Annotated in this window: 56 protein-coding genes (1 of these 56 only partly in view); 24 read left to right on the forward strand and 32 right to left on the reverse strand. The window is 72.4% G+C overall.

The features are described from left to right. Positions 1-98 precede the first annotated feature (98 nt). From ACFV6D_RS06225 to ACFV6D_RS06235, 3 genes are read right to left on the reverse strand one after another with little or no spacing between them, the layout of a single operon-like run. Positions 99-887 carry a DUF4097 family beta strand repeat-containing protein gene (locus ACFV6D_RS06225; RefSeq protein WP_380558680.1) on the reverse strand — a complete coding sequence of 263 codons (789 nt, stop codon included), beginning with the start codon at positions 885-887 and terminating at the stop codon, positions 99-101. A 2-nt stretch (positions 888-889) separates the two neighbouring features. Then, entirely contained in the window at positions 890-1,534 is a 645-nt protein-coding gene (locus ACFV6D_RS06230) for a response regulator (RefSeq protein WP_380425488.1), read from the reverse strand. Then, the gene (locus tag ACFV6D_RS06235) at positions 1,522-2,748 is read right to left on the reverse strand and encodes a histidine kinase (RefSeq protein WP_380425490.1); all 1,227 of its coding nucleotides are present in this window, start codon (positions 2,746-2,748) and stop codon (positions 1,522-1,524) included. Before ACFV6D_RS06235 ends, ACFV6D_RS06230 begins: the two co-directional genes overlap by 13 nt. 135 nt (positions 2,749-2,883) lie before the next feature. On the opposite strand from ACFV6D_RS06235, the gene ACFV6D_RS06240 reads away from it, so the two are divergent. Both ACFV6D_RS06240 and ACFV6D_RS06245 read left to right on the forward strand, forming a co-directional pair. Beyond that, entirely contained in the window at positions 2,884-3,564 is a 681-nt protein-coding gene (locus ACFV6D_RS06240) for a hypothetical protein (RefSeq protein WP_380558683.1), read from the forward strand. After that, complete coding sequence (locus ACFV6D_RS06245; RefSeq protein ID WP_380340948.1) at positions 3,561-3,947, forward strand: hypothetical protein; 387 nt, start codon at positions 3,561-3,563, stop codon at positions 3,945-3,947. Before ACFV6D_RS06240 ends, ACFV6D_RS06245 begins: the two co-directional genes overlap by 4 nt. Before the next feature lie 15 nt (positions 3,948-3,962). Here ACFV6D_RS06245 and ACFV6D_RS06250 read toward each other — a convergent pair whose 3' ends face one another. Next, positions 3,963-4,874, reverse strand: a complete 912-nt coding sequence (locus ACFV6D_RS06250) for a helix-turn-helix transcriptional regulator (RefSeq protein ID WP_380558686.1) — start codon at positions 4,872-4,874, stop codon at positions 3,963-3,965. Positions 4,875-4,976: 102 nt separating this feature from the next. Here ACFV6D_RS06250 and ACFV6D_RS06255 point away from each other — a divergent pair, with 102 nt between their 5' ends. Then, a complete protein-coding gene (locus ACFV6D_RS06255; protein WP_380558689.1) occupies positions 4,977-6,446 on the forward strand; it encodes an MFS transporter in 1,470 nt (489 codons plus the stop codon). A 149-nt stretch (positions 6,447-6,595) separates the two neighbouring features. Here ACFV6D_RS06255 and ACFV6D_RS06260 read toward each other — a convergent pair whose 3' ends face one another. Further along, entirely contained in the window at positions 6,596-7,186 is a 591-nt protein-coding gene (locus ACFV6D_RS06260; RefSeq protein WP_380558692.1) for an alpha/beta hydrolase, read from the reverse strand. 89 nt (positions 7,187-7,275) lie between these two features. After that, positions 7,276-8,232, reverse strand: coding sequence for a phosphatidylinositol-specific phospholipase C (locus ACFV6D_RS06265; RefSeq protein WP_380558695.1), 957 nt, complete (start codon positions 8,230-8,232; stop codon positions 7,276-7,278). Between the two features lie 206 nt (positions 8,233-8,438). Between ACFV6D_RS06265 and ACFV6D_RS06270 the strand changes: the two genes are divergently transcribed. Beyond that, positions 8,439-8,672 carry a hypothetical protein gene (locus ACFV6D_RS06270; protein ID WP_380558698.1) on the forward strand — a complete coding sequence of 78 codons (234 nt, stop codon included), beginning with the start codon at positions 8,439-8,441 and terminating at the stop codon, positions 8,670-8,672. A 113-nt stretch (positions 8,673-8,785) separates the two neighbouring features. Here the strand turns inward: ACFV6D_RS06270 and ACFV6D_RS06275 are convergent, their stop codons facing one another. Beyond that, on the reverse strand, positions 8,786-8,989 hold the full coding sequence (locus tag ACFV6D_RS06275) for a hypothetical protein (protein WP_380558701.1): 204 nt from the start codon (positions 8,987-8,989) through the stop codon (positions 8,786-8,788). 3 nt (positions 8,990-8,992) lie between these two features. Here ACFV6D_RS06275 and ACFV6D_RS06280 point away from each other — a divergent pair, with 3 nt between their 5' ends. From ACFV6D_RS06280 to ACFV6D_RS06305, 6 genes are all read left to right on the forward strand, one after another. After that, positions 8,993-9,172 (forward strand): hypothetical protein, encoded by a 180-nt coding sequence (locus ACFV6D_RS06280; RefSeq protein ID WP_380558704.1) that lies wholly within the window; start codon positions 8,993-8,995, stop codon positions 9,170-9,172. A 226-nt stretch (positions 9,173-9,398) separates the two neighbouring features. Then, positions 9,399-10,472 carry a methyltransferase gene (locus tag ACFV6D_RS06285; protein WP_380558707.1) on the forward strand — a complete coding sequence of 358 codons (1,074 nt, stop codon included), beginning with the start codon at positions 9,399-9,401 and terminating at the stop codon, positions 10,470-10,472. A gap of 107 nt (positions 10,473-10,579) precedes the next feature. Beyond that, on the forward strand, positions 10,580-11,281 hold the full coding sequence (locus tag ACFV6D_RS06290; protein ID WP_380490342.1) for a hypothetical protein: 702 nt from the start codon (positions 10,580-10,582) through the stop codon (positions 11,279-11,281). A gap of 59 nt (positions 11,282-11,340) precedes the next feature. Next, entirely contained in the window at positions 11,341-11,919 is a 579-nt protein-coding gene (locus ACFV6D_RS06295; protein ID WP_380490344.1) for an NADAR family protein, read from the forward strand. Continuing rightward, positions 11,916-13,025: a hypothetical protein gene (locus ACFV6D_RS06300; RefSeq protein ID WP_380558710.1), complete on the forward strand. Its 1,110-nt coding sequence runs from the start codon at positions 11,916-11,918 to the stop codon at positions 13,023-13,025. The genes ACFV6D_RS06295 and ACFV6D_RS06300 overlap by 4 nt, the downstream gene beginning before the upstream one ends. 68 nt (positions 13,026-13,093) lie before the next feature. Next, positions 13,094-14,173 carry a hypothetical protein gene (locus ACFV6D_RS06305; RefSeq protein WP_159398423.1) on the forward strand — a complete coding sequence of 360 codons (1,080 nt, stop codon included), beginning with the start codon at positions 13,094-13,096 and terminating at the stop codon, positions 14,171-14,173. Positions 14,174-14,255: 82 nt separating this feature from the next. On the opposite strand, the gene ACFV6D_RS06310 is transcribed toward ACFV6D_RS06305, so the two are convergent. After that, complete coding sequence (locus ACFV6D_RS06310; RefSeq protein ID WP_063347506.1) at positions 14,256-15,638, reverse strand: glycine--tRNA ligase; 1,383 nt, start codon at positions 15,636-15,638, stop codon at positions 14,256-14,258. A gap of 191 nt (positions 15,639-15,829) precedes the next feature. On the opposite strand from ACFV6D_RS06310, the gene ACFV6D_RS06315 reads away from it, so the two are divergent. From ACFV6D_RS06315 to ACFV6D_RS06330, 4 genes are read left to right on the forward strand one after another with little or no spacing between them, the layout of a single operon-like run. After that, the gene (locus ACFV6D_RS06315) at positions 15,830-16,822 is read left to right on the forward strand and encodes a metal ABC transporter substrate-binding protein (RefSeq protein ID WP_380558713.1); all 993 of its coding nucleotides are present in this window, start codon (positions 15,830-15,832) and stop codon (positions 16,820-16,822) included. A 15-nt stretch (positions 16,823-16,837) separates the two neighbouring features. Continuing rightward, positions 16,838-17,602: a metal ABC transporter ATP-binding protein gene (locus tag ACFV6D_RS06320; RefSeq protein ID WP_063347507.1), complete on the forward strand. Its 765-nt coding sequence runs from the start codon at positions 16,838-16,840 to the stop codon at positions 17,600-17,602. Beyond that, positions 17,599-18,594 (forward strand): metal ABC transporter permease, encoded by a 996-nt coding sequence (locus ACFV6D_RS06325; RefSeq protein WP_208869069.1) that lies wholly within the window; start codon positions 17,599-17,601, stop codon positions 18,592-18,594. The genes ACFV6D_RS06320 and ACFV6D_RS06325 overlap by 4 nt, the downstream gene beginning before the upstream one ends. A gap of 35 nt (positions 18,595-18,629) precedes the next feature. Next, entirely contained in the window at positions 18,630-19,040 is a 411-nt protein-coding gene (locus ACFV6D_RS06330) for a Fur family transcriptional regulator (protein WP_063347508.1), read from the forward strand. A 78-nt stretch (positions 19,041-19,118) separates the two neighbouring features. Here ACFV6D_RS06330 and ACFV6D_RS06335 read toward each other — a convergent pair whose 3' ends face one another. From ACFV6D_RS06335 to leuA, 4 genes are all read right to left on the reverse strand, one after another. Next, positions 19,119-19,958 carry an isoprenyl transferase gene (locus ACFV6D_RS06335; RefSeq protein ID WP_380490349.1) on the reverse strand — a complete coding sequence of 280 codons (840 nt, stop codon included), beginning with the start codon at positions 19,956-19,958 and terminating at the stop codon, positions 19,119-19,121. Positions 19,959-19,962: 4 nt separating this feature from the next. Continuing rightward, complete coding sequence (gene recO / locus ACFV6D_RS06340) at positions 19,963-20,709, reverse strand: DNA repair protein RecO (RefSeq protein ID WP_063347510.1); 747 nt, start codon at positions 20,707-20,709, stop codon at positions 19,963-19,965. A 231-nt stretch (positions 20,710-20,940) separates the two neighbouring features. Next, positions 20,941-21,483 (reverse strand): TerB family tellurite resistance protein, encoded by a 543-nt coding sequence (locus ACFV6D_RS06345; protein ID WP_244293348.1) that lies wholly within the window; start codon positions 21,481-21,483, stop codon positions 20,941-20,943. A gap of 360 nt (positions 21,484-21,843) precedes the next feature. Then, positions 21,844-23,640 (reverse strand): 2-isopropylmalate synthase, encoded by a 1,797-nt coding sequence (leuA, locus tag ACFV6D_RS06350; RefSeq protein WP_380490351.1) that lies wholly within the window; start codon positions 23,638-23,640, stop codon positions 21,844-21,846. 330 nt (positions 23,641-23,970) lie between these two features. On the opposite strand from leuA, the gene ACFV6D_RS06355 reads away from it, so the two are divergent. After that, positions 23,971-24,993 (forward strand): M4 family metallopeptidase, encoded by a 1,023-nt coding sequence (locus ACFV6D_RS06355; protein ID WP_380558716.1) that lies wholly within the window; start codon positions 23,971-23,973, stop codon positions 24,991-24,993. Positions 24,994-25,154: 161 nt separating this feature from the next. After that, positions 25,155-25,421 (forward strand): protealysin inhibitor emfourin, encoded by a 267-nt coding sequence (locus ACFV6D_RS06360; protein ID WP_063351090.1) that lies wholly within the window; start codon positions 25,155-25,157, stop codon positions 25,419-25,421. A gap of 76 nt (positions 25,422-25,497) precedes the next feature. Here the strand turns inward: ACFV6D_RS06360 and era are convergent, their stop codons facing one another. From era to hrcA, 14 genes are all read right to left on the reverse strand, one after another. Next, positions 25,498-26,427, reverse strand: coding sequence for a GTPase Era (gene era, locus ACFV6D_RS06365; protein WP_063347514.1), 930 nt, complete (start codon positions 26,425-26,427; stop codon positions 25,498-25,500). 59 nt (positions 26,428-26,486) lie between these two features. Continuing rightward, positions 26,487-26,645 carry a hypothetical protein gene (locus tag ACFV6D_RS06370; protein WP_159398424.1) on the reverse strand — a complete coding sequence of 53 codons (159 nt, stop codon included), beginning with the start codon at positions 26,643-26,645 and terminating at the stop codon, positions 26,487-26,489. A gap of 162 nt (positions 26,646-26,807) precedes the next feature. Further along, positions 26,808-27,161, reverse strand: coding sequence for a hypothetical protein (locus ACFV6D_RS06375; RefSeq protein ID WP_063351091.1), 354 nt, complete (start codon positions 27,159-27,161; stop codon positions 26,808-26,810). A 31-nt stretch (positions 27,162-27,192) separates the two neighbouring features. Then, positions 27,193-27,738 (reverse strand): DUF4383 domain-containing protein, encoded by a 546-nt coding sequence (locus tag ACFV6D_RS06380; RefSeq protein WP_063347515.1) that lies wholly within the window; start codon positions 27,736-27,738, stop codon positions 27,193-27,195. A 22-nt stretch (positions 27,739-27,760) separates the two neighbouring features. Further along, positions 27,761-27,997, reverse strand: coding sequence for a hypothetical protein (locus ACFV6D_RS06385; RefSeq protein ID WP_063351092.1), 237 nt, complete (start codon positions 27,995-27,997; stop codon positions 27,761-27,763). Between the two features lie 33 nt (positions 27,998-28,030). Further along, the gene (locus tag ACFV6D_RS06390; protein WP_063347516.1) at positions 28,031-29,356 is read right to left on the reverse strand and encodes a hemolysin family protein; all 1,326 of its coding nucleotides are present in this window, start codon (positions 29,354-29,356) and stop codon (positions 28,031-28,033) included. Between the two features lie 19 nt (positions 29,357-29,375). After that, positions 29,376-29,870 (reverse strand): rRNA maturation RNase YbeY, encoded by a 495-nt coding sequence (ybeY, locus tag ACFV6D_RS06395; RefSeq protein WP_063347517.1) that lies wholly within the window; start codon positions 29,868-29,870, stop codon positions 29,376-29,378. Positions 29,871-29,884: 14 nt separating this feature from the next. Beyond that, positions 29,885-31,003, reverse strand: coding sequence for a PhoH family protein (locus ACFV6D_RS06400; RefSeq protein ID WP_380425444.1), 1,119 nt, complete (start codon positions 31,001-31,003; stop codon positions 29,885-29,887). Positions 31,004-31,179: 176 nt separating this feature from the next. After that, positions 31,180-32,103: a ribonuclease Z gene (locus tag ACFV6D_RS06405; RefSeq protein WP_063347519.1), complete on the reverse strand. Its 924-nt coding sequence runs from the start codon at positions 32,101-32,103 to the stop codon at positions 31,180-31,182. Between the two features lie 5 nt (positions 32,104-32,108). Continuing rightward, positions 32,109-32,462 carry a histidine triad nucleotide-binding protein gene (locus ACFV6D_RS06410; protein WP_063347520.1) on the reverse strand — a complete coding sequence of 118 codons (354 nt, stop codon included), beginning with the start codon at positions 32,460-32,462 and terminating at the stop codon, positions 32,109-32,111. A gap of 120 nt (positions 32,463-32,582) precedes the next feature. Then, the gene (locus tag ACFV6D_RS06415) at positions 32,583-35,819 is read right to left on the reverse strand and encodes a PDZ domain-containing protein (protein WP_380558718.1); all 3,237 of its coding nucleotides are present in this window, start codon (positions 35,817-35,819) and stop codon (positions 32,583-32,585) included. Between the two features lie 72 nt (positions 35,820-35,891). Next, positions 35,892-36,641: a 16S rRNA (uracil(1498)-N(3))-methyltransferase gene (locus tag ACFV6D_RS06420; protein ID WP_063347521.1), complete on the reverse strand. Its 750-nt coding sequence runs from the start codon at positions 36,639-36,641 to the stop codon at positions 35,892-35,894. 112 nt (positions 36,642-36,753) lie between these two features. Then, positions 36,754-37,893, reverse strand: coding sequence for a molecular chaperone DnaJ (gene dnaJ / locus ACFV6D_RS06425; RefSeq protein WP_063347522.1), 1,140 nt, complete (start codon positions 37,891-37,893; stop codon positions 36,754-36,756). Between the two features lie 76 nt (positions 37,894-37,969). Continuing rightward, positions 37,970-39,004, reverse strand: a complete 1,035-nt coding sequence (gene hrcA, locus ACFV6D_RS06430) for a heat-inducible transcriptional repressor HrcA (protein WP_063347523.1) — start codon at positions 39,002-39,004, stop codon at positions 37,970-37,972. Between the two features lie 263 nt (positions 39,005-39,267). Between hrcA and htpX the strand changes: the two genes are divergently transcribed. The 3 genes from htpX (at position 39,268) to ACFV6D_RS06445 (ending at position 41,696) form a co-directional block, all read left to right on the forward strand. After that, positions 39,268-40,188 (forward strand): zinc metalloprotease HtpX, encoded by a 921-nt coding sequence (htpX, locus tag ACFV6D_RS06435; RefSeq protein ID WP_063347524.1) that lies wholly within the window; start codon positions 39,268-39,270, stop codon positions 40,186-40,188. 71 nt (positions 40,189-40,259) lie between these two features. Continuing rightward, positions 40,260-40,844 carry a hypothetical protein gene (locus ACFV6D_RS06440; protein WP_363369929.1) on the forward strand — a complete coding sequence of 195 codons (585 nt, stop codon included), beginning with the start codon at positions 40,260-40,262 and terminating at the stop codon, positions 40,842-40,844. 24 nt (positions 40,845-40,868) lie between these two features. Next, positions 40,869-41,696, forward strand: coding sequence for a DUF3097 domain-containing protein (locus ACFV6D_RS06445; RefSeq protein ID WP_063347526.1), 828 nt, complete (start codon positions 40,869-40,871; stop codon positions 41,694-41,696). A gap of 6 nt (positions 41,697-41,702) precedes the next feature. Here ACFV6D_RS06445 and ACFV6D_RS06450 read toward each other — a convergent pair whose 3' ends face one another. From ACFV6D_RS06450 to ACFV6D_RS06460, 3 genes are read right to left on the reverse strand one after another with little or no spacing between them, the layout of a single operon-like run. After that, entirely contained in the window at positions 41,703-42,260 is a 558-nt protein-coding gene (locus ACFV6D_RS06450) for a Uma2 family endonuclease (RefSeq protein ID WP_380425432.1), read from the reverse strand. Between the two features lie 41 nt (positions 42,261-42,301). Continuing rightward, a complete protein-coding gene (hemW, locus tag ACFV6D_RS06455; protein WP_380558721.1) occupies positions 42,302-43,531 on the reverse strand; it encodes a radical SAM family heme chaperone HemW in 1,230 nt (409 codons plus the stop codon). 58 nt (positions 43,532-43,589) lie between these two features. Further along, entirely contained in the window at positions 43,590-45,584 is a 1,995-nt protein-coding gene (locus ACFV6D_RS06460) for an AMP-dependent synthetase/ligase (RefSeq protein WP_380558724.1), read from the reverse strand. 359 nt (positions 45,585-45,943) lie between these two features. Here ACFV6D_RS06460 and ACFV6D_RS06465 point away from each other — a divergent pair, with 359 nt between their 5' ends. Both ACFV6D_RS06465 and ACFV6D_RS06470 read left to right on the forward strand, forming a co-directional pair. After that, entirely contained in the window at positions 45,944-47,677 is a 1,734-nt protein-coding gene (locus ACFV6D_RS06465; protein WP_063347530.1) for an ABC transporter ATP-binding protein, read from the forward strand. Positions 47,678-47,886: 209 nt separating this feature from the next. Next, complete coding sequence (locus tag ACFV6D_RS06470; RefSeq protein WP_380558794.1) at positions 47,887-49,785, forward strand: ABC transporter ATP-binding protein; 1,899 nt, start codon at positions 47,887-47,889, stop codon at positions 49,783-49,785. 189 nt (positions 49,786-49,974) lie between these two features. Here ACFV6D_RS06470 and lepA read toward each other — a convergent pair whose 3' ends face one another. After that, complete coding sequence (lepA, locus tag ACFV6D_RS06475) at positions 49,975-51,843, reverse strand: translation elongation factor 4 (protein ID WP_079135577.1); 1,869 nt, start codon at positions 51,841-51,843, stop codon at positions 49,975-49,977. A gap of 188 nt (positions 51,844-52,031) precedes the next feature. On the opposite strand from lepA, the gene ACFV6D_RS06480 reads away from it, so the two are divergent. After that, entirely contained in the window at positions 52,032-52,337 is a 306-nt protein-coding gene (locus ACFV6D_RS06480) for an antibiotic biosynthesis monooxygenase family protein (protein WP_380336856.1), read from the forward strand. 174 nt (positions 52,338-52,511) lie between these two features. Next, positions 52,512-52,781 carry a 30S ribosomal protein S20 gene (rpsT, locus tag ACFV6D_RS06485; protein ID WP_063347533.1) on the forward strand — a complete coding sequence of 90 codons (270 nt, stop codon included), beginning with the start codon at positions 52,512-52,514 and terminating at the stop codon, positions 52,779-52,781. Between the two features lie 421 nt (positions 52,782-53,202). Here rpsT and holA read toward each other — a convergent pair whose 3' ends face one another. Next, positions 53,203-54,201: a DNA polymerase III subunit delta gene (holA, locus tag ACFV6D_RS06490; protein ID WP_063347534.1), complete on the reverse strand. Its 999-nt coding sequence runs from the start codon at positions 54,199-54,201 to the stop codon at positions 53,203-53,205. 158 nt (positions 54,202-54,359) lie between these two features. On the opposite strand from holA, the gene ACFV6D_RS06495 reads away from it, so the two are divergent. Further along, complete coding sequence (locus ACFV6D_RS06495; RefSeq protein ID WP_244293349.1) at positions 54,360-54,653, forward strand: hypothetical protein; 294 nt, start codon at positions 54,360-54,362, stop codon at positions 54,651-54,653. 149 nt (positions 54,654-54,802) lie between these two features. On the opposite strand, the gene ACFV6D_RS06500 is transcribed toward ACFV6D_RS06495, so the two are convergent. Next, positions 54,803-56,229, reverse strand: partial view of a ComEC/Rec2 family competence protein gene (locus ACFV6D_RS06500; protein ID WP_380558727.1) — the 3' portion only. The gene runs 1,198 nt beyond the window's last position; 1,427 of the gene's 2,625 nt are visible here — the last part of the coding sequence; its start codon lies beyond the right edge, outside the window; its stop codon occupies positions 54,803-54,805.

The raw sequence follows: 56,229 nt of genomic DNA on the forward strand, positions 1-56,229 counted from the left end.
CGATCCGACAACCGCTCACCCGCACACGACTTGACCTGCCCCACCCTCGCCACACCACAACCAACGAGACAGACACACCAAAGTCACTGGCATTGTCTCTAGGCCGGGTCGATCGTGATCGAGCCCGAGGCGACCGAGCCGTGGATCCGGTTCGGGCTGGCCGGGTCCGCCAGGCTCGGGTCGATGTGGCGGCTGCCGCTGCCGACCTCGCCGCTGAAGGCGTAGTGGGAGTCCTGCGGCAGGGTCAGCTTCACCGAGCCGGACGTGCTATTGGTGTCCACCGACCGCGGCGCCTTGGAGAAGGCCAGGTCGACCGCCCCCGAGGTGGTCTCCGCGTACACCTGCTCCGAGCTCAGGTCGGTGCCCTGCACCATCCCGGAGGTGGCGTGCGCGTACACCTGCCCGGACGTGCCGATCAGTTTCAGCTCGCCCGAGGTGAGGTCCATCCGGACGCCGCCGCTCAGGCCGTCCACCTCGACGCTGCCCGAGCTCACCTGCCCCGACACGTCGGTACCGGCCGGCACCTCCAGCTCGATCTGGGCACCGCAGCCGAAGTCGGCGAACGGCAGGACCTTCCGGCACTCCATGCCGACCGTGAGCACGTCACCGTCGAAGGTGGTCGACACCGACGGCTTGCGCACCGTCCAGTCCAGGTTCTGCCGGACCACCACCCGGCCGTCCCGGCCCGCCCTGATCCGCACCGAGGCGCTGCCGGTGTCCAGCCGGAGCTTGTGGATGACGACGTTGTACGGCTGCATCGAAGTCGTCTGCTGCTGCACCACCATCGCCCAGGTCTGCATCCCGGCGCCGATCATGACGACCGCGATCGCGAGCGTCCCGGTGGTGCGCCAGGCCTTCCGCCCCCACGCCTTCGTCGGTCCGCCCACGGCTACCCGACCTCCAGGAACCGCAGCACCGCCAGCACCCGGCGGTGGCTGTCGTCGGCCGGCGGCAGGTCGAGCTTGGTGAAGATCGAGTTGATGTGCTTGGCCACCGCGCTGTCGCTGACCACCAGGGCGGCCGCGATCGCGGCGTTGGAGCGGCCCTCCGCCATCAGGCCGAGCACGTCCCGCTCGCGCGGGGTCAGCTTCTCCAGCGGGTCCCGGTGGCGGCGCAGCAGCAGCTGGGCCACCACCTCCGGGTCCAACGCGGTGCCGCCCGCGGCGACCCGCTGCAGCGCCTCCACGAAGTCGTCCACGTTGGCCACCCGCTGCTTGAGCAGGTAGCCGACGCCGCTGGTGTTGGTGGCCAGCAGGTCGGCGGCGTAGCGCTCCTCCACGTACTGGGAGAGCAGCAGCACGGCGACGTCCGGCCACTGCCGGCGGATCATCAGCGCGGCCTTCACACCCTCGTCGGTGAAGCCCGGAGGCATCCGGACGTCCGCCACCACCACCTTCGGGCGGTGCTCCTCGACGGCCGCCAGCAACTCGGTGGCGTCCCCGACGGCAGCGGCGACCTCGAAGCCCACCGCCTCCAGGACCTTGACCAGGCCGACCCTCAGCAGGACCGAGTCCTCGGCGATCACAGCGCGCACGGCAACTCCACGGTGATGGTGGTGGGGCCCCCGAGGGGGCTGAGAACGGACAGTGTGCCGTCGACGGAGGCGGCGCGCTTGCGCAGGCCGGTCAGCCCGGTGCCGCGCGAGGCGTCCGCGCCGCCCACGCCGTCGTCGCTGATGACCAGGCGCAGCCGGCCGCCGACCGTCCGCACCGAGAGGTCGACCCGCTGGGCGCGGGCGTGCTTGGCCACGTTGGTCAGGGCCTCGGAGACGGTGAAGTAGGCGACCGCCTCGACGGTCGGGGCGACCGGCTCGACGAGGTGGACGTCCAGGCGCACCGGCAGCGGGGCGCGGGCCGCGATGCCGGACAACGCCGCGTCCAGGCCGCGGTCCTCCAGGACCGCCGGGTGCAGGCCGCGGACCAGGTCGCGCAGCTCGTCGATGGCCGCCTGCGCCTCCTCGTGCGCGTCCACGATCACCTGCATGACCTCGGGCGGGACGTCCTTGAGGGTGCGCCGGGCCAGGCCCAGGTTCATCGCGAGGGAGGTCAGACGCTGCTGGGCGCCGTCGTGCAGGTCCCGCTCGATCCGGCGGCGCTCGGCGTCCACCACGTCGACCAGCCCGGCCCGGCTCTCGGCGATCTCCTCGACCCGCCGCTCCAGCGCCTCCGCCCGGTTGGGGCCGAGCAGCAGCTGGGCCGTGCGCACCTCCAGCCAGGCCGCCAGCGCCGCCAGCCAGGGCATCACGGCCAGCAGCAGCACCCCGGCGACCGTGATCACCACGTCCAGCCCGGCCAGCTCCGAGCGCAGCAGGCTGCCGACGGGCATCAGCCAGACCCAGCCGTACACGCTGGCCATCACCACGCCGGCGCCCCAGGCGTACAGCACCACCAGCGCGCCCGCCGCCAGCAGCGGACCGGCCAGCAGGTGGTGGACGGCCTGGCGCCAGGTCAGCCCCAGCAGCAGCCGGCCCGGCAGCCAGGCCCACGGCTCGCCCGGGCGCGGCGGCGACACCTCCACCCCGCGCAGGGCGCGCAGCCGGCCGCGCTGGGCGGCGGTGAGCGGGCGGGTGCAGATGAGGACCAGGGCCGTCATCGGGAAGAGCAGCTTGGACTCGGTGACGGCCAGCCAGACCGGCAGGGCCAGCGGAAGGCCGGCGGCTATGAAACGGGTGTCCCGCCAGGCCTCGGGCGACCACGGGGGGCGCCGAAGGCTCCTGACGAGCGCTCGGCGCAACGTGGTGGAGGGCATGACCGACAGCGTAGGGCGCGATGATCAACGGCCGCCATGAAGGGGGGCTCACGGTCGGGGTGTATCTAGGTACACCCCGGATTCGGAGCACGGCACCACCGACAGCGGCCCATGATCGACGGGAAGCTGGACGGCATGACGAGCACCGCATCGCACTCCGCCACCCCGCCGCACCGGCGGCCCGTCCCCGGGAGCCACGGGGGTGTTCCCGGGGACGCGCTCCGCCGGACGGCGGGGCCGGAGGGGACGCTGCCGGTCGGGGCCGGGCCCTGGTCGGTCCGCAGCCTGGTCGGCCGCCGCGGCCGGGCCGCGCTGGAGGTGTACCAGGACGGCGAGTTGGCCGATGTCCTGGTCGCCGCCCGGCTCACCCCGCAGCTGCTGCGCGGTGCTCGTCGCAGCCCGGCCGGCGGGCGGGCGCACCACGTGCTCGCCTGGGGCCGGCTGGCGGCCGACGGCAGCGCGCCCGCGGTGGCGTTCACCGCCGGGCGGCTGGCCGGGCCGTTCCGGTCCGGGCGGTCGTTCGGGTTCGCGTGGCCGCTCGGGTCCGTGCGGTCGTTCCGGTCCGTGCGGTCGCTCTGGTCCGTGCGGTCGCTCTGGCCGGCCGGGCCGTTCCGGTTCGAGCGGCCGGCCGTCGGCGCCGAGGTGGTCGCGGTCGCCGGGCGGTTCTGGCTCGCCTGGGCCGAGGGCCCGTACACCGGGGTGCTGGTCCGGCACCCCGGCGGGGACACCACCGAGCGGCAGCCGCTGGAGCGGGTGCGACGCCGGGGCGAGGCCGCGGTCGCCGGAGGGGCCTCGGTCGCCGGAGGGGCCGCATGAGCACCGCCGTCCTCGCCGGCCGCCCGGCCGCCGCCCTCGTCCTGCCCGCCCGCTTCGAGCGGGTGCCCGTCATGGCCGCCGTCGCTCTGCTGCCCTGGCTCGCGGTGCTCGCCGCCTGCCACGAGACCCCGTGGGTCGTGCTCGACCTGCTGGAGTTCTCCGCGCTGCTCTCGCTCGACGCCCTGCTGCGCCGGCGCAACGCCGCCGCCGGCTGGGCCGGCGGAGCGGTGGCCCTGCTGCTCGCGGGGGACGCACTGGCCGACATCGCCTGCGCCGGCCCGGGCCACGCGGTGCTCGCCGCCCTGGTGATGGCGCTCGGCGTCGAACTGCCGCTCGCGGTGGTGTGCGTGCTGCTCGGGCGTGCCGTCCTCGCCCCCCGCTAGAAGCCGTCGGGCGGGCTAGAAGCTGCCGGGCAGCTCGTTCATCAGCGCGCGGGTGTCCTCGTCCAGCGGGGTGTACGTGATCATCCGCGTCCCGAGTCGGGGGCCGAGCCAGAAGCTGGTGTACTCGCAGCGCAGCAGCCCGACGCCCGGCACCTGGAACCGCTTGATCCCGTTGCTCGGCCCCATCACCTCGTGCCGCTGCCAGACCTCCGCGAAGTCCGGCGAGGTCTTGAGCAGCCGGGCCAGCAGTGCCTTCCAGGCGGGCTCCGCGCTGTGGTCGGCCATCGCGGCGCGGAAGCGGGCCACCATGCCGAGGCGTTCGGTCCGGTAGTCGATCAGCACCTCGCGGAACCGCGAGGGGGTGAACGCCAGCCAAATCAAGTTGCGGTCCTCGGGCGGAAGTTCGCTGAGATCGCCGACGATCGCGGTGTACTGGGCGTTGTACGCGAGCACGTCGTAGCGGGTGTTGACCGCCACGGCCGGGTACGGCGCCATCTGCTCCAGCACCAGCCGCACGCTCGGGGTGACCGAGGGGCACTCCTTCACCGGCGCCGGATCCTCCGCGCCGGCCAGGGTGAACAGGTGCGCGCGCTCGCTCGGGTCCAGCAGCAGGGCGCGGGAGACCGCGTCCAGTACCTGGGTGGACACCTGGATGTCGCGCCCCTGCTCCAACCACGTGTACCAGGTCACCCCGACGGCGGCGAGCTGCGCGACCTCCTCGCGGCGCAGCCCCGGCGTGCGGCGGCGGCCGGTCGGGGGCAGACCCACCTGGTCGGGGGCGATCCGCTCGCGGCGGCTGCGCAGGAAGGCCGCCAGGTCGTGCCGGCGGGCGTCGTCGGGGGCGGTCCGGGCTTGCGTCGCCGGGGCGGTCCGGGCTTGCGCGACCGAGGCGGACCGGGCTTGCGCGGCCGGAGTGGTGAGGCTCATGGTTCCTAGCATGCGCCAGCCCGGAGCCTGTTGCCAGGTACTTCTTATACCTGGATAACCACACTCTGGTACCAGGGTACGGCCAGGCGGATCGTAGGACCCGTGACCCAACAACTCGCCGTCGCCCCCGACCCGGTCCGCACCGCCACCACCCCCGGCACCGCGACCGCGACCGCCGCCCGCACCGCCGCCCCCTCCCTCGGCACCGCCGGGCTGGTCACCGTCCTGCTCGGGGCCTTCCTGCCGATGCTCGACTTCTTCATCGTCAACGTCGCCCTGCCAACCATCGACCACGACCTGGCCGCCGGGCCCGCCGTCCTCGAACTCGTCGCCGCCGGCTACGGCATCGCCTTCGCCGTCCTGCTCGTCCTCGGCGGGCGCCTCGGCGACATCTTCGGCCGCCGCCGGCTCTTCGTCGTCGGCGCCGCCACCTTCGCCCTCACCTCGCTCGCCTGCGGCCTCGCCCCCGGCGCCTGGACCCTGGTCGCCGCCCGCGCCGCCCAGGGCGCCTCGGCCGCGCTGCTGATCCCGCAGGTCCTCGGCACCATCACCGCCGCCACCGACGGCGCCCGGCGCGGCCGCGCCCTCAGCATCTACGGCGCCGTCGGCGGCATCTCCGTGGTCATCGGGCAGGTGCTCGGCGGCATGCTCGTCGCCGCCGACCTGTTCGGCACCGGCTGGCGCTCCGTCTTCCTGCTCAACGTGCCGTTCGCGCTGCTCGCCCTGGTCCTCGCCGTCCGCTACGTCCCGGAGAGCCGGGCCACCCAGGCCGCCCGCGTCGACGTGCCCGGCACCGTCCTGCTCACCGCCTCGCTGCTCGCCCTGCTCGTCCCGCTGATGGAGGGCCGCGCCGCCGGCTGGCCGCTCTGGTCCTGGGTGCTGCTCGCGCTGTTCCCCGTCCTCGCCGCCGCCTTCGTCCTGGTCGAACGCCGGGCGGAGCAGCGCGGCGCCACCCCGCTGGTGCCGCCGTCCCTGCTGCGCATCCCCGAGATGCGGCGCGGCCTCGGCATCGCCCTGCCCTACTTCGCCGGCTTCGGCGGCTTCATGTTCGTCATCGCCGTCGCCCTCCAGCAGGGCCTGCACCTCGGCCCGGTCGCGGCCGGCTGGGCGCTCGTCCCGATGGCCGTCGGCTACTTCACCGCCTCGCTCTCCGGCCCCCGCCTGATCGGCCGCTACGGCAGCCGGGTGCTGAGTGCGGGCGCCGTCATCCAGGCCGCCGGCCTGGCCACCCTCGCCGTCACCGTCCTCGCCGACTGGTCGCACTTCTCCCCGCTGCGGATGGCGCCCGGCGTCGCCCTCGCCGGCATCGGACAAGGCCTGATCGGCACCCCGCTGTTCCGCGTCGTCCTCGCCAAGGTGCCCGCCGCCCGGGCCGGCGTCGGCAGCGGCGTCCTGGCCACCGGCCAGCAGTCCAGCCTCGCCCTCGGCGTCGCCACCCTCGGCACCCTCTACCTGTCGCTCTCCCCCAGCCTCGGCATGGACCGCGCCCTCGCCCTCTGCCTGGGCCTTCAGCTCATCGGCTCCTTCGTCATCCTGTACCTGACCACCCGCCTCCCCCGCTCCATCGGCTGAGCCCCCCGGGCCACGGGCCACAGCGACGGCGACGGCGACAGCGACGGCCCCACGATCGACACCCGATCGCGGGGCCGCCGAACCGGCACACCCACTACCCGGGAGGCGTGAACTCCATCAGCGCCCCGAAGGAGCCGGCCGATCGGCTTCTAGATTTCGAGCGAGCCGACGAACCGGTCCAGCCGCGAGACGACCTGCCGCAGCACCCCGACCGACCCCACGGGATCATCCGCCAGCTCAAGGGAGTGGTCCGCCGAGGTCACTTCCAGGACCTCGTGCCCCACCGACCCGGCCACCTGCCGATCCCACAGCTTGTCGGCACTCCCGCCGACCAGGAGCGTCGGCGCTTCGGATCGGCGCAGGGAGCGGGCCACCTGGTCGAGGGTCAGGACGGGCGTCAGCCAGGCCGCCGCCATCCTCCGATCGGCTGCGATGCCACAGGCGAGTGAGCCCAAGGACTTGCCGACCAGAAGACGGCAGGCCTCCCCCTCGGCGGCGACGGCCCCGCCGACCTGCCGCTCGGCCCACGCGATCCGGTCGTCCACGGTCAGCTGGGGAAAGTCGTGCGGGACCTGCCACCACAACTCCTGCACCGTCCAACCGCGTTGGACGAGTACGGCGCAGGCGAAGTGGAGCAGCGGCCTGGCGGGCGAGTAACCGACCCCGGGAATGACGAGTGCGACACGGTCGGGGTCGCCGTCGAAACGGGTGGGGAGCGCGAGGGGGGAGGGATCAGGCATGCCGGCAGGCTACCCAGCGGCGGGGAGCCTGCAACGGCGAGTCGGCGGGCCGGTCCGGGGACCGGTCAGCGGGCCGGTCAGCGGGCCGGTCAGCGGCCGATGAAGTTCTTGTCGATGAGCAGTTGCAGGACGTCGGTGTGGAAGTCGGGGAAGTCCATCGGGACGATGCCGAAGTGGGCGGGCTGCTGGCGGCGGGCGTTCAGGTAGTCGCGGACGGGGGGCACGATGGCGGCCGCGTTGACCTTGGGCCAGCCGCCGTTGGCGTAGCTGGTGAAGTTCACGTACATCCGCGGGGAGCCCTGGTCGAGGAAGGCGCGGTCGAACCAGTCGGTGACGGCCTTGGACTTGGCGGCGAGGCTGATGCCCTGGAAGGTGTCCTGGGTGGCGAACCAGGTGTTGGTGGCGCTCGACCACTGGATGACGGACCAGGGGTTGGCGAAGTCGGCGGCGAGGACGACGCGGCCGCGGGCCTGGCCCAGGGTGGGCCACCAGGGGTTCGTCCAGAACAGGCCCCGGTAGCCGAGGCCGTCCAGGTAGTGGTTGATCCGGCGCTGGAACTCGGTGTCGTCGAGCCGGTTCCCGCCCGCGTACTCGTTCCTGACGCGCATGACGAGGCCCTCGCCCGGGTTGGCGGCGAGGAAGGCGCGGCACTGGTCGAGGACGTCCTGGAGGCGGACGTACTGGTAGTTGTCGCTGTGGTAGATGCCGAGTTCGTCGGCCGTCCCGGCGAGCCCGTTGCAGCGGATGTCGAGGAAGCGGATACCGCGCTGGAGCTGCTCGGGCAGGCCCCAGTTCTGGGTGTGGGACCACTCGGTGCCGTGCAGCGGGTCGGTGCAGCAGGAGTCGTGGGTGCCGGGGATCGTCAGGGCGGTCAGCGGCGTGGCGTCGTCCAGGGCGCTCATCCAGGCGGACGGACTGACGGCTGTGGCCGCGGCTGCGGCTGCGGCTGCGGCTGCCGCCGCGTCCGGGCTGAACGCGGCGGCGGCCAGGAGGGCGCCACCGGCACCGGCTCCCCAGCGCAGGACGTCACGACGGGTGGGGCTCATGCGGGCTCCTCACATCGACCTCTGGAAGGGGGAATTGTCATGCCCCCTCCCGGATCTGCTCGATGGGACGGGCCCCGAAACCCGTGGCGCCCGGCGCAGGAAGTCGGCCTGGTCGACTTCTCCTGCGGCGGGTCAGGTGGAGTCGACCCTTCCGTGGAGATGGTTCGTCATGGGACGATCCAGGCCCGGGGGAAAGGTGAGACCTCATGACCTTCGTCATCGCGTTCCTGGTCGCACTCGTGGCCACCATCATCGGCACGACCGTCTTCCTGGGCCGCCGGGAGCGCGCCCGCAGCGGCCACTCGGACGACACCGAAGGGCTGCTGATCGAACACCAGCGAACCGCCCACGCCGCCCAACTACGCGGAACCTACTCCAGCCTGGCCGTCCACCACGGCACCGGGCTGATCAGCGACGACCTGCACAAGCACTACTCCTAGGCCTCAGCGCACGACGGGAGTGCGGCCGGAGTGTCCTCGTAGTCACGCCTGGCCATGCGGGATGCCTCCGGCGGCAACGGCGGCCTTGGGCTCACGGCCCCAAGGCCGCGAGATCAGAGGGCGGCGCCGAACTCGCCCGCCCGAACGGCGGTTACGAAGGACTGCCCGGCAGCAGGGGGACCTTCAAGGTAGGTCATCGGGGGCGCCTCTGCGAAAGTCATCAGCGAGAGCACGCCTTCGAGGAGCGCATGAGCACGCTCGAAAGTCGTGGGTGCGAACGGGAAGTTGATCACCGTGCGGCTCGACAGCTGGCTCACCCCGTGACGGCCGCCACCCCCACCGCCCCCGACGCCGCTCTCGTCCACGACAGCTACACCGGGCGACTCGGCGTCGCCATGGACCACGTCGCCGGCCTCCTCCACCTCCGCCCTCCCCAGGGCGGCGTCGAGTGGACGGCCCGGCCCGAGGACATCGGCCCGCCGCCCCCGCAGAACTCGTGACGCTACCGACCCGCCCCCGCCCCGCCCTGGTCGCCGCCGCAGCGTTCTCCATCGTGACCGGGGCGGGCGCAGGGGTCCTCGCCTCCCGCCCGCTTCGCCACAGCGACCCCGGCATGGCGAACCTCTTCCTCCTCCTCGTACTCTGCATTGTCACCGTGCTGGTCAACTCCGCACTCAGCAGGGCGATCCAGCACAGAAGCACACGCCCGCCCCAGGAAGGAGAACCGTGACCCCGGACACCGCAGCAGCCCGCCGCGCACTCGCCGACCGGCTTGAGGCGGGCGGCGCCCTGACCAGCCCGGCGCTGCGGGCGGCCGTGGAGGCCGTTCCCCGGGAGCCGTTCCTGCGCCCCGGGGTGTTCGTGTCCACCGGCAGGCGCCGCTGGCGGCCGGTGACGGAGCGCGGCGCCGATCCGACGGAGTGGGTCGAACTCGCTTACAGCAACCGGTCGTTGGTCACCCAGCTGAACGGCCATCTGACCGCCGACCAGGTCTCCGCGCCCGTCCGGGGCTTCCCCACCGCCTCCACCACCGCCCCGGCCGCCACCGTCCGCATGATCGACGCCCTGGGCGCCGAAGACGGGCACACCGTGTTGGAGATCGGCACCGGCACGGGCTACTCGACGGCCCTGCTCCGCCACCTCCTCGGCGAACGCAACGTCGGCACCGTCGAGGCCGACCCGAAAGTCACGTACGACCGGGTGATCGCCACCCACGCGGTGCGCCGCATCCCCTACGCCTGGGTGCAGCGGACCAAGCCCGGCGGCACGATCCTGGCCACGGTCGGCACCTGGCCCGAGGGCGCCGGCCTGGCCAGGGTCACCGTCGCCGCCGACGGCACCGCCGACGGCCGGTTCATCGACCGTTCCACCCTCCCTCCCGTCCGCCCCGAGCCCCTGGCGGCCCGGGCCGGGGGCCCCGCGGCCCGGGCGGAGGCGGCCGCACCGAAGCGGCTGGCGCACGTCTCCCCCACCCTCCTCAACGAACCGACGCCGGCCATCCTCACCCAACTCGCCTTTCCCAGCGCCAAGTTCACCGTATCGATCGGGGAGGATCTGGAGTCGATCCACTACCTGGCCACCCCCGGATCCGCCGCCGAGGTCGCCGACGACACCTACGGCTGGACGGTCCACCAGAGCGGCCCGGTCCCGCTCTGGGACGAGGTCGAGCGCATCCTCACCGCCTGGCAGGAGGCCGGACGCCCCGACCTCACCGCCGTCCGCCTGCGGATCACCGACCGGGCGACCCACTACTGGATCGACGGCCACCCCGCCCTCCGCTGGGAGCACGCCGCCATCTGACAGATCGACAGAACACCTCCGGGAATGAGGTGATCTCGGGACGGCGAGGCCGACCGATGGAATGCTGTGGCCCAGTCCGACCATCGCAACCACCCGGGGAGTCACCCATGCCGCTGTTCGGCAGCCGCAAGAACCTTCCGAGGCCGCTGTGCGACGAGCACGGCCCGTGCCAGGCGCTGGCGAAGATCTCGGTCTTCGAGGTCCGGGACCGACTGCGGCTCCTGATCACCAGGAGCCGCGGCCTGGGGCCCGATCCGATGGCACGGCAGATCGACGACGAGCTGTCGGTCGTCCTCTGCGTGGACGCCGGCAAGCGGGCCGGCAAGACCGAGGCCCTGTCGATAGCCGAACACGCCGCCGACCAGTGGAGCATCAGCCGGGCCGAGCTGTGGGAGCGGGCCTTCGCGAACCTGGCCACCGAGCAGCTCAACCGGCAGGTCTTCGACGCGTCCAACGGCGACACCATCCACACCGTCAACGGCATGGGAGCCTGGCCCGGAGCCGCCCACGCGCTGCGCCTGGAGAACGCCCTGGGAGGCGGCATCGAGCTGCCCAACGGCGCCCTGGTCGCCCTGCCGACGAACAACACACTCTGCGCGGTGCCGATCCGCACCAGCCTGTCGCTGAACGCCATCCGCTTCCTGATCGACCTGTCGAAGGAGCTCGCGGCCGGCGACCCGGCCCCGCTGACCCCGTCGCTCTTCTGGTACCGGGACGGCTGGATCGAGAACCTCAACGTCGGCTCGGACGGCATGATGCGGGTGTCGCCCCGCTTCCGGGACATGGCGAACGCACTGCCCGCCAACTGACCCGACCTGCCACCGAAAACCCGCTGGCCCGACGGCCCCCTTTGCGTCAGAATGACGATATGAGCGAGATGCGCGTGGGGAGCCCTGCCGATGTCCGTAGCCGGGTGGAGCTGGCGGCGCTGACGGCCGCCGGGGTGCGGCCGAAATGGCTGATGTTCTGGGGGCACACCGAGCGGAAGGGCGGGGGGACGCGGCGGGAGTGCCTGAGCCAGTGGTGGCCCGGGCAGTTCACCGTCGACGGGGTGGCGTACGCGTCCGCCGAGCACTGGATGATGGCGGGCAAGGCCCGGATGTTCGGGGACGAGGCCATCGAGCAGCGGGTGCTGGCGGCCCACACGCCGGCCGAGGCGAAGAAGCTGGGGCGGCTGGTCAGGGGTTTCGACGACGGGGCCTGGACGGCCGGCCGGTTCGAGCTGGTCGTCGAGGGGAACGTCGCGAAGTTCGGGCAGGACGAGGCGCTGCGCGCCTACCTGCTGGGCACCGGCGACCGCGTCCTGGTCGAGGCCAGCCCGGTGGACCGGATCTGGGGCATCGGGCTCGCTGCCGACGACATCCGCGCGGAACGGCCCGACGAGTGGCGGGGGTTGAACCTGCTCGGCTTCGCCCTGATGGAGGCGCGGGCACGGCTCGCCGCATGAGGGCGGTCGGCCCGGTGCTGGACGGCACGGTGGTGGTGTCGGCCGCCGCCGCGCTGGCCCTGGCGCCCAGGGCGTGGCGGCGGCGCGAGGTCCGGCCGGGGCGCGGGGGGCGCTTCGGCCCGGAGGTGGCACTGGCGCTGGTCGTGGCACTCGTCTATCTGAACCAGGTGCTGTTCGCCGTGTACGTGCAGCGGGTGCGGGGCGGGAGTACGGCGTTCGTCGCCCGCTACCTGCCGCCCGGGTGGTTCGACGTGCCGCGCGGCAACCCGGCGATCGACTGGCTGGCGGCGCACTTCCCCGCGCCCGAGCTGCTCGCGCCCACCGTGCTCCGCGTCCAGGCGTTCCTCGAACTCCCGCTGGTGCTCCTGGCGTTCGCCGCCGTGCTGCGACGCCTGGACCACGGCCTCTACGTCCGGGCGATGCGCTCGCCGCTGACCGGGCTCGCCGCCGTCTCCTATACGGTGGCGTTCTGCGCGGTGGAGTGGGACCTGCGGAATCCGTACACGGTGGACGACATCGTGCTGCGGACGGTGTCCGCGCTCGTCACACCACCGCTGCTCGTCTGGCTGGCCTCCCGCGAACGGGCCCGGCCACCCCGCGGCCCGGTGCTGTTCACGCTCGACCTGTGGGCGTTCGGCACGCTGATGCTGACGCTGTACGACACCGCGCTGCTGTACAACCTGGCCCGACTCGGCGACCATCTCGCCGGCGCGCCGGCCGCGTTGGCGGTCCTGGCCGCCACCCGGTTCGTGCCGTGGAGCGGTGGTCCGGCCGGCCCGCACACCACCGCGTTGACCGGCACGCTCGGGCGGGCCCTCGTCCTGTTCTTCGTCCCCGCACTGGCCGTCCGCTACGGCGTCTCCTTCGGAACCCCCGAACTGGCGGCCGTCGCGGGGCTCGTGGTGCTCCTGCCGGCGGTGCGGACGGTCCGTCTGATCCCCGCCGCCCTGGTCGGGGCGGCCGTCGGCTGCGCCGTCGCCGTGGTCGCACCCGGCTCGTACTACGAGGCGACCCTGCTGCGGAGCGCGACCGGCGCACTTCTTGCAACGACCGCCGTCTGCGCGCTCCTTGACACCAGTCGCGCACGACTGGACGTGCTCCCTTAACTCCCCCGCCATATAGCGACGCCAGGATGTCCCGCAGTCAGGGGAGAGATGGACGGGGTGGGGCGATCATGCGCATGCGGCCGACGGCACAATCCGCGGGCCAGGACCCGGAGGGCGAGCAGCAGGCGTACGAACTCCGGGCGGAACTGGACGAGTTACTCCGCGCGAGCCGCTACGCGAGCCAGCGGGAGCGGCGGTTGAACGAGGCGATCCGGGCCGCGCCGGGCCGCCAGCGGCCGGACGGGGACCTGCTGCGGCAGCTGGCGCAGGCGCGCACGCTGCGCGAGGGCCTGGGCGCCCGCTGCCTCCAACTGAGCGATCGGCTGGAGGCGTTGGAGAACCGGCTGAGGAGCCGACCGCCGGAGCCGCAACCGGCCCAGGCCCCGCCGCCCCAGGCCCGGCCCGCCCGCCCCGACATCGGCGCCCTCGCCGAGCGGGTGGCGGCCCTGCACCGTGCCGGCGCCTTCGCCGAGGCGACGGAGCTGCTGTCCCGGGCGGCCACCGGCCTCGATCCGGCGGACGCCGCGCTGCTGGTCGGCATGCTCTCCCGGCGCGGTCCGACGGGCGCGTCCCTGCACCTGGCCAGGAGCGCCGCGCAGTGCGCCCCCGAGCAGGCGGTGGCGATGCTGGCGGAGTTGCGCGAGCTGGGGCTGGCGGAGGAGGCGGCGGAGCTGTTCCACGCCTTCTGGGGCTATCCGGCGTCGGCACTGCCCGCCCTGCTGGCCGCGCTGGAGCGGGCCGGGCAGGGCGCGGACGGCGCGACGCTGCTGTGGGAGTGGGGTTCGGCGCCGACGCCGGAGTTGACGGCGCTGGCGACCGGCCTCCGCCGTACGGGCCGGCACGCCGACGTGCGGACGCTGCTGCGCCAGGCGGCCGGCCGGCCGACGGCGGAGCTGGCCGCGCTGGCGACGGAGCTGCCGGCCGAGCTCGCGACCGTCCTGCTGTACGAGCTGGCGGCGCTGCGCCCGCCGGTGGAGCTGGTCAAGCTGGCGGCCGCGCTGGACACCAGCCCGGAGCTGTACGGGCGGCTGCTCGCCGCGCTGCTCGCCGACGGCGCCCGGCACCGGACGACGCTGGCCGCCCTGCGCAGCGCCGGCCTGCCGACCGAACCGGCTGCGGCCCCCCGTTCCCGCTGGGGCAGACGGTAAGCAGAGGGCGGGAACACGCAGGAGCCCCCGCCCGCCCCGGACGGACCGGGGCGAACGAGGGCTCCAGAAGGGCTGAGCGGGCTCAGCAGCCGATCAGTCGCGCACCCAGGTACGCCTTGACCTGGTCGAGCGAGACGCGCTCCTGCGACATGGTGTCGCGGTCGCGGACGGTCACCGCGTTGTCCTCAAGGGTGTCGAAGTCGACGGTGACGCAGAACGGCGTGCCGATCTCGTCCTGGCGGCGGTAGCGCTTGCCGATGGCGCCGGCGTCGTCGAACTCGACGTTCCACGCGGTGCGCAGGTCGGCGGCGAGGCCGCGGGCCTTCGGGGAGAGGTCGGCGTTGCGCGACAGCGGCAGGACGGCGACCTTGACCGGGGCCAGGCGCGGGTCGAGCCGCATGCCGACGCGCTTCTCCATGACGCCCTTGGCGTTGGGCGCCTCGTCCTCGAAGTAGGCGTCGATCAGGAAGGCCAGCATGGCGCGGTTGAGGCCGGCCGCCGGCTCGATGACGTACGGGAAGTACCGCTCGCCGCTCTCCTGGTCGAAGTACTTGAGGTCCTGGCCGGACGCCTCGCTGTGCACCCGCAGGTCGTAGTCGGTGCGGTTGGCGACGCCCTCCAGCTCGGAGTACTCGCTGCCGCCGAAGTTGAAGCGGTACTCGATGTCCACCGTGCGCTTGGCGTAGTGGGAGAGCTTCTCCTTCGGGTGCTCGAAGAAGCGCATGTTCTCGGTGCGCAGGCCGAGGTCGACGTACCAGTCCCAGCGCTGCTGGAGCCAGTACTCGTGCCACTGCTCGTCCTCGCCCGGCTTGACGAAGAACTCCATCTCCATCTGCTCGAACTCGCGGGTGCGGAAGATGAAGTTGCCGGGGGTGATCTCGTTGCGGAAGCTCTTGCCGGTCTGGGCGATGCCGAACGGCGGCTTCTTGCGCGACGTGGTCTGGACGGCCTTGAAGTTGGTGAAGATGCCCTGGGCGGTCTCGGGCCGCAGGAAGGCCAGGCCGCTGGCCTCCTCGGTGACGCCGAGGTGGGTCTTCAGCATGCCCGAGAAGTCCTTGGGCTCGGTGAACTGGCCCTTGGTGCCGCAGTCGGGGCAGTTGACGTCCTTGAGGCCGTTCGGCGGCGGGAAGCCGTGCTTGGCCTCGTACTTCTCCTCCAGGTGGTCGGCCCGGTGGCGCTTGTGGCAGGAGAGGCACTCTGTCAGCGGGTCGTTGAAGGTGGCGACGTGGCCGGAGGCCTCCCACACCTCGCGCGCGAGGATCACCGACGAGTCGAGTCCCACGACGTCCTCACGGGCCTGGACCATCGCGCGCCACCACTGGCGCTTGATGTTCTCCTTGAGTTCGACGCCCAGCGGCCCGTAGTCCCAGGCGGCACGCGTGCCGCCGTAGATCTCGCTGCAGGGGTAGACGAAGCCACGGCGCTTGCTCAGGCTGACGATCGTGTCGATCTTGTCGGCGGCCACAGTGCTCTCTTCAGTACGTACGGCACGGTCAGGGCACGGCTGGTTGCGCGTACCCGAATACCTCAGGTTACCGGCCATACGGGTACGGGGTTCAAATCGGTATCGTCCGGCCCCTCCCAGCCACGGCCACCTGCCGTTCACCCGTCCGAGTGAGTTGACAATCATTTCCAGATAAGATGAGAATGATTGTCATGATGATCGGACGACGTACCCGCAGCTCGATAGCCATCGCCGCCACCGCCCTCACCGCCTCCCTCGTCCTGACCGCCTGCGGTGGCAGCAGCAGCGCCCAGAGCGCCGACGGCAAGCTGAAGGTCGTCGCCTCCTTCTACCCGATGGAGTACCTGGCCCAGCAGATCGGCAAGGACCACGTCGCGGTCACCGACCTCACCGCGGCCGGCGTCGAGCCGCACGACCTGGAGCTCACCGCCAAGCAGGTCGCCACCGTCCAGAAGTCCGACGCGATCATCTACCTCAAGGGCCTGCAGCCCACCGTCGACCAGGCCGTCGGCCAGTCCTCGGCCAAGTACAAGATCGACGCCACCGCCGCCAGCCCGCTGGTCGACCACCACCTCGACGAGGGCACCGAGGCCGACGGCCACCAGCACGACGGCCCGGCCGGCGACCCGCACATCTGGCTCGACCCGACCCGCTACGCGGCGATCGCCAAGAGCGTCGGCGACGGGTTCGCCAAGGCCGACCCGGCCCACGCCGACGACTACCGCAAGAACACCGACGACCTGGTCGGCCGGCTGACCACGCTGGACCAGGAGTTCCGGGACGGCCTGAAGGACGCCAAGTCCAGGACCTTCGTCACCAGCCACGCCGCCTTCGGCTACCTCGCCGACCACTACGGCCTCACCCAGGTCGCCATCAACGGCGTCGACCCCGAGTCCGAGCCCACCCCGGCCCGCCTCGCCGACGTGCAGAAGGCCGCCAAGGACAACGGCGTCACCACGATCTTCTTCGAGACCCTGGTCAGCCCCAAGCTCGCCGACACCGTCGCCAAGGACCTCGGCCTCAAGACCGCCGTGCTGGACCCGCTGGAGGGCGTCAAGGACCCGGGCAAGGAGGACTACCTCTCGGTCATGAAGCAGAACCTGGCCAACCTCCAGACCGCCCTCGGTGCCACCCCCGCCGCGACCGGCACCACTCCCACCGCGACCGGCACCCCCACCAGCTGACGGGACGACAGCACCATGACCCACCCGATACCCCCGGCCGTCCGCCTCCGCGACGCCGTCGCCTCCCGCGGCGGTCGGCCGGTGCTGCGCGGCGTCGACCTCACCGTCCAGCCCGGCGAGGTGGTCGCCCTGCTCGGCGCCAACGGCTCCGGCAAGTCCACCACCGTCAAGGCCGTCATCGGCTCCGTCCCACTGGGGCAGGGCACGCTGGAGCTGTTCGGCATCCCGTACGCCGGCTTCCGCGCCTGGCACCGGATCGGGTACGTCCCGCAGCGCACCACCGCCGCCTCCGGCGTGCCGGCCACCGTGCGCGAAGTGGTCTCCACCGGGCGGCTGCCGCAGCACCGGCTGCTGCCGTTCCGCCGCCGGGACCGCGCGGCGGTGGACCGCGCGCTCGCCGCCGTCGGCATGCTGGAACGGGCCGGGGACGGCGTCGCCGACCTGTCCGGCGGCCAGCAGCAGCGGGTGCTGATCGCCCGCGCCCTGGTCGGCACCCCCGACCTGCTGATCATGGACGAGCCGATGGCCGGCGTGGACGCCGCCAGCCAGCAGGTGCTCGCCGACACCCTGCGCGCCGAGGTCTCCCGCGGCGCCGCCGTCCTCCTCGTGCTGCACGAACTCGGGCCGCTGGAACCGCTGATCGACCGCGCCGTGGTGCTGCGGGACGGCTGCGTCGCACACGACGGCCCGCCCGTGCCCAACACCGGACTGCACGCGCTGCCCGGCCACGACCACGTCCACCCGCACGCCGACCACACCCCGCCGAGGCTGCTGGCATGACCGAGATGCTCTCCTACGACTTCATGCAGCGCGCCCTGCTCGCCGCCGTCCTGGTCGGGATCACCGCCCCGGCCGTCGGCATCTACCTGGTGCAGCGCCGGCAGGCCCTGATGGGCGACGGCATGGGGCACGTCGCGATGACCGGCGTCGGCCTCGGCTTCATCTTCCAGACCAGCCCGGTCTGGATGGCCGTGCTGGTCTGCGTGCTCGGCGCCGTCACGATGGAACTGGTCCGCTCGCGCGGCAACCAGCGCGGCGACATCGCCCTGGCGATGCTCTTCTACGGCGGCATGGCCTGCGGCAAGCTGCTCGTCTCGCTCTCCGCCCAGGCCGGCGCCGGCTCGCTGGAGAGCTACCTGTGGGGCTCCATCCTCACCGTCGCCCCGGCCGACCTGATCACCATCGCGGTGCTCGGCGCGGTGGTCGTCGCGGTCACCGTCGGCCTGCGCCGGCAGCTCTTCGCGATCTGCCAGGACGAGGACTTCGCCCGGGTCACCGGCCTGCCGGTGCGCACGCTCAACCTGCTGCTCGCGGTGATGGCCGCCGTCACCGTCACCGTCGCGATGCGGGTGGTCGGGCTGCTGCTGGTCAGCGCCCTGATGGTGGTCCCGGTGGTCGCCGCCCAGCAGCTCACCCGGTCGTTCGCCGCCACCCAGGCGGCCTCGATCGCGCTCGGCGTGGTGGTCTCGCTGGCCGGCGTCACCGGCTCCTACCACCTCAACGTGCCCTCCGGCCCGGCCATCGTGCTGCTCGCCATCGCGGTGTTCGCGGTGTTCAGCCTGCTCGCCGCGCCGCTCGCCCGGCGGCGCCACCGCAGGGGAGTCGCGGACCCCGGACCGAAGGTCTGCGACGTCGCCCTGCCGGAACCCGTCCCGGGACAATCCCCGGGGCAATCCCCGGATCAGATCCCGGGACAGATCCCGGGGCAACTCCCGGGCCGCGGTTCCTCCGACGCGATCACTCCGGAGCGGGGTGCGGGGCTGGCACAATGAGGTGCGAGACGCCCACCACCCCAGGAGGACCCACGGTGACCACCGCAGGCCCGTCGCCGCGCGCCCGCTCGACCCGGCAACGTGCCGCCGTCTCGGCGGCCCTGGACGAGATCGAGGACTTCCGCAGCGCGCAGGAGCTCCACGACATGCTCAAGCACCGCGGGGACTCCGTCGGTCTGACCACGGTCTACCGCACCCTCCAGTCGCTCGCCGACGCCGGCGAGGTGGACGTGCTGCGCACCGCCGACGGCGAGGCCGTCTACCGCCGGTGCAGCAGCGGACACCACCACCACCTGGTGTGCCGGCACTGCGGCGCCACCGTCGAGGTGGAGGGCCCGGCGGTGGAGCGCTGGGCCAACGCGGTCGCTGCGGAGCACGGGTTCAGCGACATCGCGCACACCCTGGAGATCTTCGGCACCTGCGCGGAGTGCGCCAAGAAGGTCTGACCAGCGGAGCACCGGTACGGCGAAGGGCCCGTGGGAGCGATTCCCACGGGCCCTTCGCCGTACCGCCGCCGTACCGCGTCAGCGCTGGGTGGGCAGGTCCAGCGGCTCGGGCACCTCGTTCGGGATCGCCCCGCCGAAGCGGCGGTCGCGCCTCGCGTACTGCTCGCAGGCGCGCCACAGGTCGCGGCGGTCGAAGTCCGGCCAGAGCACGTCCTGGAACACGAACTCGGCGTACGCGGACTGCCAGAGCAGGAAGTTGGAGGTGCGCTGCTCGCCGCTGGGGCGCAGGAACAGGTCCACGTCCGGCATGTCCGGGTGGTACATGTACTTGGCGAGGGTCTTCTCGTTGACCTTCTTCGGGTCCAGCTTCCCGGCGGCGACGTCGGCCGCGAGGGCCGCCGCGGCGTCCGCGAGCTCGGCCCGGCCACCGTAGTTGACGCACATGTAGAGCGTGACGGCGTCGTTGTCCTTGGTCTGCTCCTCGGCGACCTGGAGCTCCTGGACGACGCTCTTCCACAGCTTGGGCATCCGGCCCGCCCAGCGGACCCGCACGCCCATCGCGTCCATCTCGTCGCGGCGGCGGTGGATGACGTCCCGGTTGAAGTTCATCAGGAACTTCACCTCGTCGGGCGAGCGCTTCCAGTTCTCGGTGGAGAACGCGTACAGCGAGATGTTCTTCACGCCGAGCTCGATCGCGCCCTTGAGGACGTCCAGCACGACGGACTCGCCGACCTTGTGGCCCTCGGTGCGGGGCAGTCCGCGCTCCTTGGCCCAGCGGCCGTTGCCGTCCATCACGATGGCGACGTGTTCGGGGACCAGCTCGCCGGGAATCTTCGGGGGCTTTGCGCCACTGGGGTGCGGGGTCGGGGGGAGGTACTCCCTCTGCTTGCCGCCGCCGAAGAGCCGTCGCGCTGCCATGTGCTCACTTCTCCACGTATCTCATCGAGCGGATGCCCCGCTCCAAATGCCACTGCAGATAGGCCGCGACCAGGCCGCTGCCCTCCCGCCAGTACCTCGGCTCGCAGGAATCGGCCGTCTGCCAGTCCCCTGACAGCAGCGCCCCGAGCAGTACCAGTGTCTCAGGGGAGGGTACGGCACATCCGGGCACTCGGCAGTCCGGGCAGAGGACCCCGCCTGCGGGAAGGGAGAAGAAACGGTTCGGCCCCTCCAGCCCGCATTTGGCGCAGTCCGTGAAGCTCGCGCCGTACCCGTTCACCGCGAGCGAGCGCAGCAGGAAGGCGTCCATCACCAGGTGCGACTCGTGCAGCCCGGCCGCCAGCGTGCGCAGGGCGCCCACCAGCAGCAGGTACTGCTGGACGGCCGGTTCGCCCTCGTTCTCGGCGAACCGCTCGGCCGTCTCCAGCATCGCCGTCCCGGCGGTGTAGCGGCCGTAGTCGGTGACGATCGAACCGCCGTACGGCGCGATCGTCTCCACCTGGGTGCACAGCGGCAACCCACGGCCGATCAGCTCACTCCCCCGGCTGAAGAACTGCACGTCCACGTGCGAGAACGGCTCCAGCCGGGCGCCGAACTTGGACTTGGTCTTGCGCACCCCGCGCGCCACCGCCCGCACCTTGCCGTGGTGCCGGGTCAGCAGGGTGATGATCCGATCGGCCTCGCCGAGCTTCTGCGCCCGCAGCACGACGCCGTCGTCCCGGAAAAGACTCATGGGAACCATTCTCCCCCACGGCGCGCCCCGGCCGCCGACAGCCGTGTTGCCCGCACCGGGTCCGTGGGGGAGGACCGAGCGGTGCGGGTCACGGCGGGCCCGGAGGGGGATTTCGGGCCCGTTTTGTGGGGGATCGGAGATGGCTCGGGGGGTTGCGCGACAGGCCCGGCACTGCGGAGCGGGCCCGGTTCTGCGAAGGATGTCCGGTTACTGCGGAGCAGCGGAGAAGGTCTAGTACGGAGCCCGGGTCGCCGCCTCCAGCAGCGCCCCGACCCGCGACTGCGGTAGATCCAGACAGCGCCCGACCGCGGCCAGCGCCTCGCGCTCCTGCGGCAGGTAGCGCCCGTCGGACAGGGCGATCGCCGCGCCCTGCAGCAGCAGCCGCTCCCGGCCCTGGTGGGCCAGGTGCGGGGCGAGCGGTTCGAGCACCGCGTGCAGTTCCACGGCCAGGCCGCCGGCCATCCCGTGGGCGTCGTAGAGTTCGCCGCCGAGCCCGGACAGCGCGGCGAGCGCGGCCAGCACCTGGGCCTCGCCGCAGTCCTCGAACCCGGCCTCGCGCACCGCCGTGCAGGCCGACTCGCGGGCCGCGCGGTGCGCGGTGCCGCCGGCCGCGAGCAGGGCGAGCGCGATGGTGTACTGCGCGTCCCGCAGCATCGCGCCGAGCCGTACGGAGGTGGGCTGTTCCAGGCTCTCGACGCCGTAGCGGCCGTGGCAGCTGGTGCACTGCACGCTGCCGATCACCGGGCCGAGCGGGGCCACCGGGGTCCCCAGCAACCGCAGCCACCGCCGGCCGTGCTGCCGGCGGTAGTTGCGGTCCCCGCCACAGCCCGGGCAGAAGAAGTCACCGAGAACGTCAGTCCGCCACCGCGGGCGAACACCCCACAACCTGGTCACGGCGCCACTCCCCAGACATGGCAGACGGCCTGCACAACAATGGGCAGGTCACGCGACCGGACACCGAGGCCGTCCCACCGACCCGGCTTTCCGGTGGATCGATGTTGCCATGGTTACCGGCACGTGTCAGTACCTCGAACGGCTTCCGACCCGAAAAAATGTGGCGCAGGACACAACTGGCCCCAGGCGCGGCGAAGGGCCGCCCCGGAGGACGGCCCCGCCACATCTCACTCGTACGAACTACCCGCGCTGTGCCCGGTTGACGGCGCTGATGATCGCCTTCAGCGAGGCCAGCACAGTGTTGGCGTCGATGCCGACGCCCCACAGCACCTTGCCGTCCACCGCGCACTCGACGTACGCGGCGGCCTGGGCGTCGCCGCCCTCGCTCAGCGCGTGCTCGGCGTAGTCCAGGACGCGGACGTCCAGACCGATCCGGGCCAGCGCGTCCGTGAAGGCGGAGACCGGGCCGTTGCCGACACCGGTCAGGGTCACCGGTACCGAGTCCACCAGCGCGCCGGCGATCAGCGCGTCCCGGCCGTCCTCGGTGGTCAGGGTGCGCGAACCGCTCAGCGAGATCCGGCCCCACGGGTTGTCCGGGGTCGGCAGGTACTCGTCCTCGAAGACCCGCCAGATCTCGGCCGGGGTGACCTCGCCGCCCTCGGCGTCGGTCTTGGCCTGGATGATCCGGGAGAACTCGATCTGCATCCGGCGCGGCAGGTCCAGCTTGTGGTCGTTCTTCAGGACGTACGCCACACCGCCCTTGCCGGACTGGCTGTTGACCCGGATGACCGCCTCGTAGGTGCGGCCGACGTCCTTCGGGTCGATCGGCAGGTACGGCACGCCCCAGGTGTGCTCCCCCACCGGGACGCCCACCGCCGCCGCGTCCGCCTCCAGGGCATCGAAGCCCTTCTTGATGGCGTCCTGGTGCGAGCCCGAGAAGGAGGTGTACACCAGGTCGCCGGCGTACGGGTGGCGCGGGTGTACCTCCATCTGGTTGCAGTACTCGGCGGTGCGGCGCACCTCGTCGATGTCGGAGAAGTCGATCTGCGGGTCGATGCCCTGCGAGAACAGGTTCATGCCCAGGGTCACCAGATCGACGTTGCCCGTCCGCTCGCCCTGGCCGAACAGGCAGCCCTCGATGCGGTCCGCGCCCGCCATGTAGGCCAGTTCGGCGGAGGCGACGGCGGTGCCGCGGTCGTTGTGCGGGTGCACCGACAGGCAGACGAACTCGCGGCGCGACAGGTTGCGCGACATCCACTCGAACTGGTCGGCCTGCACGTTCGGGGTGGCCCGCTCGATGGTGGCCGGCAGGTTCAGGATGATCTCGCGGCCCTCGCCCGGCTGCCAGACGTCCATGACCGCCTCGCAGACCTCCAGCGCGAAGTCCAGCTCGGTGTCCACGAAGATCTCCGGCGAGTACTGGTAGCCGAAGACGGTCTCCTCGCCCAGCAGCTTCTCGGCGTACTCCATCACCAGCCGGGTGCCGTCGGTGGCGATCGCCTTGGTGGCGGCCCGGTCGTTGCGGAACACCACCCGGCGGAACAGCGGCGCCGTCGCGTTGTACAGGTGGACCGTCGCGCGCGGGGCGCCGACCAGCGACTCGACGGTCTTCTCGATCAGCTCCTCGCGGGCCTGCGTCAGCACCGAGATGGTGACGTCCTCGGGGATCGCCCCCTCCTCGATCAGCGACCGCACGAAGGCGTGGTCGGTGGCGCCGGAGGACGGGAAGCCGACCTCGATCTCCTTGTAGCCCATCGCGACCAGCAGGTCGAACATCTTGCGCTTGCGGGCCGGGGACATCGGGTCGATCAGCGCCTGGTTGCCGTCCCGCAGGTCGGTGGAGAGCCAGCGCGGCGCCTTGGTGATCACCGTGCTCGGCCAGGTGCGGTCCGGCAGGTCGACGGTGTCGAACGGCAGGTAGCGCCCGTACCGCATGCCGGAGGGCAGCTGGCGCACGGACGCGGCGGTGATCGGGGTGGGACGGTCGACGAAGGCGCGACCGGCGGGGATGGGCGCGGCGGAGCTCTGCTCGGTCATGGAATGACTCTCGGCTTCCTGTGATGCGTGGTGCGGGGGCGGGTCGGGGTGGTCGACACCGACTGGCCGGCAGCTGCCGCTCGCGACCCTCCGTTGGATCGCCGGATGACGCGCACAGCTCGATCCCCGCGGCGAGGGAGCCGGCCCTGTGGACTACAGGCCCTCGACGCGGCAGCTAAGAAGAAGCAGCCCGTTGCGCATGATGGCCCCAGCGTAACCCAGGGCCGCGCGCCCCCGAAGTGATCCGGGCCACCGTTCCACCCCTTGAGACACCGACCGGTCACGCCAAGAGTGGTGACAACCGGTCATCGAGGCCTCACCCTGGGCCACATGACTGCAGCAGTTCCGATCTGCGCGATCGTCCCGCCGTACGTCCTGGACCGCCTCGCCGAGGCCGGTCACGAGCCCGCCGCCCGCTCCCTCCTGCTCGACACCGCGCACCGCGCGGCCCGCCTCGCCCCTCCCCCGCCCGTCAGCACCGGCCCGACCCCCAGCCGGCTGATCGCCGACACCGCCCACAGCCAGCGACTGCCCGGCCGGACCGTCCGCACCGAGGGCCAGGCCCCGGTCACCGACCAGTCCGTCAACCACGCCTACGACGGCCTCGGCGACACCTTCGCCCTGTACGCCACCGTCTTCGGCCGCCGCTCGATCGACAACCGGGGGCTGCGCCTGGACGCCACCGTGCACTACGGCCAGGACTACGACAACGCCTTCTGGAACGGCCACCAGATGGTCTTCGGCGACGGCGACGGCGAGATCTTCGGCGACTTCACCGCCTGCGTCGACGTCATCGGCCACGAACTCACCCACGGTGTCACCCAGTTCACCGCCGGCCTGCAGTACCAGGACCAGCCCGGCGCGCTCAACGAGTCGGTCTCCGACGTCTTCGGCTCGCTGGTCAAGCAGTACGCGCTGCGCCAGGACGCCGCCCACGCCGACTGGCTGATCGGCGCCGGACTGCTCGCCCCCGGCATCCAGGGCGTGGCGCTGCGCTCGATGAAGGCCCCCGGCACCGCCTACGACGACCCCCGGCTCGGCAAGGACCCGCAGCCCGCGCACATGCGGGACTACGTGGACACCACCGACGACAACGGCGGCGTGCACATCAACTCCGGCATCCCCAACCACGCGTTCTACCTGCTGGCCACCGCCCTCGGCGGCCAGGCCTGGGACCGCGCCGGACGGATCTGGTACGACGCCCTGACCGGCCACCAGCTGACCGCCGACGCCGACTTCACCGCCTTCGCCCGGGCCACCGTGGCCGCCGCCAAGGCCCGCTACCCCGACCAGTCCTCGGTCGCGGACACCGTGACGGCCTCCTGGGCGCAGGTGGGCGTCAGCCCCGGCTGAACCCCTCCGGCGGCCCCTCCGGCGGCCCCTCCGGCGGCCACGGTGAAGGCCCCGGCGACGGCCCCGGCCGAGGACCGATTGAGACCAGGTTGAGCCGGGCTTAAGGTCACGGTCCGGGAAAAGACCGGCAAACTCCCTCCCCTGGTAGCACCATGGACACCATGCGTATCCAGGTGACCCGGACCGGCGGCTTCGCGGGGATCGTCCGCCATGCGGAACTCGACACCGTCGACCGCACGGACGCCCCGCACGTCCACGCGCTCGCCCGCGAGGCCGTCGCGGGCGGGCTGCGGGCGCCCTCGTACGGGGTGCCGGACGGCTTCCACTACGAGATCACCGTCGACGGCCGGACGGTCTACTGCGCCGACCCGAAGCTCACCGACTCGCAGCGCGAACTGGTGTCGCTGGTCCTGCGCGAGGGCGCGTAGCCCCACCGGTCCCCGGACACGCCGAAGGCCCGCCCGGTCGATCAGATCCGGGCGGGCCTTCGCTGGGAGCCGGGGCTCAGAAGCCGAGCTTGCGCAGCTGCTTCGGGTCGCGCTGCCAGTCCTTGGCCACCTTGACGTGCAGGTCCAGGAAGACCGGCGTGCCGAGCAGCGCCTCGATGTGCTTGCGGGCGGTGGTACCGACGTGCTTGAGCCGCGCGCCCTTGGCGCCGATGACGATCGCCTTCTGGCTCTGCCGCTCGATGTAGACGTTGGCGTGGATGTCCAGCAGCGGGCGGTCCGCCGGGCGGCCCTCGCGCGGGAGCATCTCCTCGACCACGACGGCCAGCGAGTGCGGCAGCTCGTCCCGGACGCCCTCCAGGGCGGCCTCGCGGATCAGCTCCGCGACCATGATCTGCTCGGGCTCGTCGGTGAGGTCGCCGTCCGGGTAGAGCGGCATGCCCTCCGGCAGCAGCTTGGTGATCAGGTCGCCGACCAGTTCCACCTGCTTGTCGCCGACGGCCGAGACCGGGATGATCTCGGCCCACTCGATGCCCAGTTCCTCACCGAGCTGGTGGATGGCGATCAGCTGCTCGGCGAGCCGCTTGGAGTCGACCAGGTCGGTCTTGGTGACGATGGCGACCTTGGGGGTCTTCTTGACCTCGGCGAGTTCCTTGGCGATGAACTTGTCGCCGGGGCCGAGCTTCTGGTCGGCGGGCAGGCAGAAGCCGATCACGTCGACCTCGGCCCAGGTGCTGCGGACCAGGTCGTTGAGGCGCTCGCCGAGCAGGGTGCGCGGCTTGTGCAGGCCGGGGGTGTCGACCAGGACGAGCTGGGAGTCCGGGCGGTGCACGATGCCGCGCACGGTGTGCCGGGTGGTCTGCGGGCGGTCGGAGGTGATCGCGACCTTCGTCCCCACCAGAGCGTTGGTCAGGGTCGACTTGCCCGCGTTGGGTCGGCCGACGAAGCACGCGAAGCCGGAGCGGTACGAGGAGGAAGGGGCACTCATGGGCTCCATTCTCCCTGATCACCGGAGTCGCGCTGCCCGGGCCCGCCCGCACCGCCCGATCAGCCCTTGCGACCGCCCCGCGAAACCACCGACATCACCACCAACAGGACCAGGAAGGCGACCGAACCCCAGAGCCAGTACGGCGAGCCGGTCTCCTGCCACTTGCCCATCCCCATCACGAACAGCAGCAGCCCGGCGAAGAACGCCACCGCCCCCATGTGCCCAGCCCCCTCACCGAGTTCACTCCCCCGGTGAGACTATCCGCTCGGTTCGGGCAGGTGTTCGCCAGGCCGCCGCCATCGCCCGGCATCGCCCGCCGCGGCAGGCCGCAGCGGGCCCTGAGCAGGCCCCGGCGGGCCTCAAGCAGCCCTCGGCAGCCCTCAGCGGGCCTCGGCCGCCACCCGCAGCGTCCCGTCCACACCGGCCAGCAACACGGGCGTCCCGGCCCCGCCGAGGTCCCGGACGGCCGCCAGGTCGGCCTCGGCCGGCTGCTCCGCCTCGCTCACCACGGCCGCCGCCTCCAGCGACTTCGCACCGCTGGCCACCGCCATCGCCACCGCCGTCTGCAGCGCGCTCAGCCGCAGCGACTCCAGCGCGACCGTCCCGGCCACGTACGTCCGGCCGGTCTCGTCACGCACCGCGGCCCCCTCGGCGACGCCGTTGCGGGCGCGGGCCGAGCGGGCCAGGGTGATGATCTTCTTGTCTTCGGGGTCGAGCTCGACGATGTCACTCATGCCGCCGAGCATAGGCGGCCCCCGCGGCCGCTCAGTGGCCGACCGGGTGGGTCGGACCGGGGTTCGGGTTGAGGACCTTGACGAAGGTCTTCGGCCCGGACGGCCGCGCCGTCTCGTGCTCCGTGCGCTCGCGCCAGAACGGGTTGTCGTGCGGCAGGTGACTGCTCACCCGGCCGTACATCCCGAAGGTCGTCAGGATCACCCCGAAGATGAAGGCGAACAGCACGTTCGACATCCGGAAGTTCAGGATGTTGGCGTCCGGCCGCCCGAGCACCGCCAGGCCGTAGAAGCCGGACAGGACGAACAGCACGCCGACCACCATGTTCAGGTTGGACGCGAAGTTGCCGCCGACCACCGCCCCCGCCACCAGGATCGCGCCCGCCACGATGGACAGGATGCTCAGCGCCCCGTTGGTCGACAGCCCGGTGATCCGGTCACCGTGGGTGGCGAGGAAGCCCGGGTGATCGGCCAGCCCCAGGCACCCGAACACGATCAGGAAGATCCCCCCGAGCCCCGCCCCGATCCGCCACACCGTGGCGAGCCGGCTGTTCACGGGCAGTTCGTCTTGCAGCTTCATGGCGACCTCCACCAGACACGCCCTAGCTGTAGGGATGGCTCCCCTGCATGTGCGGCACCTCGTGCATGTAGAGCGAACCGCACTGCTGGCAGCAGCGCAGCCCGGTGCCCCACTCCTGCTCGGGCCGCGTCTCGGCGTCGTCGGCCAGGCTGCGGCCGCAGAGCGCCGTCGCGGGGTCGCCGTCGCGCACCACGTGCCAGACCTTGACCCCGCCGGTCGCACCCTGCGGGCCGTACTCCGCGCGAAGTTGATGCGTCATGCTGTCCATGGTCGCTCCGCCGGGGCGCGACCGCTACTCGCCGGGCTCCGCCCCGGCCTCCGCGGCCTTGCGGACCGGGGTCGCGACCATCGAGCCGATCCGGTTGCGGCGCCCGGCCGAGGACTCGGCGGTCAGCAGGATGCCGGTCAGCCCGGTGCCGGCGGGCTCGGGCAGCGGGATCTCGCAGGCCGAGCCGGGGATCGGCACCCGGCCGAGGTGCTTGGCCAGCAGGCCGCCGACGGTCTCGACGTCCTCGTCCTCCAGCTCGATGCCGAACAGCTCGCCCAGGTCCTCCACCAGCAGCCGGGCGGTGATCCGGTACGAGCCGTCGCCGAGGTCCTCCACCGGCGCGATCTCCCGGTCGTACTCGTCGGTGATCTCGCCGACGATCTCCTCCAGGACGTCCTCGATGGTGACCAGGCCGGCCGTGCCGCCGTACTCGTCGATCACGATCGCCACGTGCGAGCGGCGCTGCTGCATCTCGCGCAGCAGGTCGCCGGCCGGCTTGGAGTCCGGTACGAAGACGGCCGGGCGCATCACCGCGCCGACCTCCTCGGACTCCGCCTCCCGGTTGATGTGGGTGCGCCGGACCAGGTCCTTCAGGTAGACGATGCCGACCACGTCGTCCTCGCTGTCCCCGACCACGGGGATCCGCGAGAAGCCCGAGCGCAGCGCCAGGGTGAGCGCCTGCCGGACGGTCTTGTGCCGCTCGATCATCACCAGGTCGGTGCGCGGCACCATCACCTCGCGGACGATGGTGTCGCCCAGCTCGAAGACCGAGTGCACCATCCGGCGCTCCTCGTCCTCGATCAGGTCGTCCTTCTCGGCGAGGTCGACCAGCGCCCGCAGTTCGGCCTCGGAGGCGAACGGCCCCTCCCGGTAGCCCTTGCCCGGGGTCAGCGCGTTGCCGAGCAGGATCAGCAGCCGCGGGATCGGGCCGAGCACCGCGGCCAGCGGCAGCAGCACGAAGGAGGCGGCGGTCGCGGTGGTGAGCGGGTGCTGGCGCCCGATCGTGCGCGGCGAGACCCCCACCGCGACGAAGGACACCAGCACCATCACGCCGAACGCCAGCAGCACGGCCTGCCAGATCGGCTCCACGTTGCGCACGCACACCACGGTGACCAGGACGGCCGCCGCCATCTCGCTGGCCACCCGGATCAGGGTCGCCAGGTTGAGGTAGCGGATCGGGTCGGAGGCGACGGTCAGCAGCCGGGCCGAGCCGCGCCGCCCGGCCCGCACGGCCTCCTCCGCCCGGAACCGGGAGACCCGGGAGATGCCCGCCTCGGCGCACGCGGCCAGCCAGCCGAGGACGACGAGGAGCACGGCACCGAGGATGAAGCTCGTACTTTCACCACTCACAGGGGTTCGGGCTCCGCGCTCAGTGGGTGGTGGGGGCCGGGGAGAGACCACCGAGGCCCCGGCCCGCCCGCCAGTCGTCCAGGATGCGCTTCTGGAGGGCGAACATCTCCTCCTCCTCCTCGGGCTCCTCGTGGTCGTACCCGAGGACGTGCAGCACCCCGTGGACGGTGAGCAGTTGGAGCTCCTCGTCCATCGAGTGCTTGGAGGGGGCCGCCTTGCCCTGCTGCTCGGCGACCTCCGGGCAGAGCACGATGTCGCCGAGCAGGCCCTGCGGCAGCTCCTCGCCCTCCTTGCCGGGGCGCAGCTCGTCCATGGGGAAGGACATCACGTCGGTGGGGCCGGGGAGGTCCATCCACTGGATGTGCAGCTCCTCCATCGCCGCTCCGTCCACCAGGATCACGGACAGTTCGGACTGCGGGTGGATCCGCATCTTGTCCAGGGCGAAGCGGGCGACGTCGAGGATGGCTTCCTCATCGGCGTCCCAACCGGACTCGTTGGCGATGTCGATCGACATGACGGGCTGCGTACTCAGCTTTCGGTGCGATGGGACTGACGGGGTGCGCGGGAGCCGCGCCGCTGGGCCGGCTTGCGGGCGGGCGAGGGGTTCTCCTCGGCCTCCTGCTTGGCGTCCCAGCGTTCGTAGGCGTCCACGATCCGGCCGACCAGCTTGTGGCGGACCACGTCGGTGCTGGTGAGGACGGAGAAGTGGATGTCGGGCACGTCGGCCAGGATGTCCTGGACGACCTTGAGGCCGCTGCGGGTGCCGCCCGGGAGGTCGATCTGGCTGGTGTCGCCGGTGACGACCACCCGGGAGTTGAAACCGAGGCGGGTGAGGAACATCTTCATCTGCTCGGGCGAGGTGTTCTGGGCCTCGTCCAGGATGATGAAGGCGTCGTTGAGGGTGCGGCCGCGCATGTAGGCCAGCGGCGCGACCTCGATGGTGCCGGCCGCCATCAGGCGCGGGATGGAGTCCGGGTCCATCATGTCGTGCAGCGCGTCGTACAGCGGGCGCAGGTACGGGTCGATCTTCTCGTAGAGGGTGCCGGGCAGGAAGCCCAGCCGCTCCCCCGCCTCGACGGCCGGGCGGGTCAGGATGATCCGGTTGACCTCCTTGGCCTGGAGGGCCTGGACGGCCTTGGCCATCGCGAGGTAGGTCTTGCCGGTGCCGGCCGGGCCGAGGCCGAAGACGATCGTGTGCTTGTCGATCGCCTCGACGTAGCGCTGCTGGTTGAGGGTCTTGGGGCGGATCGTGCGGCCCCGGTTGGACAGGATGTTCGCGGTGAACACCTGGGACGGCGCCGGGCTGTCCGGGTCCTCCGCGGCACCGCGGAGCATGGCGATGGAGCGCTCCACGGAATCCTCCGTCAAGGGCTGGCCGGTGCGCAGCACCAGCATCATCTCGGTGAAGAGCCGCTGCACGAGGGCGACCTCGGCGCGCGCTCCGGTGGCGGTCACCTCGTTGCCGCGGACGTGGATGTCGGCGGCGGGAAAGCCCTGCTCGATCACGCGCAGCAGCGAGTCCGCCGTGCCGAGCAGGGTGACCATCGGGTGCTTCTCGGGGATGACGATCCGGGCGCTGACGCGACCGTCGTCGGCCGGTTCGGGGCGCGACTGTCCGTTCGTACGGGTCTGCGATGTGTCACTCATAGGTCGGCGCTGGGCCTGCCTCATCCCATCCGTGGTGTCGTGTGCCGATCGGTCTCTCCGGGGCACCAGGGTACGCCGCGCACGTGGTCGCCGCGGCGGGCGGCGGGGCCGCACCCGACGATGCTGCGGCAGATCGGGGAGCGGCGCGAGCGCTTTTCACGGGGTGCGGGCCGGGTTCACGGCTGGCGCCGGACGGGGACGGGCACCCGGGCGAGGTCGGCGGCGAGCACCAGCTCGCCGTCGAAGTGCTTGCGGGCGTCGGCCAGATGCTGGCCCAGGTCCGGGTAGCGCTGGGAGAAGTGGGTCAGCACCAGGGTGCGCACGCCGGCCTCGGCGGCGGCCTTGGCGGCCTGCCCGGCGGTGAGGTGGCCGTGCTCCTCGGCGAGCCGGGAGTCGGCGTCGGTGAAGGTCGACTCGGCGACCAACAGGTCGGCGCCCTCGGCGAGTTCGTACACGCCGTCGCAGAGCCGGGTGTCCATCACGAAGGCGAAGCGCTGGCCCGGCCGGGGCTCGCTGACCTCCTCCAGGGTGACCCGCCGGCCGTCCGCCTCGATCGCCCCCTCGTGCTGGAGGCGGCCGACCGCGGGGCCGAAGACGCCCAGCGCGGCGAGGCGTTCGGGCACCAGGCGGCGGCCGTCCGGCTCGGACAGCCGGTAGCCGAAGGACTCCACGGGGTGGGACAGCCGCACGGCGTCCAGCGCGAAGCGGGCGCCGGGCGCGGGCAGCGGGCCCGGCTCGTCGATCGGCCGGGGCCGCAGGACGGCCGTCTCGTGGTAGGCGGTGGCGTGCCGCAGCCGCTCGAAGTAGACCTCGCCGGAGGCCGGGAAGTAGACGTCCACCGGGTGGGGGACGCGGTCCAGGTTGATCCGCTGGATCACCCCGGCGAGGCCCAGGCAGTGGTCGCCGTGGAAGTGCGTGACGGCGATCCGGGTGATCTGGGTGGCCGAGACGCCGGCCAGCAGCATCTGCCGCTGGGTGCCCTCGCCGGGGTCGAACAGCAGGCCCTCGCCGTCCCAGCGGAGCAGGTAGCCGTTGTGGTTGCGGTGCCGGGTGGGCACCTGGCTGGCGGTGCCGAGGACGACGAGTTCGCGCTGTGACACGTAGGTCAGACCATGCTCTCGGTCATCGGCTTGCCGCCGAGCACGTGGACGTGGGCGTGGAAGACCGTCTGGCCGGCGCCGGCCCCGGTGTTGAAGATCAGCCGGTAGTCCTCGACGCCCTCGTCCCTGGCCACCGCGCCCGCCTCGGCGAGGAGTTCACCGGCGATCTCCGGCTCGGCGGCGGCCAGCGCGGCGGCGTTCGGGTAGTGGACGTGCGGGATGACCAGGACGTGCAGCGGCGCCTTGGGGGCGATGTCGCGGAAGGCGAGGACGCGCTCGGTCTTGCGCACCACGGTCGCCGGGATCTCGCCCGCAACGATCTTGCAGAACAGGCAGTCGGGCTGCGGCTCGCCGGCCATCGGCTTCTCCTCGGTTCGTGTCTGGTCTGGGGCCGTACGGGCGCAGCCTAGCGGGAAGTCGGCCGGGCCGACCTCCCGTTCGGCTGCTCTCCCGCCCGCCGAGGGCGACGGGGGCGTGCCCTACGCCCAGGGCATCGGCGGGGCCGTGCGGGGCGGGGCCGCGGCGAGCGCGGCGAGGGCGATCCGCACGCCCTCGGCCAGCTGCGGGTCCTCGCCGGCGGCCCACTGGTGCGGGGCCATCGGCACCTCGACGTCCGGGTCGACGCCGTGGTTCTCCACGCCCCAGCCGTAGTTCTCCAGCCAGTACGCGTACTTGGGCTGGGTGACGAGGGTGCCGTCGACCAGGTGGTAGCGGCTGTCGATGCCGATCACCCCGCCCCAGGTGCGGGTGCCGACCACCGGGCCGATGCCGAGCGTCTGGATGACGGCGTTGACGACGTCGCCGTCCGAGCCGGAGAACTCGTTGGCGAGCGCGACGACCGGCCCGCGCGGGGCGTCGAGGGGGTAGGGCACCGGGTGGTCGGTGTCCCGGATGGCGTTCCAGCCGACGATCCGGCGGGCGAGCTTCTCGATCACCAGCTGCGAGGTGTGGCCGCCGCGGTTCTCCCGGACGTCGACGATCACGCCGTCCCTGGCCAGCTCCACGGCCAGGTCGCGGTGGATCTGGGCCCAGCCGGCCGACTGCATGTCGGGGATGTGCAGGTAGCCGAGCCGGCCGCCGGACAGCTCGCGCACCGCGGCCCGCCGACCGGCCACCCAGTCGTGGTAGCGCAGCGGCTCCTCGTCGGCGATCGGGACGACCACCGGGTGGCGCTGGTCGGTGCCGTCCTTGCCGGCCACGGTCAGCTCGACCGGCTGCCCGGCGGTGCCGGCCAGCAGCGGGGCCGGGCCGGTGACCGGGTCCACCGGGCGGCCGTTGACGGCGAGGACCGCGTCGCCCGGGCGGATCGCGGCGCCGGGCGCGGCCAGCGGCGAGCGGGCCCGGGGGTCGGAGGACTCGCCGGGCAGGATGCGGGCGATCCGCCACCGGTCGCCGTCCCTGGCGAGGTCCGCGCCGAGCAGGCCCTGGCGCCGGGCGGGCTCGGTGTACCGGCCGTACGGGACGACGTAGGCGTGCGAGGTGCCGAGTTCGCCGTGCACCTCCCAGAGCAGGTCGACCAGGTCGTCGTGCGAGCCGAGGCGTTCCACGAGCGGCCGGTAGCGGTCCAGCACGCCGGCCCAGTCGACGCCGCCGAGGTCGGGGCGCCAGAAGTTGTCGCGCATCAGGCGGCCGTTCTCGGCGTACATCTGCCGCCACTCGGCGGCCGGGTCGACGGTGACCCGCAGCCTGGTCAGGTCGACGCCCACCTCGTCGTCCTCGCCGCCCGCCTTGTGCTCGGCCGGGACGATCCGCAGCTCGCCCCCGTCCAGCACGGCCACCCAGGTGCCGTCCCCGCTGACCGCGAAGCCGTCCACGCCGTGCACCAGTTGCTCGACGCGGCGCTTCTTCAGGTCGAAGCGCTCCAGCACCGGCCGGGGCCGCTCGTCCTCGGGCGAGGCCGCCTCGTCGCCGAGTTCGCCGAGCAGCGGGGCGCGGGTCCACAGCACGCCGTCCTTGGCGGCCCTGAGCGCGTCGAACCGGCCGCCCTCGACCGGGAACGGGACGATCCGGTCCGCGATGCCGTCCAGGTCGACCCTGGTCACCGGCGCGGCGTCGCCGGCGGCCTCCTCGCCGTCCGCCTTCCTGCCGCGCGACTCGTCCTCCTCCCCGCCGAGCGGGCGCCCGGCCCGCTGCGGCCCGAACGGGGACGGCGTGTCGGCGGCCAGCGTGATCAGGTACGGGCGGCAGCCGTTGGGGAACGACAGGTCGAAGACGTGCGAGTCGTAGACCGGGTCGAAGTTGCGCACCGACAGGAACGCCAGGTAGCGGCCGTCCGCGGTGAAGGCCGGCGAGGTGTCGATGAAGCGCTCCTGGGTGACCTCGCCGACCGTCCGGGTCGCCAGGTCGGCCAGCACGATCTGGCGCAGCGAGTACGGGCCCAGCCGGTGCACCGGCCGCGACCAGGCCAGCCAGGCCGAGTCCGGGCTGAAGGCCAGCCCGCCGACCTCGCCGTCGGCGCTGCGGTCCAGCTCGTGCACGGTGCCGTCGGCGAGCGCGACCAGCAGGACCCGGCCGTCGTGCACGCCGAGCGCGGCCTGCCTGCCGTCCGGGGACACCGCCAGGGAGTTGACCCGGCCGATCCGCCCGGCGGCCAGCCGGCGGCGCTCGGCGCCCTGGGCGTCGGGGGCGAACTCCAGGGCGTCCTCGCCCTCGGCGTCGGACACCCACAGCACGCCCTGGGCGCCGTCCTCGCCCGGCACCACCCGGGCCAGCCGCCCGCGCACCCCCGGGGTCTCGTCCAGCACCCGGGCCGGGCCCTCGCGGTGGGTCAGCCAGTGCACGTCGCCGCGCACCACCACGGCGCCGGCCCGGCCGGTGCGGTCGGGGGCGGCGGACTCCAGCCAGTGCGCGGCGTGCACCGGTCGGGGGCGGCGGCCGCTGCGCGGGCCGGCCAGCCGGATGTCGAGGCGGCGGGGCGCGGCTCCCGCCAGGTCGTCCAGCAGCCAGACGTCGCCGGCCCGGTGGAACACCGCCCGGGTGCCGTCGGTGCCGGCGTTGCGGGCGTAGAAGCCGTCCGGGTCGGTGGTGTGACGGCGCAGGTCGGAGCCGTCCGGAAGGCTGGAGTAGAGCTCGCCGACGCCCTCGTGGTCGGAGAGGAAGGCGATCCGCTCCCCCACCCACAGCGGCGAGTCGAGCTGGCCGTCCAACTCCTCGTGGACGCGGACGAATTCGTCCCGCCCGATCCACAACTTGCCCGCCCGGCCGCCCCGGTAGCGCTTCCACCAGGCCGGCTCGCGGTTGTTGACGGTGCCCAGCAGCACGCGGTCGCCGCCCGGCTCGAAGGCGAGCCCGCCGACCGGCCCGTACGGCAGCCGCACCGACTCGCCGCCGTCCAGCGGCACGGCGTGCGCCCAGCTGCGGCGCAGGGTCGCCTCACCGGCGGTGGTGAGGGCGATCGGGCGCCCGTCGGCCGTCCAGCCCCGCACCTCGGTCTGCTCGCTGCCCCAGTGGGTGAGCCGCCGGGACGGCCCGCCGTCCACCGGCACCACGTGCACCTCGGGCGCGCCGTCCCGGGTGGAGGTGAAGGCGATGTGCCGCCCGTCGGGGGCGAACCGGGGGTGCCGGACGGGCAGGTGATCGGCCGTCAGCCGCCAGGCCCGGCCACCGTCCAGCGGGGCCAGCCAGACGTCGTCCTCGGCGACGAAGGTGACCAGGTCACCGTGCAGATGGGGGTGGCGCAGGTAGGCGCCCGCAGAGGTGCTCAGGGGTTCCGTCACGCGGTCAGCGTAGGCACGCGCGCGCACGGCGCGGGCCGGTTCGGGCAGACTCCGACCGCACGGGCGGGCCGGCTACGACCAGCGGCCGGTGCGCCCCAGCAGCAGGGCGCCGGCGGCCACCCCGGCGGTGGAGGTGCGCAGCACCGAGGGGCCCAGCCGGTACGGCCCGGCGCCCGCCTCGGCGAACGCGGCCAGCTCCTCCGGGGAGACCCCGCCCTCCGGGCCGACCACCAGCACCACGTCCCCGGCCGCGGGCAGCGCGGCCAGCGCCAGCGGCTCGGCGCCCTCCTCGTGCAGCACGGCGGCGAACGCGGCCTGGGCCAGCAGCGGCGCCAGCTGCCGGGTGGTCGCCGGCTCGCGCACCTCGGGGAAGCGCAGCCGGCGGGACTGCTTGCCGGCCTCCCGGGCGGTGGCCCGCCACTTGGCCAGCGCCTTGGCGCCCCGCTCGCCCTTCCACTGCGTGATGCAGCGCGAGGCGGCCCACGGGACGATCACGTCCACGCCGACCTCGGTCATGGTCTCCACCGCGAGCTCGCCGCGGTCGCCCTTGGGCAGCGCCTGGACGACGACGATCCGCGGCGCCGGCTCGGGCTCCCGGCGGACGGCGGCCACCGTGACGTCGATCGCGTCCTTGCCGAGCACCGCGGCGACCGTCCCGTCCACCCCGAGGCCCAGCCCGTCGGCGAGGGTCACCGCCTCGCCCGCCGCCAGCCGCTTCACCGCGGCCGCGTGCCGCCCCTCCGGCCCGTCGAGGCGCACCACGGAGCCGGGCGCGGCGGCGGCGATCCGCTCGGTCTCGACGACGAAGACGGGGGCGGTCATGCGGGGAACCTCCGGGGGGTGGGGCGGATCGGGAACGCGAAAGGGGCGCCGGGCAGAACCCGGCACCCCCGCGCGGACGGCCAGGGCCCAGCGAGCGGCCCCGGCCTAGGGCCTAGCGGCCGTTGAACGCGTCCTTGAGGCGCGAGAACAGGCCCTGCTGGCCCGGCGCGAACTGGCCGGACGGCCGCTCCTCGCCGCGCAGCACCGCGAGCCGGCGCAGCAGCTCCTCCTGCTCGGGGTCGAGCTTGGTGGGCGTCTGCACCTCGACATGCACTATCAGGTCGCCTCGGCCGCCGCCGCGCAGGTGCGTGATGCCGCGGCCGTGCAGCGGGATCGACTGGCCGGACTGGGTGCCGGGCCTGATGTCGAGCTCCTCCAGCCCGTCCAGGGTCTGCAGCGGCACCTGGGTGCCGAGGGACGCGGCCGTCATCGGGATGGTGACGGTGCAGTGCAGATCGTCCCCGCGCCGCTGGAAGACGGTGTGGGTGGTCTCGGCGATCTCGACGTACAGGTCGCCGGCCGGGCCGCCGCCGGGGCCGACCTCGCCCTCGCCGGCCAGCTGGATCCGGGTGCCGTTGTCGACACCGGCCGGGATCTTGACCGTCAGGGTGCGCCGGGCGCGGACCCGGCCGTCGCCGGCGCACTCCGGGCACGGGGTCGGCACGACCGTGCCGAAGCCCTGGCACTGCGGGCAGGGCCGGGAGGTCATGACCTGGCCCAGGAACGACCGGGTGACCTGGGAGACCTCGCCCCTGCCGCGACACATGTCGCAGGTCTGCGCGGAGGTGCCGGGGGCCGCGCCCTCACCGCTGCACGTGGTGCAGGTGACGGCCGTGTCGACCTGGAGTTCCTTGGTGGTGCCGAAGGCGGCCTCCTCCAGGGTGATCTCCAGCCGGATCATGGCGTCCTGGCCGCGGCGGGTGCGCGAGCGCGGGCCGCGCTGGCCGGCCGCGGCGCCGAAGAAGGCGTCCATGATGTCGGAGAAGCCGAAGCCGGCCGCCCCCGCGCCGAAGCCGCCCGCGCCCCCGCCGCCCGGCGAGAGCGGGTCACCGCCGAGGTCGTAGACCTGGCGCTTCTGCGGGTCGGAGAGCACCTCGTAAGCGGCGTTGATCTCCTTGAACCGCTCCTGCGTCTTCGGGTCCGGGTTGACGTCCGGGTGCAGTTCGCGTGCCAGGCGTCGGAAGGCCTTCTTGATCTCGTCCTGCCCCGCATCCCGTCGGACGCCGAGTACCGCGTAGTAGTCCGTGGCCACCAAATGCTCCGCTTGTTCCGCCTGTAGTAGTGCTGCGACTGGACACCGCCGTCAGAGGTTCCGACGGCGGCCTGTGCTACGACTCGGCCAGGATCTGGCCCACGTACCGCGCCACCGCACGCACCGCCCCCATTGTGCCCGGATAGTCCATCCGGGTCGGACCGATCACACCCAGTTTGGCCACGCTCTCGTCGCCCGAACCGTAACCGACCGACACCACCGAGGTGGAATTCAGCCCCTCGTAGGCGATCTCCCGCCCGATCCGGACCGTCATCGCGGCGTCCGCCGTCTCACCCAGGAGACGGAGCAGGACGACCTGCTCCTCCAGGGCTTCCAGCACCGGCTGGATGGTCAGGGGGAAGTCGTGCCCGAAGCGGGTCAGGTTGGCCGTGCCGGCCAGCATGATCCGCTCCTCGTTCTGCTCGGCGAGCGCTTCGAACAGCGTCGCCAGGACCGTGCTGACGGTCGGGCGGTCCGGCGGCTCGAAACCTGCCGGGAGCTCCTCCAGGAACCCCGGCACGTCCGGCAGCCGCTGGCCGACGGCCCGCGCGTTGATCCGGGCCCGCAGGTCCGCCAGGACCGTCTCGCCGACCGGGCCCGGGCAGTCGACCATCCGCTGCTCGACCCGGCCGGTGTTGGTGATCAGGACCAGCATCACCTTGGTCGGTGCCAGCGCCACCAGCTCGATGTGCCGGACGGTGGACCGCGACAGCGAGGGGTACTGCACCACCGCGACCTGCCGGGTGAGCTGGGCGAGCAGCCGCACCGTCCGCATGACCACGTCGTCCAGGTCGACGGCGCCGTCCAGGAAGTGCCGGATCGCCCGGCGCTCGGGGGCGCTCATCGGCTTGACCTCGGCGAGCTTGTCGACGAACAGGCGGTACCCCTTGTCGGTGGGGATGCGCCCGGCGCTGGTGTGCGGCTGGTGGATGTAGCCCTCCTCCTCCAGCGCCGCCATGTCGTTGCGCACGGTCGCCGGGGAGACTCCGAGGTTGTGCCGCTCCACCAGGGCCTTGGAGCCGACCGGCTCCTCGGTGCCCACGTAGTCCTGGACGATCGCGCGGAGCACGGCGAGCTTGCGGTCGTCCAGCTGGCGAACCTCACCGGCCATGGGGCACACACCTCCGTCTTCGCACGTTGTCCGTTCGTGTCACGCATGCTGCTGCCCGCTCCGGGAGGATCCCGGCTCCGGCACCCGCTTTGGCACTCTGAACCTGCGAGTGCCAAAACCGTACCTGCCAGTGTAAGGCCCGGGCCCAACGGCAGGAACGGCCCGGCCGGAGTGATCCTGCCCGCAGTTCCCGGCGCGGGGGTGGTGCCGCAGGGCCGTCCGGGTGGCAGCATCGAAGACGACGGCGAATGGAGGAGCAAGCAATGTCGAGCTCGGGCCAGCACACCCGTTTCGCGCCCGACCGCGGCCTGACCGGCCGCATGGTCGTGACGATGTTCGTGATCGGGCTGCTGTACGTCGGTTTCACCGGTCTGCTGATCGTGCTGCTGCGCGGCGCCTGGCCACTGATCGTCCTGATCTCCGGCGGGCTGTTCGTGGCCCAGTTCTGGTTCAGCGACAAGATCACCGAACGGGCCATGGGCGCCCACCAGGTGACCCCTGAGCAGTACCCGCAACTGCACGGCACCATCGACCGGCTCTGCGCGCTGGCCGACATGCCCAAACCCCGGGTGGCGGTCGCCGACAACGACATGCCGAACGCCTTCGCCACCGGCCGCAACCCGCAGAACGCCGTGGTGTGCGTCACCACCGGCCTGCTGCGCCGGCTGGAGCCCGAGGAACTGGAGGGCGTCCTCGCCCACGAGCTGTCCCACGTCGCCCACCGGGACGTCGCGGTGATGACCATCGCCGGCTTCCTCGGCGTCCTCGCCGGGGCCATGACCCGGATCGCCATGTACGGCGGGTTCATGGGCGGCAACCGCAACAACAACGACCAGAACGCGGCCATCGTCGCCCTGATCATCCCGCTGGTGTCGATGGTCGTCTACGCCATCAGCTTCCTGCTCACCCGGCTCCTGTCCCGCTACCGGGAACTCGCCGCCGACCGCGCCGCCGCCCAGCTCACCGGCCGGCCCAGCGCCCTCGCCTCCGCGCTCACCAAGGTCACCGGCCAGATCGCCGCCATCCCCAGCAAGGACCTGCGCCAGGCACAGCCCTACAACGCCTTCTACTTCGCCCCCGCGCTGAGCGCCCGGGAGACCGCCTCGCAGCTGTTCTCCACCCACCCGACGCTGGAGAAGCGGCTCGCGGAGCTGGCGAAGATCTCCGAGCAGCTCGGCCGCTGAGGCCCCGGCCCCCTGCGGCCCTCCCGCCCCCCTCCTGGCTCCTCCCGACTCCCTCCCCCGAAAGGACCGCCGTGGGAATCCTGGACACCCTGTTCGGGCGCACCAAGCCCGTCAAGCCCGACCTCGACCAGCTGTTCGGCGTCCCGTCCGCCGCCCTCACCCTGGAGGCCGCGGCCGGGTTCACCCCCACCGGGCTCGGCTCGGTCTGCTTCGCCGCCGTCGAGGGCGCGGCCTTCGGCCAGGTCGAACAGCAGGTGCGGGCGCTGCTCGACGCCGACACCGAGCGCGGCGGCGTCCCGGTCGAGGCCTCCAAGGACGGCTACGGCTACTCCTGGCTGCTCGCCCGGCACACCCCCGAGGAACTGCCGGACCTGGTCAACGACCTGCACGCGGTCAACAGCGAGCTGGAGGCGAACGGCTTCGGGCCGCAGCTGCTCTGCTCGCTGGTCGGCTTCCGCAACCCGGACGGGCAGTCGCTGGCTCTGGTCTACCTCTACAAGCGCGGCACCTTCTACCCCTTCGCCCCGATGCCCGGCGGCGGGGAGCGGCGCAACAGCCCGCTGGAGCTCCAGGTCAACGCGACGCTCGGGAACGACCTGCGGCTGGAGAAGGACCTCAGCCGCTGGTTCCCGGTCTGGGGCGCGCCGGGCCTCTGACGGTCCGTCCGTATAGTCGCTTTCATGCACAGCCGCCAGTACGGACCCGACCTGACCCCGCCGTGGAAGAAGCAGCAGCCCGCCCCGGAGGTGACCGCCGAACGGGACCTGGTGGTGGAGGAGGCCGCCACCGGCTTCTGCGGCGCGGTGGTGCGCTGCGAGAAGACCGCCGAGGGCTTCACCGTCACCCTGGAGGACCGCTTCGGCAAGCTCCGGGTGTTCCCGCTGGTGCCGCGCGGCTTCCTGCTGGAGGGCCGGACGGTCACCCTGGTGCGCCCGGCCGGCCCCGCCCCCTCCCGCACGCCGGGCCGCACCGCCTCCGGCTCGGTCGCCGTCCCCGGCGCCCGGGCCCGGGTCGCCCGCGAGTCGCGGATCTACGTCGAGGGCCGGCACGACGCCGAACTGGTCGAGCGGGTCTGGGGCGACGACCTGCGGATCGAGGGCGTGGTCGTCGAGTACCTGGAGGGCGTGGACGACCTGCCCGCGATCGTCGCCGACTTCGCCCCCGGCCCGGGCCGGCGCCTCGGCGTCCTGGTCGACCACCTGCTCCCCGGCACCAAGGAGCACCGCATCGCCGCCCAGGTCACCGGCGACGCCGTCCTGGTCGTCGGCCACCCGTACATCGACATCTGGCAGGCCGTGAAGCCCGCCTCCGTCGGCATCCCCGGCTGGCCCGCCGTCCCGCGCGGCGAGGAGTGGAAGGAGGGCGTCTGCCGCCGCCTCGGCTGGCCGGTGAACACCCCCGCCGCCTGGAAGCGGATCCTCTCCACGGTGGACAGCTACAAGGACCTGGAGCCGGAACTGCTGGGCAAAGTCGAGGAGTTGATCGACTTCGTGACGATTCCGGAGTGAGGTCGGTCAGACGTACTGCTGAAAGTCCGTGGTGTCCAGATCGATATCGAGCAGGCCGATGGGGACGGGCTCCCCGAACTTACTGGTCCGCTCGGACATGTACCTCGGGAGCCCGGACCCGGGGTGCTTGCCCAACTCGGTCAGCAGCACGCAGACCCCCTTGATCGGGTCCACGATCAGGTACGCAGGAACGGTGCCCTCGGCGTAGAGCTCCCGCTTGGTCCGGTAATCACGATCGACGCTGGTCTTCGACACCACCTCGACCACCAGGGTGACGGCAGGCGACGGCAGCAGTCGTCCGTGCTCCTCGACCGCCCCGCGTTCGAAGACGACCAGGTCGGGCTGGGGTTCGCTCGCCTGGCCGGGGATCCTCAGGTCCTGGGTCGTGAGCGGACGCCACCGGCCGTACGGAAGCTGGTGCTGAATCGCCAGGACGATGAGGTTGTGGACCATGTCAGGCCCCGCCATCATCACGATTTCCCCCCTGATGAGCTCGGCCTTGACGCCTTCCGGCACCTCCAGGTTCTCGAAGATCCCGGTCATCCGATCATCGATGGCGGTCATCGCACGCTCCCTCCGACGGCTGACACCCACGCTAACGAATGTCAGTCCACCAGGTCACGTACGACCGCGTCGGCGAGCAGGCGGCCCTGGAGGGTGAGGACGGCGCGGCCCCCGGCGTACGGCTCGGCGGCGAGGAGGCCGTCGGCGAGGTGGCGGGCGGCGGCGTGGCGGCCGGTGTCGGTGAGGAGGGTGAGCGGGATGCCCTCGGCGAGGCGCAGTTCCAGCAGGATGCGCTCGACCCGGCGGTCCTCCTCGGCGAGCACCTCGCGGCCCAGGGCGGGGGTGCGGCCCTCGGCGAGGGCCTGGGCGTAGGCGGCGGGGTGCTTGGCGTTCCACCAGCGGACGCCGCCGACGTGGCTGTGCGCGCCCGGGCCGGCGCCCCACCAGTCGGCGCCGGTCCAGTACAGCTCGTTGTGGCGGCAGCGGCCCTCGCGGGTGGTGGCCCAGTTGGAGACCTCGTACCAGGTGTAGCCGGCGGCGCTGAGCGCCTGTTCGGCGATGAGGTAGCGGTCGGCGTGCACGTCGTCGTCGATCATCGGCAGTTCGCCGCGCTTGACCCGGGCGGCGAGCTTGGTGCCGTCCTCGACGATCAGGGAGTACGCGGAGACGTGGTCGGGCCCGGCGCCGATGGCGGCGTCCAGGGAGGCGCGCCAGTCGTCGTCGGACTCGCCGGGGGTGCCGTAGATGAGGTCCAGGTTGACGTGGTCGAAGCCGGCGGCGCGGGCCTCGGCGACGCAGGCCTCGGGGCGGCCGGGGGTGTGGTGGCGGTCGAGCAGCTTCAGGACGTGCGGGCGGGCGCTCTGCATGCCGAAGGAGACCCGGTTGTAGCCGCCCTCGCGCAGTTCGGCCAGGTAGGCCGGGTCGACGGACTCCGGGTTGGCCTCGGTGGTGACCTCGGCGCCGTCGGCGAGCCCGAACTCCTCGCGCAGCGCGGCGAGCATCTTCACCAGGTCGCGGGCGGGCAGCAGGGTGGGGGTGCCGCCGCCGAGGAAGACGGTCTGCACCGGCAGGTCGACCGGGCCGAGGACCTGGCGGGCCAGCCGGATCTCGGCGACCACGTTGTCCGCGTAGGTCTCCTGGGAGGCGACCGCCCCGGAGGAGCGCAGTTCGGTGGCGGTGTAGGTGTTGAAGTCGCAGTAGCCGCAGCGGCTGGCGCAATAGGGCACGTGCAGGTAGAAGCCGAACGGCCGCTGCCCGAGACCGGTGCGGGCGGATGCGGGCAGGGAACCGTCGGACGGCACCGGTTCGCCGTCGGGGAGTGCGGAGGGCATGACCCCATTGTCCCGTACGGCTCACCCGAACCGGTGAGCCGTACGGGGGCGGGGCCGATCAGGCCTCGTTGGCGCCCGCGTACATCGCGGTGACGGCGTCCGCGTAGGTCCGCTCGACCACCGGGCGCTTGATCTTCAGGCTCGGGGTGAGCTCGCCGTGCTCGATGTCGAGATCGCGCGGCAGCAGGTGGAACTTCTTGATCGTCTGCCAGCGCTGGAGGTCGGCGTTGAGCCGCTTGACGAAGCCCTCGATCAGCTGGTGCACCTGCGGGTCGGCGGTCACCTCGGCGTAGGACTTGCCCTTCAGCCCGTGCTCGGCGGCCCACGGCATGATGACCGCCTCGTCCAGGCCGATCAGCGCGGTGCAGAAGTTGCGGCCGTTGCCGATCACCAGGATGTTGCTGACGAACGGGCAGACCGCCTTGAACCTGCCCTCGACCTCGCTGGGCGCGACGTACTTGCCGCCGGAGGTCTTGAACAGGTCCTTCTTGCGGTCGGTTATCCGCAGGAAGCCGTCGGGGCCGAGCTCGCCGATGTCCTCGGTGTGGAACCAGCCGTCGGCCTCCAGCACCTCGGCGGTCTTCTCGGGCAGGTCGTGGTAGCCGCGCATGACGCCGGGGCCGCGCAGCAGGATCTCGCCGTCCTCGGCGATCCGGACCTCGGTGCCGGGCAGCGGGCGGCCCACGGTGCCGATCCGGATGTCCTCCTCACGGTTGACGCAGGAGCCGGCGCTGGTCTCGCTGAGGCCGTAGCCCTCCAGGATCGGCACGCCGGCGCCGAGGAAGAAGTAGCCGATCTCGGGCGCGAGCGCGGCGCTGCCGGAGACGGCGCCGCGCAGCCGGCCGCCGAAGGCCGCGCGGATCTTGGCGTAGACCAGCTTGTCGGCCAGGCCGTGCTGGAGCCTGAGGCCCAGCGGGGCGGTGCCGGCACCGGTGGCGATCCGGCTCTCCTGGACGGCGCGGGCGTGCTCGCGGGCGACCTTGGCGGCCCACCGGAAGATCTTGTACTTGGCGCCGCCCTCGGCCCGGGCCCGGCCGGCGATGCCGTTGTAGACCTTCTCGAAGATGCGCGGCGCCGAGGCCATCACGGTCGGCCGGATGACCGGCAGGTTGTGGATGATCCGGTCGACCCGGCCGTCCACGGCCATCACGTGGCCGGTGGCGATCTGGCCGGAGATCAGCGTCTTGCCGAACACGTGCGACAGCGGCAGCCACATGAACTGGACGTCGTCGGAGCGCAGCAGCCCGCTGGCCTCCTGGGCCCGGGCCTCGTACGCCCAGCAGTCGTGCACCAGGCGCACGCCCTTGGGGCGGCCGGTGGTGCCGGAGGTGTAGATGAGGGTGGCCAGCTGCTCCTTGTCGAGCGCGGCGACGGTCTTCTCGACCGCGTCCGGGTGCTGCTCCAGGTACTCGGCGCCGCGCTGCTCCAGCTCGGCGAGGGTGAGCACGGTGAGGGCGTTCAGACCCTCGGCCTCGGGGGTACTGGCCTCTGGGGCGCCCGCCTCGGCGGCGTCACTCCCGGCGGCGTCAGTCCCGGGGGCGTCGGCCTCGGCGGCGTCGAAGAGGATGACGGTCCGCAGCTCGGGCAGCTGTCCGAGCTGGTCGACGGCCTTGGCGAGTTGGGCGGAGTTCTCCGCGAACAGCGCCCTGGAACCGGAGTTGGAGAGGATGAACGCGGTCTCGTCGGCGTTGGTGCTGGGATAGACGGTCGTGGTGGCGGCACCCGCGCACATGTTCCCGAGGTCGGCGATGATCCATTCGAGCCGGGTGGAGGAGGCGAGCGCCACCCGGTCCTCCGGCTGGATGCCGAGCGCCATCAGCCCGGCGGCCACCGCCTTGACCCGGGCCGCGGTCTGCGCCCAGGTCAGCGAGCGCCACTGCTCGGCGCCGGGGGCGCTGTCCGCGGCGTGCTCGTCGACCGGGGCCGGGTAGCGGTAGGCCTCGGCATTCGGGGTGGCGGCGACCCGCTCCAGGAAGAGGTGGGCAACGGAGGCGGGACGCCCGGCGACCAAGTCGGCACTGCCGGAGTCGATCAGGGACTGCGCGGAACTCAACGAGGACCTCCGGGGGCGGGTGGCCGTCTGAGGGATGGTTTCGGCGCCCGTGGGGGGCGGTCGCCGGGCCCCCGGTCAACCCTGGCGATACCGGCGAGTAACAAGGGGGCAATCAGCAGCCTAGGGGGAAACCGGTCATTCCGTAAGAGGGCGGGGCCCGGCCGGCACACCACCGCACCACCGGTGCCCGACGACGACTCCGCCCCGCGCCCCGGTGAACCCCTGCAACCGGGCCCGCCGTACGGTTCGGCAAAGGACTGGGCAAACCTGCGATCCACAACTCGTGAATCTCCTGTACGAGTCCACCAAAGAACGAGAATCGGGATGCGAATCCACCCGTCGACGACAAGAGTGTGCCAGTGCTGATCAGACTTCTCAGGGCGTACCTGCGCCCGTACTCCCGACCGATCGCGCTGCTCGTGGGGCTCCAACTGGTGTCCACCCTGGCGGCGCTCTACCTGCCGACGCTCAACGCCGACATCATCGACGACGGCGTGGTCAAGGGCGACACCGGCTACATCCTGCAAGTGGGCGGGGTGATGATCGGCATCACCCTGGTCCAGGCGCTCTGCTCGATCGGCGCCGTCTACTACGGATCCCGCACCGCCATGGCCTTCGGCCGGGACGTCCGCGCCGCCGTCTTCGACCGGGTGCAGAGCTTCTCCGCCCGCGAGGTCGGCCAGTTCGGCGCCCCCTCGCTGATCACCCGCACCACCAACGACGTCCAACAGGTCCAGATGCTGGCCCTGATGAGCTTCACGCTCATGGTGGCCGCCCCGATCATGTGCGTCGGCGGCATCATCATGGCCCTCAACCAGGACGTGCCGCTGTCCGGCCTGCTGCTCGCGGTCATCCCGCTGCTCGGCGCCGTCGTCCTCCTCCTGGTCCGCTCGCTGCGCCCCAAGTTCCGCAGCATGCAGACCCGGATCGACACCGTGAACCGGGTCCTGCGCGAGCAGATCACCGGCATCCGGGTCATCCGCGCCTTCGTCAAGGACGACCACGAGCAGGCCCGCTTCGCCAAGGCCAACGGGGACCTCACCGACACCGCCCTCCAGGTCGGCCGGCTGATGTCGTTCATGTTCCCGGCCGTGATGCTGGTCGTGAACGTCTCCAGCGTCGCCGTGCTCTGGTTCGGCGCCCACCGGATCGACAACGGCGGCATGCAGATCGGCGCGCTCACCGCCTTCCTCTCCTACCTGATGCAGATCCTGATGAGCGTCATGATGGCCACCTTCATGTTCATGATGGTGCCGCGCGCCGAGGTCTGCGCCGAGCGCATCGAGGAGGTCCTCGGCACCTCCTCCAGCGTCGTCCCGCCCGCCGCGCCGATCACCGAGGTGCTGCGCCGCGGCAACCTGGAACTGCGCGACGTCGACTTCCGCTACCCCGGCGCCGAGGCCTCGGTGCTGCGCGGCATCGCCATCACCGCCCGCCCCGGCGAGACCACCGCCGTCATCGGCTCCACCGGCAGCGGCAAGTCCACCCTGCTCGGACTCGTGCCCCGGCTGTTCGACGCCACCTCCGGCCAGGTCCTGCTCGACGGCGTCGACGTGCGCGAACTCGCCCCCGAGACGATCGCCGAGAGCGTCGGCCTCGTCCCGCAGAAGCCCTACCTGTTCTCCGGCACCGTCGCCAGCAACCTCCGCTACGGCCGGCCCGACGCCACCGACGAGGAACTCTGGCACGCCCTGGAGATCGCCCAGGCCAAGGACTTCGTCGAGGAACTGGCCGAAGGCCTGGACGCCCCGATCGCCCAGGGCGGCGGCAACGTCTCCGGCGGCCAGCGCCAACGCCTGGCCATCGCCCGGGCCCTGGTCCGCCAGCCCGACGTCTACCTGTTCGACGACTCCTTCTCGGCGCTCGACTACGCCACCGACGCCAGGCTGCGCAAGGCCCTCGCCCGCGAGACCTCCGACGCCACCGTGCTGATCGTCGCCCAGCGCGTCTCCACCATCCGCGACGCCGACCGGATCATCGTCCTCGACGAAGGCGCGGTCGTCGGCACCGGCACCCACCACGAACTGATGGCCGACAACCCGACGTACCGGGAGATCGTGCTCTCCCAGCTCACCGAGCAGGAGGCGGCGTGACCACCCCCGGCAAGCCCGACGCGGACACCAGGACCGCGGACACCGCGACAGCGGACCCCGAGGCCGCGGACACCAGAACCGCGGACCCCGAGACCACGGACACCACACAGCCCGACCCGGACACCAAGGCCGCGGACCCCGCCGACGAACTGCCCAGCGACTCGCAGGCCGCCGCCGCCCGCCGCGGCCCCGCCGGACCGGGCCGCTTCATGGGCGGCCAGGGCACCGAGAAGTCCATGGACTTCAAGGGCTCCGGCAAGCGGCTGCTCTCCCTGCTGCGCCCCGAACGCAACCTGATCTCCGGCGTGCTGGCCCTCGGCGTGCTCAGCATCGGCTGCGCCGTCACCGGCCCCAAGGTCCTCGGCAACGCCACCGACCTGATCTTCGCCGGCGTCGTCGGCGCCCGCTTCGAACCCGGCACCTCCAAGGCGCAGATCGTCGAGGGGCTGCGCGCCCACGGCGAGAGCGGCGTCGCCGGCCTGCTCTCCTCGGTGGACTTCACCCCCGGCCAGGGCATGGACTTCGGCGCCATCGGCACCGTCCTGCTCTGGGTGCTGGTCATCTACCTCGCCTCCGCCCTGTTCGGCATCGTCCAGGGCCGGCTGGCCACCACGGCGATCCAGCGGGCCGGCTACCGGCTGCGCCAGGACGTCGAGGCCAAAATCGCCCGACTGCCGCTCAGCTACTTCGACAAGCAGCCGCGCGGCGAGGTGCTCAGCCGGGTCACCAACGACATCGACAACATCAGCCAGTCCATGCAGCAGACCATGGGACAGGTCGTCAACTCGCTGCTCACCGTGGTCGGCGTACTGGCCATGATGTTCTGGATCTCCCCGCTGCTGGCGACGATCGCCCTGGTCTCGGTGCCGCTGTCGGTGGCCGTCGCCGCCAAGGTCGGCAAGCGGGCGCAGCCCCAGTTCGTCCAGCAGTGGAAGTCCACCGGCCAACTCAACGCGCACATCGAGGAGATGTACACCGGCCACACCCTGGTCAAGGTGTTCGGCCGCCAGCGCGAGTCCGCCGAGACCTTCCGCGAGCACAACGAGGCGCTGTACACCTCCAGCTTCCGGGCGCAGTTCATCTCCGGGATCATCCAGCCCGCGATGATGCTGATCGGCAACCTGCAGTACGTGCTCGTCGCGGTCGTCGGCGGCCTGCGGGTGGCCAGCGGCGCGCTGTCCATCGGCGACGTGCAGGCGTTCATCCAGTACTCGCGGCAGTTCAGCCAGCCGCTCACCCAGGTCGCCAGCATGGCCAACCTGGTGCAGTCCGGGGTCGCCTCCGCCGAGCGCGTCTTCGAACTGCTGGACGCCCCCGAGCAGACCCCCGAACCGGCCGTGTCCGAGCGGCCCGACACCATCCACGGCCGGGTCGCCTTCCAGGACGTGTCCTTCCGCTACGACCCCGAGAAGCCGCTCATCGAGGACCTCTCGCTCAAGGTCGAACCCGGCCAGACCGTCGCCATCGTCGGCCCCACCGGCGCCGGCAAGACCACCCTGGTCAACCTCCTGATGCGGTTCTACGAGGTCAGCTCCGGACGCATCACCCTCGACGGGGTCGACGTCTCCGCGATGTCCCGCGAGGACCTGCGCTCCGGCATCGGCATGGTGCTCCAGGACACCTGGCTGTTCGGCGGCACCATCGCCGACAACATCGCCTACGGCGCCCAGGGAGCCACCCGCGAGCAGGTCGTCGAGGCCGCCAAGGCCGCCCACGTCGACCGCTTCGTGCGCACCCTGCCGGACGGCTACGACACCGTCATCGACGACGACGGCGCCGGGGTCAGCGCGGGCGAGAAGCAGCTGATCACCATCGCCCGGGCGTTCCTCGCCCAGCCGTCGATCCTCGTCCTGGACGAGGCGACCAGCTCCGTCGACACCCGCACCGAGGTGCTGATCCAGCGGGCCATGGCCCGGCTGCGCACCGGCCGCACCAGCTTCGTGATCGCGCACCGGCTCTCCACCATCCGGGACGCCGACGTGATCCTGGTGATGGAGAACGGCTCGATCGTCGAACAGGGCTCGCACGACGAGCTGATCGCCGCTCACGGCGCCTACGCGCGGCTGTACCAGGCGCAGTTCGCGGAGGCCGTGGCCGAGGTGGACTGACCGCCGCACACCGCCGGTGCCGAGCCGGGGCGGGCCCGAACCGCCCCGGCTCCTCGTCCGCGGCGCGCTGCGGCGGCGGAAGCTGCGGCGGCCCGCTCCGGCGGGGAAGCTGCGGCGGCCCGCTCCGGCGGAGAGAACGAGGAGGGGCCCGGGCGGTTGTCCGCCCGGGCCCCTCTCACGCGCCTGTGGTTACTTCTTTTCCTTCGGCGCCTCGGCGTCGGTGGACAGCGCGGCGATGAAGGCCTCCTGCGGGACCTCCACGCGGCCGACCATCTTCATCCGCTTCTTTCCTTCCTTCTGCTTCTCCAGCAGCTTGCGCTTGCGCGAGATGTCACCGCCGTAGCACTTGGCGAGGACGTCCTTGCGGATCGCGCGGACCGTCTCACGGGCGATCACCCGGGAGCCGATGGCCGCCTGGATCGGCACCTCGAACTGCTGGCGCGGGATCAGCTTCTGCAGCTTGCCTGCCATCATCACGCCGTAGCCGTAGGCCTTGTCCTTGTGCACGATCGCGGAGAAGGCGTCCACCGCGTCGCCGTGCAGCAGGATGTCGACCTTCACCAGCTGGGCGGACTGCTCGCCGATGGGCTCGTAGTCGAGCGAGGCGTAGCCGCGGGTCTTGGACTTCAGCTGGTCGAAGAAGTCGAAGACGATCTCGGCGAGCGGCAGGGTGTAGCGCAGCTCGACCCGGTCCTCGGACAGGTAGTCCATGCCCTGGAGGTTGCCGCGGCGGGACTGGCAGAGCTCCATGATCGCGCCGACGAACTCGTTGGGCGCCAGGATGGTGCCGCGCACGACCGGCTCGTACACCTCGGCAAGCTTGCCGGTCGGGAACTCGCTCGGGTTGGTGACGATGTGCTCGGTGCCGTCCTCCATGACCACCCGGTAGACCACGTTCGGGGCGGTGGAGATCAGGTCGAGGTTGAACTCGCGCTCCAGGCGCTCCCGGATGATCTCCAGGTGCAGCAGGCCGAGGAAGCCGCAGCGGTAGCCGAAGCCGAGCGCGACCGAGGTCTCCGGCTCGTACACCAGCGCGGCGTCGTTCAGCCGCAGCTTGTCCAGGGCGTCGCGCAGCAGCGGGTAGTCCGAGCCGTCCAGCGGGTACAGGCCGGAGAACACCATCGGGCGCGGCTCCTTGTAGCCGCCCAGCGCCTCGGTCGCACCCTTGTGCATCGAGGTGATGGTGTCACCCACCTTGGACTGCCGGACGTCCTTCACGCCGGTGATGATGTAGCCCACCTCGCCGACGCCCAGGCCGTCGGCGACCTTCGGCTCGGGCGAGATGACGCCGATCTCCAGCAGCTCGTGGGTGGCGCCGGTGGACATCATCGCGATCCGCTCGCGCTTGGTGAGCTGCCCGTCCACGACACGCACGTAGGTGACCACGCCGCGGTAGGAGTCGTACACCGAGTCGAAGATCATCGCGCGGGCCGGGGCGTCCTTGACGCCGACCGGGGCCGGGATGGTGTTGACGATGTGGTCCAGCAGGTCCTCGACGCCGAGGCCGGTCTTGGCGCTGACCTGCAGCACGTCCGAGGGGTCGCAGCCGATGATGTGCGCGATCTCCGCCGCGTACTTCTCCGGCTGGGCGGCCGGCAGGTCGATCTTGTTCAGCACCGGGACGATCGTGAGGTCGTTCTCCAGCGCCAGGTACAGGTTGGCGAGGGTCTGCGCCTCGATGCCCTGGGCCGCGTCGACCACCAGGATGGTGCCCTCGCAGGCCGCGAGGGAGCGGGACACCTCGTACGTGAAGTCCACGTGGCCGGGGGTGTCGATCATGTTGAGGATGTGCGTCGTCCCGGCATTCGGACCGGTCTTCGGCGCCCACGGGAGGCGGACCGCCTGCGACTTGATGGTGATGCCGCGCTCGCGCTCGATGTCCATGCGGTCGAGGTACTGGGCGCGCATCTGCCGCGGGTCGACGACGCCGGTGATCTGCAGCATCCGGTCTGCGAGCGTCGACTTGCCGTGGTCGATGTGGGCGATGATGCAGAAGTTGCGGATCAGCGCCGGGTCGGTACGGCTGGGCTCTGGCACATTGCTGGGGGTCGCGGGCACCTTGGTCCGATTCTCCGTTGGTCCGGGGCCGGGGGTGTCCTGGTCATCGCTGACCGGTTTTCCCGGGGACCGGACAGTCTCGTCCGATCGAAATAGTTCCTCCCATCTTCCCACGACCACGGCGCGGACCGCCGTTCGGTCCGCCCGGACCTTCTCCGGGCCCGCGCCAGGCGGCAGGATGACACCCCGTGATCCTCGAAAGCGCCCTGCTCGACGTCCTGCCCGGACAGGAGGACGAGTTCCTCGCCGCCTTCGCCGAGGCCCGGCCCCTGATCGCCGTCCAACAGGGCTTCCGCTCCCTGCACCTGCGGCGCTGCCTCGACGAAGGACGCGGCTCGCGATTCCTCCTCCAGGTGGAATGGGAGACGCTCGCGGACCACACCGAGGGCTTCCGCCGCTCAGCCGAGTACCGGCAGTGGCGGGAGCTGCTGCACCGCTTCTACCGGCCGTTCCCGGAGGTCGAGCACTACGGGGAGCCGGTGCTCAGTGCGTAGCCGACCCACTACTGCGCAGGCGACCCGCCGTGGGGCCGGGCTCCCGGTTTGGGGCGGGTGGCGGGCCCCTGGTAGCGTGGGCTGCTGCACCTGGCCCCGGCATGCCCTCTCAGCTGCCCGGCGGCCGCGCGGTGCAGCCCGTTCAATCCTTTTAGACAAGACTGAGGCTCCTTCGTGGCGAACATCAAGTCCCAGATCAAGCGCAACAAGACCAACGAGAAGGCGCGCCTGCGCAACAAGGCCGTCAAGTCCTCGCTGAAGACCGCCCTGCGCAAGGCCCGCGAGGCCGCTGCCGCCGGCGAGACCGAGAAGGCCACCGTGCTGGCCCGCGCCGCCTCCAAGGCGCTGGACAAGGCCGTGAGCAAGGGCGTCATCCACGCCAACCAGGCCGCCAACAAGAAGTCGGCCATCACCAAGCGCGTCAACACGGCCGCCCAGGCCTGACGCCCCGGGGGCCTCGGCCCCCACCGCCTCGGGACGGACCCGGCCCTCTACCCGGACCCCTGAGGCGCGTGAGACTCGCACCGCACGCGGCCTGCGTTCGCCACGCGGGTGCGGTGTACGAAGCAGTACGACAGGCGCCGCAGTCGGCCTCTCTCCAGAGGCCCACTGCGGCGCCTGTCGCGTTCCGCGGCCCGACCGCTGTCGTCGGTCACGCGTGTCTGGGGTTCCGGGGCTCGGGGGCTCGGGGGTTCCGGGGCTCCGGGGCTCCGGCGGCGCTGCGGGCCGGCGCCTGGGGGACCGTCCGCTCGATGGGCACGTAGGCGGTGGCACGTAGGCGGTGGCAGGTGGGTCGGCAAGTAGCCGGGTAGCCGGGTAGCCGGGTCCGGCTCGTCCCGGGTTCGGTCCGGTGGCCGCGCCGCCGTCAGTACGCCGGGCGGGACCCGGCCCGGGCCGCCCGGGCGACGGCCACCACCGCGCGCTCCAGCGCGAAGGCCGGATCGTCCGAGCCGCCCTTGACGGCGGCGTCGGCCTGGGCGATCGCGGTCAGCGCGGTGGCCACCCCGTCGCCCGTCCAACCGCGCATCTGCTGGCGCACCCGATCGACCTTCCACGGCGGCATGCCCAACTCGCGGGCCAGGTCCGCCGGACGCATGTTCCGCCCGGTGGTCGCCAGCCGCCCGATGCTGCGCACGCCGGAGGCCAGTGCGTAGGTGATGCCGGTCGGCGGCTGGCCCACCGCCAGCGCCCAGCGCAGCCGCTCCAGTGCCTCCGCGGCCCGGCCGGTGACCGCCAGGTCGGCCACCTCGAAGCCCGTCGCCTCGGCCCGGCCGCTGTAGTAGCGGGCCACCACCGTCTCGTCGATCGCGCCCTCGACGTCCGAGGTCAGCTGGCTGCACGCGGCCGCCAGCTCGCGCAGGTCGCTGCCGAGCGAGTCCAGCAGGGCCTGGCAGGCCTCCGGTGTGGCCGAGCGGCCCAGCGTACGGAACTCGCCCCGGACGAAGGCCAGCCGCTCGTTCGCCTTGGTCAGCTTCGCGCACGCCACCTCGCGACCGCCCGCCTTGCGCCCGGCGTCCAGCAGGCCCTTGCCCTTGGCCCCGCCCGCGTGCGCCAGCACCATGATCACTTCTTCGGCCGGCGCCTCGATGTACGCCTTGACCTCCTTCACCGAGTCGGCGGAGAGGTCCTGCGCGGCCCGCACCACGATCACCTTGCGCTCGGCGAACAGCGACGGCGTGGTCAGCTCGGCCAGGCTGCCCGGCTGCAGGCTGCCGGGCGGCAGATCCCGCACGTCGGTGTCCGGGTCCGCCGCCTTCGCCGCCGCCACCACCTGGGCAACCGCGCGGTCCAGCAGCAGCTCCTCCTGGCCGACCGCGAGGGTCAGCGGGGCGAGCAGGTCGTCGGGTGCACTCTTCCTGGCCATCGCCTACCAGCATCCCACGGGGCGCGGACACTCCCGCCCGGGGCGACCCCGGCCCCCGGCCCCGCCCGGTCCCGCCTCTCCAGCCCGACCTGCCCGACCCGGCCCGCCCGACCCGACCTGCCCGACCGCGCCGATCACCCGACCTGGAGAATGGTCCGGTGACCGAGAACCACACCACCGACCTGCCGGACGTCAACGACCCGCACGCCCGGCAACTGCTCGTCCTGCCCGACCGCGACGCCGCCGAGGACGCCTCCGAGGAGCTCAGCGCCGCCCACCCCGACCTCGGCGAGCTCGACCTCGTCCGGGACGCCCTGGCCGGCGAGGACGACGCCGAGGACGCCCAGTGGCTGGTCGTCGTCGAGCCCCCGGAGGAGGGCTGGACCCCGGCCCTGCTGCGCGCCCTCGACGCCCTCGCCGTCGAGCACGAGGGCTGGCGCGAGGAAGGCTGACCCGGCCGGCCCTTCCACCAGCTCGCGTTCGACGGTCGAGCGCGCCGCAATCGTTCTCCGGGCCCCGCCCCGCCCCCCGCCCCTCCCTCCTCCCCACCCCAACCCCTTTCCCTTCCCCACCTGATGGTTGGGAGGAGAGGAGGGCGGGGTCAGCCGGGCGGGGCTCGCGGGGTGTGCGAGCCCCGCCCGGTACGGGAGTCGGGCGCTCCGTCCGCAGCGTGCGAGCGGGGCTTGCGCGCCTCGTGCGCCGCCTGCGGGTGCACGGACACCCCGAGGACGGCCGGCGATCCGCCCGTCACCGCGATGTCGCCCACCCGATCGGTGCGCAGCACGCTCGCACCCAGCGCGCGCAGCCGGTCCACCGTCCGCACGGACGGATGCCCGTACGCGTTTCCCTCGCCGCACGAGATCAATGCCAGCCGGGGACGCAACGCACCGGTCAAAGCCCAGTCCTGATGCGCCGATCCATGGTGCGCCACCTTCAGGACGTCCACCCGCCCCAACCGGCCCAGCAGCGCCGACTGGGCAGGCGGTTCGAGGTCCCCGAGCAACGCCATCCGCAGTCCGCCCGCCACCGACACCAGCAGCGCGACGCTCGCGTTGTTCGCCCCCGGGGCCTCGACAGCCGCCCCGGCGTCGGGCCAGACCACCTCCCAGGACAACCCCGGGCCCGCCGAGCGCCGTTCACCGCGCCCCGCGCGCAGCAGCGGGACTCCGGCACCGACCGCCCAGCCCGCCACCCGGGCCGCCTCACCCGGTGGATCGTCCAGGGTCGTGCCCTCGATCGCTCCGACCCGGCGGCCCCGGACCACCCCCGGCACACCCTCGACGTGATCGGCGTGGAAGTGCGTCACCACCAACAGCGGCACTTCCGTGACACCCAGATCCCGCAGGCACCTGTCGGCGGCGTTCGGATCCGGCCCCGCATCGACCACCACCGCGCTGTCCGGTGCACCGGCCGCGAGCACCAGCATGTCCCCTTGGCCCACGTCGCACATCACCATCCGCCACCCCGGCGGCGGCCAGCCGGTCGCGATCCGGGTGAGCTGCGGTGGCCGCAGCAGCACGGCCAGCAGGACCACGAGCAGCACCCCCGTCACCAGCGCCCGCACCCACCGCCGCCGGGCACGGACGGGCTTGCCGGACGGCGCTCGCCGTGGCAGCAGGAGCGGCATCACCCAGCAGGCCGCCAGGGTGGCCAGCGCGACCGTCGCCGTCCCGAACCACCCGCCCGGCCAGGAGAGTTGGCCGCCCGGAAGTTCGGCGCCGCGCCGCGCCACCAGGGCGAGCCAGCCGACCGGCACTCCGGCCGGCTCCGCGAGCAGGCGGGCCAGGTCCGGGAGGAGCGGCTGCAGCACGAGCACGCCGAAGCCGAGCAGGGTCGCCGGAGCCACCGCCAGTTCGGCCAGCAGGTTGCACGGGATCCCGACCAGGCTGACGTGCCCGGACAGCACCACCGTCACCGGCGCGCACAGGGCCTGGGCGGCGGCCGTCGCCGCCAGGGCACCCGCCAGGTGGTGCGGCCAGCGCCGGGACCGCAGCGCCTCGGCCCAGTGCGGCCCGAGGACGAGCAGCC

Source organism: Kitasatospora sp. NPDC059812 (assembly GCF_042732075.1).
Classification (GTDB): Bacteria; Actinomycetota; Actinomycetes; order Streptomycetales; family Streptomycetaceae; genus Kitasatospora.

Bases quoted from the DNA above. Each gene is read 5' to 3' on its own strand.
- ACFV6D_RS06235 (WP_380425490.1), bottom strand. From the start codon at position 2,748: ATGCCCTCCACCACGTTGCGCCGAGCGCTCGTCAGGAGCCTTCGGCGC.
- ACFV6D_RS06240 (WP_380558683.1), top strand. From the start codon at position 2,884: ATGACGAGCACCGCATCGCACTCCGCCACCCCGCCGCACCGGCGGCCC.
- ACFV6D_RS06245 (WP_380340948.1), top strand. From the start codon at position 3,561: ATGAGCACCGCCGTCCTCGCCGGCCGCCCGGCCGCCGCCCTCGTCCTG.
- ACFV6D_RS06250 (WP_380558686.1), bottom strand. From the start codon at position 4,874: ATGAGCCTCACCACTCCGGCCGCGCAAGCCCGGTCCGCCTCGGTCGCG.
- ACFV6D_RS06260 (WP_380558692.1), bottom strand. From the start codon at position 7,186: ATGCCTGATCCCTCCCCCCTCGCGCTCCCCACCCGTTTCGACGGCGAC.
- ACFV6D_RS06265 (WP_380558695.1), bottom strand. From the start codon at position 8,232: ATGAGCCCCACCCGTCGTGACGTCCTGCGCTGGGGAGCCGGTGCCGGT.
- ACFV6D_RS06270 (WP_380558698.1), top strand. From the start codon at position 8,439: ATGACCTTCGTCATCGCGTTCCTGGTCGCACTCGTGGCCACCATCATC.
- ACFV6D_RS06290 (WP_380490342.1), top strand. From the start codon at position 10,580: ATGCCGCTGTTCGGCAGCCGCAAGAACCTTCCGAGGCCGCTGTGCGAC.
- ACFV6D_RS06295 (WP_380490344.1), top strand. From the start codon at position 11,341: ATGAGCGAGATGCGCGTGGGGAGCCCTGCCGATGTCCGTAGCCGGGTG.
- ACFV6D_RS06300 (WP_380558710.1), top strand. From the start codon at position 11,916: ATGAGGGCGGTCGGCCCGGTGCTGGACGGCACGGTGGTGGTGTCGGCC.
- ACFV6D_RS06305 (WP_159398423.1), top strand. From the start codon at position 13,094: ATGCGCATGCGGCCGACGGCACAATCCGCGGGCCAGGACCCGGAGGGC.
- ACFV6D_RS06315 (WP_380558713.1), top strand. From the start codon at position 15,830: ATGATGATCGGACGACGTACCCGCAGCTCGATAGCCATCGCCGCCACC.
- ACFV6D_RS06320 (WP_063347507.1), top strand. From the start codon at position 16,838: ATGACCCACCCGATACCCCCGGCCGTCCGCCTCCGCGACGCCGTCGCC.
- ACFV6D_RS06325 (WP_208869069.1), top strand. From the start codon at position 17,599: ATGACCGAGATGCTCTCCTACGACTTCATGCAGCGCGCCCTGCTCGCC.
- ACFV6D_RS06335 (WP_380490349.1), bottom strand. From the start codon at position 19,958: ATGGCAGCGCGACGGCTCTTCGGCGGCGGCAAGCAGAGGGAGTACCTC.
- recO (WP_063347510.1), bottom strand. From the start codon at position 20,709: ATGAGTCTTTTCCGGGACGACGGCGTCGTGCTGCGGGCGCAGAAGCTC.
- leuA (WP_380490351.1), bottom strand. From the start codon at position 23,640: ATGACCGAGCAGAGCTCCGCCGCGCCCATCCCCGCCGGTCGCGCCTTC.
- ACFV6D_RS06355 (WP_380558716.1), top strand. From the start codon at position 23,971: ATGACTGCAGCAGTTCCGATCTGCGCGATCGTCCCGCCGTACGTCCTG.
- ACFV6D_RS06360 (WP_063351090.1), top strand. From the start codon at position 25,155: ATGCGTATCCAGGTGACCCGGACCGGCGGCTTCGCGGGGATCGTCCGC.
- era (WP_063347514.1), bottom strand. From the start codon at position 26,427: ATGAGTGCCCCTTCCTCCTCGTACCGCTCCGGCTTCGCGTGCTTCGTC.
- ACFV6D_RS06370 (WP_159398424.1), bottom strand. From the start codon at position 26,645: ATGGGGGCGGTGGCGTTCTTCGCCGGGCTGCTGCTGTTCGTGATGGGG.
- ACFV6D_RS06375 (WP_063351091.1), bottom strand. From the start codon at position 27,161: ATGAGTGACATCGTCGAGCTCGACCCCGAAGACAAGAAGATCATCACC.
- ACFV6D_RS06380 (WP_063347515.1), bottom strand. From the start codon at position 27,738: ATGAAGCTGCAAGACGAACTGCCCGTGAACAGCCGGCTCGCCACGGTG.
- ACFV6D_RS06385 (WP_063351092.1), bottom strand. From the start codon at position 27,997: ATGACGCATCAACTTCGCGCGGAGTACGGCCCGCAGGGTGCGACCGGC.
- ybeY (WP_063347517.1), bottom strand. From the start codon at position 29,870: ATGTCGATCGACATCGCCAACGAGTCCGGTTGGGACGCCGATGAGGAA.
- ACFV6D_RS06400 (WP_380425444.1), bottom strand. From the start codon at position 31,003: ATGAGTGACACATCGCAGACCCGTACGAACGGACAGTCGCGCCCCGAA.
- ACFV6D_RS06410 (WP_063347520.1), bottom strand. From the start codon at position 32,462: ATGGCCGGCGAGCCGCAGCCCGACTGCCTGTTCTGCAAGATCGTTGCG.
- ACFV6D_RS06420 (WP_063347521.1), bottom strand. From the start codon at position 36,641: ATGACCGCCCCCGTCTTCGTCGTCGAGACCGAGCGGATCGCCGCCGCC.
- hrcA (WP_063347523.1), bottom strand. From the start codon at position 39,004: ATGGCCGGTGAGGTTCGCCAGCTGGACGACCGCAAGCTCGCCGTGCTC.
- htpX (WP_063347524.1), top strand. From the start codon at position 39,268: ATGTCGAGCTCGGGCCAGCACACCCGTTTCGCGCCCGACCGCGGCCTG.
- ACFV6D_RS06445 (WP_063347526.1), top strand. From the start codon at position 40,869: ATGCACAGCCGCCAGTACGGACCCGACCTGACCCCGCCGTGGAAGAAG.
- ACFV6D_RS06450 (WP_380425432.1), bottom strand. From the start codon at position 42,260: ATGACCGCCATCGATGATCGGATGACCGGGATCTTCGAGAACCTGGAG.
- hemW (WP_380558721.1), bottom strand. From the start codon at position 43,531: ATGCCCTCCGCACTCCCCGACGGCGAACCGGTGCCGTCCGACGGTTCC.
- ACFV6D_RS06470 (WP_380558794.1), top strand. From the start codon at position 47,887: ATGGGCGGCCAGGGCACCGAGAAGTCCATGGACTTCAAGGGCTCCGGC.
- holA (WP_063347534.1), bottom strand. From the start codon at position 54,201: ATGGCCAGGAAGAGTGCACCCGACGACCTGCTCGCCCCGCTGACCCTC.